This is a genomic window from Streptomyces cavernicola (assembly GCF_029968035.1).
Lineage (GTDB): Bacteria > Actinomycetota > Actinomycetes > Streptomycetales > Streptomycetaceae > Streptomyces > Streptomyces cavernicola.
The window spans coordinates 343,240-400,910 of record NZ_JASCIQ010000001.1; the positions used below are offsets into that span (position 1 = coordinate 343,240).

Here is a 57,671-nt window from a genome sequence, read left to right on the forward strand (position 1 = left end):
CGCGTGAGCGCCTGGATTCAGCTGCAGCCGCTGGTCGAACCGCAGCCCTCGCAGATGTAGCAGGAGCCTGCCCGCTGCATCTTCGTACCGCAGGAGAAGCAGAGCGGGGCGTCGGCCTGGATGCCCAGCTGCATCTCGACGAGCTCCGCGGAGGTGTGCGCCTCCTTCGGGGCCGCGGTCTCGGCCTGCGGCGCGGACACCGACTTCAGCAGCTCCTGGGCCCGCGGGGCGGACTGGGCCAGGGACTCGACGTCGACCTCGTCGTCGTCGATGGGCTGCTCGTACGAACCCGTCTCCAGGTGGCGCTGGCGCTCCTCGGCGGAGTGGATGCCGAGCGCGGAGCGCGTCTCGAAGGGCAGGAAGTCGAGCGCCAGGCGGCGGAAGATGTAGTCGACGATCGACTGCGCCATCCGCACGTCCGGGTCGTCCGTCATACCGGCCGGCTCGAAGCGCATGTTGGTGAACTTCGAGACGTACGTCTCCAGCGGAACGCCGTACTGCAGACCCACGGAGACCGCGATGGAGAAGGCGTCCATCATGCCCGCGAGGGTGGAGCCCTGCTTGGACATCTTCAGGAAGACCTCGCCGAGACCGTCGTCCGGGTAGGAGTTGGCGGTCATGTAACCCTCGGCGCCGCCGACGGTGAAGGAGGTGGTGATGCCGGGACGGCCCTTCGGGAGGCGCTTGCGGACCGGACGGTACTCGACGACCTTCTCGACCGCCTCGCGGATGGTCTCCTCGGTCTTCGCGGTGACCTCGGCCTTCTCCTCCTCCTTCTTCTTGGCGGAGAGAGGCTGGCCGACCTTGCAGTTGTCGCGGTAGATGGCGAGCGCCTTGACGCCCATCTTCCACGCCTCGAAGTAGACCTCTTCGACGTCCTCGACGGTGGCGGTCTCCGGGAGGTTGACCGTCTTGGAGAGGGCGCCGGAGATCCACGGCTGGATCGCGGCCATCATGCGGACGTGGCCCATCGCCGAGATGGAGCGCTCGCCCATGGCGCAGTCGAAGACCTCGTAGTGCTCGGTCTTCAGGCCCGGGGCGTCGATCACGTTGCCGTGCTCGGCGATGTGGGCGACGATCGCCTCGACCTGCTCCGGCTGGTAGCCGAGGCGGCGCAGCGCCTGCGGCACGGTGCCGTTGACGATCTGCATCGAACCGCCGCCGACCAGCTTCTTGAACTTGACCAGGGCGAGGTCGGGCTCGAGACCGGTGGTGTCGCAGGACATCGCGAGACCGATGGTGCCGGTCGGGGCGATGACCGAGGCCTGCGAGTTGCGGAAGCCGTTCTTCTCGCCGAGGCGGACGACGTCCTGCCAGGCCTCCGTGGCGGCGGCCCAGACCGGGGTGTCCAGGTCGTCCATGCGGACGGCCTTGGCGTTGGCGTCGGCGTGCTGCTTCATGACGCGCTTGTGCGGCGTCGCGTTCTTCGCGTAGCCGTCGTACGGGCCGACCACGGCGGCGAGTTCGGCGGAGCGCTTGTACGACGTGCCCGTCATCAGGGAGGTGATGGCGCCGGCGAGCGCACGGCCGCCGTCGGAGTCGTAGGCGTGGCCGGTCGCCATCAGGAGGGCGCCGAGGTTGGCGTAGCCGATGCCGAGCTGGCGGAAGGCGCGGGTGTTCTCACCGATCTTCTGCGTCGGGAAGTCCGCGAAGCAGATGGAGATGTCCATCGCGGTGATGACCAGCTCGACGACCTTCGCGAAGCGCTCGGGCTCGAAGGACTGGTTGCCCTCGCCGTCGTCCTTGAGGAACTTCATGAGGTTCAGCGAGGCGAGGTTGCACGAGGTGTTGTCCAGGTGCATGTACTCGGAGCACGGGTTCGAGCCGTTGATGCGGCCGGACTCCGGGCAGGTGTGCCACGCGTTGATGGTGTCGTCGTACTGGATGCCGGGGTCGGCGCAGGCCCAGGCGGCCTCGGCCATCTTGCGGAAGAGGGACTTGGCCTCGACCTCTTCGATGACGTCGCCGCTCATCCGGGAGCGAAGGCCGAAGTTGCCGCCGGACTCCACGGCCTTCATGAACTCGTCGTTCACGCGGACCGAGTTGTTGGCGTTCTGGTACTGGACGGACGTGATGTCGTCGCCGCCCAGGTCCATGTCGAAGCCCGCGTCGCGCAGGGCGCGGATCTTCTCCTCCTCCTTCACCTTGGTCTCGATGAAGGACTCGATGTCGGGGTGGTCGACGTCGAGGATGACCATCTTGGCCGCACGGCGGGTGGCGCCACCGGACTTGATGGTTCCGGCGGAGGCGTCGGCGCCGCGCATGAAGGAGACGGGACCGGAGGCGTTGCCGCCGGAGGAGAGCAGCTCCTTGGAGGAGCGGATGCGGGAGAGGTTCAGGCCGGCGCCGGAGCCGCCCTTGAAGATCATTCCCTCTTCCTTGTACCACTCCAGGATCGACTCCATGGAGTCGTCGACGGAGAGGATGAAGCAGGCGGAGACCTGCTGCGGCTGCGGCGTGCCGACGTTGAACCACACCGGGGAGTTGAAGCTGAAGATCTGGTGCAGGAGGGCGTAGGCCAGCTCGTGCTCGAAGATCTCGGCGTCTGCGGGCGAGGCGAAGTAGCTGTTCTCCTCGCCGGCCTTGCGGTACGTCTTCACGATCCGGTCGATCAGCTGCTTCAGACCGGTCTCGCGCTGCGGGGTGCCGACGGCCCCGCGGAAGTACTTGCTGGTGACGATGTTGACCGCGTTCACCGACCAGAAGTCGGGGAACTCGACGCCACGCTGCTCGAAGTTGACCGAGCCGTCGCGCCAGTTGGTCATGACGACGTCACGGCGCTCCCACTCCACCTCGTCGTACGGATGCACGCCGGGGGTGGTGTGGATGCGCTCGATGCGCAGACCCTTGCTCTTGGAACCCTTGGAACGGGAACCTCGTGCCGGGCCGCTCGCCGTCTCTGTCATGCCGCCTCCCTTTATCGGGCTAAAACGCCCTAAAGTGCCTCGTTCTTCCCCGTGGCACGGTGTGTGTCTGGTGTCGCGGGCACCCCGAGGGCACCCATGACGGGTCTGGATCGCCGCTGATCGGCCGGACCGTTCCTGCTGGGTCCGCTCCGGCCCGCCGTCAGTCGGCGGCGGTGGCGGGCACGGGGACTTCGACAGTCCCTCCGGGCCCGCTATCGGCCTGCCGGCCGTCGTCCTCGCCTCTCGCGGAGCCACGCTGCTCCCTGAGTTCCGCGATGGCGCTCTCGAAGTCCTCGAGCGAGTCGAACGCCCGGTACACGGACGCGAATCGCAGGTAGGCGACGAGGTCGAGCTCGCGCAGCGGTCCGAGTATGGCCAGGCCCACATCGTGGGTGGTCAGCTCGGCGCTGCCGGTGGCACGCACCGCTTCCTCGACCCGCTGGCCGAGCTGGGCGAGAGCGTCCTCGGTCACCGGTCGCCCCTGGCATGCCTTGCGGACGCCATTGATGACCTTGGTACGGCTGAAAGGTTCGGTCACCCCGCTGCGCTTGATCACCATCAGCGAGCAGGTCTCCACGGTCGTGAAACGACGGGAGCAGTCCGGGCACTGACGGCGCCTGCGGATCGACGTGCCGTCGTCCGTGGTGCGGCTGTCGACGACGCGGCTGTCGGGGTGCCTGCAGAAGGGGCAGTGCATAACTCCCAACCCTCCTTCACAGCACGACTGAATGGCCTCGAAGAGGGCCTTGCAGCCCCTCGAAGCAGCCCCAAGCATAGGCGATGGCCGAGGCCCTGAAGGACCAGGGACCACAACTTCTGGGCGGCGCAGCCAATCCAACCACTAGATCTTGGGTTTGGCTTCACAAACGGCGTCATCGCGTGTCGCGGATCCGACGCCAAGCAGGGGCCGTCGACGAGAGTACGCGAAGGGGGGCGAGGCCCGATCGGGGAGGGCTCGGATGGCACACTGGGAGACACCACTGCGGGGCGCTCGACACCAGCGGTGAAGCGTACCGTAATGAACCGAATTGCCTTTCGGATCGAGCGTCAGCCATACACCTGAGCTCATGATCACGTCAGGCGGTACGCGATTTTTCACTCGAACGTGTGTTTGGCGCAACCTTTCGAAAGCTACTACCGTTGTCCAGCTAGGGAGAACATCTCGAGAGGGGCCGCCGTGACCACCACCGCAGACAGCGCCACCATCACCGCCCAGGACCGCGCCCAGGGCCGACTCGAGCCGGTGCATGCCATGAATGACGGAGCCACGAACCCGGAGGGGGCCAAGCCCACACGCTCGCTTCCCGGGCGACCTCCAGGCATCAGGGCGGACAGCACCGGGCTCACAGACCGCCAGCGCCGCGTGATCGAGGTCATCAGGGACTCCGTGCAGCGGCGTGGATACCCGCCGTCCATGCGGGAGATCGGCCAGGCGGTGGGCCTCTCCAGCACGTCCTCCGTGGCGCACCAGCTGATGGCCCTGGAGCGCAAGGGCTTCCTGCGCCGGGACCCGCACCGGCCGCGTGCGTACGAGGTGCGTGGTTCCGACCAGCCCAGCAGCCAGCCGACGGACACCACCGGCAAGCCGGCCGCGTCGTACGTCCCGCTGGTCGGCCGGATCGCCGCCGGTGGCCCGATCCTCGCCGAGGAGTCGGTGGAGGACGTCTTCCCGCTCCCGCGCCAGCTGGTCGGTGACGGTGAGCTGTTCGTCCTCAAGGTCGTCGGCGACTCCATGATCGAGGCGGCGATCTGCGACGGGGACTGGGTCACCGTCCGCCGCCAGCCCGTCGCGGAGAACGGCGACATCGTGGCGGCCATGCTCGACGGCGAGGCCACGGTGAAGCGGTTCAAGCGCGAGGACGGGCATGTGTGGCTGCTGCCGCACAACTCCGCGTACCAGCCGATCCCGGGTGACGAGGCGACGATCCTCGGCAAGGTCGTGGCGGTGCTGCGGCGGGTGTGAAGTCGGGGGCACAGCCCCCGAGCCCCCTAGTCCGGGCCCCGGAACCTACTGCGCCGGTTCCGGGGTCCTGTGTTTGCGTGTGTGCGCCGCTGGGCTGCTCTCTTTTCGGCGGCTGCCCGCTTTGTCGTGGCTGAGCGCGCAGTTCCCCGCGCCCCTTTCGGGGCGCCCACGCCCGAGCCCTTACGAAGCGTCCTCCGTCTGCTTCGCTGCCGCGTCGATCGCTGCCAGGGAGCGGCGGACCTGGTTGCGGTCCGTGGTGTACCAGAACTCGGGCAGTGAGGCCTTCAGATAGCTGCCGTAGCGGGCCGTGGCCAGGCGGGGGTCCAGGACCGCGACCACGCCGCGGTCGCCCGAGGCGCGGACCAGACGGCCCGCTCCCTGCGCCATCAGCAGCGCCGCGTGCGTCGCCGCCACGGCCATGAAGCCGTTGCCGCCGTTGTCCTCTACGGCCTTCTGGCGGGCGCTCATCAGCGGGTCGTCCGGGCGTGGGAACGGGATCTTGTCCATCACCACGAGCTGGCAGCTGGCGCCCGGCACGTCCACGCCCTGCCACAGCGAGAGCGTGCCGAACAGGCAGGTCTTCGGGTCCGCCGCGAAGTTCTTGATCAGCTCGCCGAGGGTCTCCTCGCCCTGCAGCAGGATCGGGAACTCCGGGATACGGGACCGCAGTTCCTCGGCGGCGGACTGCGCGGCCCGCATCGAGGAGAACAGGCCGAGCGTGCGCCCGCCGCTCGCCTGGATCAGCTCCGTCAGCTCGTCCAGCATGTCGCCGCGCGTGCCGTCACGGGACGGGCGGGCCAGATGCTTCGCGACGTAGAGGATGCCCTGCTTGCCGTAGTCGAAGGGAGAGCCGACGTCGATGCCCTTCCAGACGGGCAGGTCCTCCGACTCGCCCTCCGTGCCGGCGAGGCCCTCCGGGGCGAGGCCTAGGGAGGCTCCGACGCCGTTGAAGTCGCCGCCCAGCTTCAGCGTGGCCGAGGCGAGGACGACGGAGCGGTCCGTGAAGAGCTTCTCGCGGAGCAGGCCGGAGACCGACATGGGGGCTACGCGCAAGGAAGCTCCGAAGCGGTCGTGCCGCTCGTACCAGACGACGTCCCACTCCGAGCCGTTGGTGACGCGCTCCGCGACATCGTGGACGTTCTCCACCGAGGCCAGGGCCTGCTTGCGGACGGCGTCCTCGTCCTGGACGGACTTGTCGCGGGTGGCGCCGATCGCGGAGATCGTGTTCCGGGCGGCGTCGCGCAGCGCGAGCAGCGCGTAACCGAGGTCCTCGGGGATCTCCTCCAGGCGGCCGGGCAGGGCCAGCTCCATGATCCGCTCGAAGCCCTCGGCGGCGGTCTGCAGCTGGTCGGCGATCTTCTCGTTGACCAGCTTCGCGGAGCGGCGGACCGCGCGGTTCACCTGGCCCGGGGTGAGCTCGCCCGTGGCCACGCCGGTGACGCGGGAGACCAGTTCGTGCGCCTCGTCCACGATCAGGACCTCGTGCTGCGGGAGGACCGGCGCACCCTCGATGGCGTCGATGGCGAGCAGCGCGTGGTTGGTGACGATCACCTCGGCGAGCTTCGCGCGCTCACGGGCCGACTCGGCGAAGCACTCCGCGCCGTACGCGCACTTCGAGGCGCCCAGGCACTCGCGGGACGAGACCGACGCCTGCGACCAGGCGCGGTCGGAGACGCCCGGCGTCAGGTCGTCCCGGTCGCCGGTCTCCGTCTCGTCCGCCCAGTCCCGCAGGCGGAGCAGGTCCTGGCCGAGCTTGCTGGTGGGCGCGGCCGCCTCGAACTGGTCGAAGAGGCCCTCCTCCTCGTCCTGCGGCACGCCCTCGTGCAGCCGGTGCAGGCACAGGTAGTTCGAGCGGCCCTTGAGCATGGCGAACTGGGGGCGGCGGCGGAGCAGCGGATGCAGTGCGTCCACCGTGCGCGGAAGGTCGCGCTCCACCAGCTGGCGCTGCAGGGCGAGCGTGGCCGTGGCGACCACGACGCGCTCCCCGTGGGCGAGCGCGGGCACCAGATAGCCGAGGGACTTTCCGGTGCCCGTGCCGGCCTGGACGAGCAGGTGGGAGCCGCCGTCGATGGCCTCGGCGACGGACTCGGCCATGGTCACCTGGCCGGGGCGCTCCGTGCCGCCGACGGCTTCGACGGCGGCGTGCAGGAGATCGGGGAGGGAGGGCTTCGTCATAGGCCGACCAGCCTACGACGCCCCACTGACAAACCCGTCCTCACGCCTGCGGCCCCAGCGGCCGCGACCCCGGGTGCAGCGGGTTCGGCACGGTCCCGTGGACGGCGGCGTGCGGGCGCTCGGGCCGGTCCCGGTAGCCGTCGAGGTGGAGCCGGTTCCGGTTCAGGCAGAGGCGCTCGATCCGGGGCGTGAGCAGGTCGAAGAGCTCGAAGCGGTCCTTCAGCTCGGGGAAGCGGGCCTGGTGGCGGTCGATCTCCTCGCGCAGGAGCGTCCAGAACTCGCCCTCGGGCACGCCGAGTTGATCTTCGTAGAGCGGGGCGAGGTAGCGGAAGACGCCCACGAACAGGCCGGAGTGGATGAACTGGGTGAGGAAGCCGGGCTCCTCGGTGAGCAGGACCTCGCGCACGTCGTCGGGCATCGAGGCGTGCTCGGGCACGGGCTGTGCGCTGACGTTCACGTCGTCGACGAAGTCCTTGACGGCGAGCCTGACCGGGACGTCCGACTCGTCGAAGACCACGATCGCGTTCTCCCCGTGCGGCGAGAAGACCGTGCCGTAGCGGTAGAGGAAGTGCAGGAGCGGGGGCAGCAGGGCGGCGAAGAGGCGGCGCAGCCAGACCTCGGGAGCGAGTCCGGAGCGCTCGACGAGTTCGGCGGCGAAGGCCCGCCCGTCGGCGTCGGTGTGCAGCAGGGAGGCGAGCGTTCGGGCGCGTTCGCCGGGGTCGAGGCTGCGTTCCAGGGGTTCGCGCCAGATCGCGCCGAGGAGTTCCTTGTACTGGTACGGGACGTCCGGCAGCTCGTCGTAGACCGGGTGGCGCACGGTGACCGAGGCGACCTCGCCGAGGAGGATCACGCGGCACTCGTCGCGCAGGAACGGGTCGGCGTCGCGCAGCGCGTGCACCCAGGCGGTGACGGCCGGTGCGGCGAGGGTGCGTTCGGTCGGAAGGCCGCGCCAGACAAGGGTGTTGAGGATGGAGAGCGGCAGCTTGACGGTGTGCCGCTCGGGCCGTGAGGTGTTCAGGAACGTGCGGACGGACTGCTGCGGCAGGCGCGCGTCCGGGTCCTCGGGGAGCGGCACGATGTGGCCGGCGGCGACGGACGGGGCGAACAGCGGGAGCACGATCTCGTCCCACTGCCAGGGGTGCACGGGCAGGTAGAGGTAGCGGCGCGGATCGAGGCCACGCGCGCGGAGTGCGTCCGCGAAGGCGTCGAGGGTGGTGGCGTCCAGCTCGTGCGTGTAGAGCCGCTCGGGGTCGGCGAGTTGCTCGACGCCCCGGTACGCGGCCAGCTCGTCGCTCACCGCGAGCCACGGCAACCGCACCGGAACACGCGCTTCCGGCGCCCAGCGGGCGGTGTCGGCGGCGGAGAGGCCGAGCCGCCCCTTGTTGAGGACGAGCCAGGGGTGCCCAGTCTGGTGGCCTTCCAGCTCCGCATACGGGAGGTCGGCGAGTTCGGCGGTGGACAGGGCCGTGTGGTCGAGGCGGGCGTCGGCGGCGAGGGTGCTGTTCAGCTCGCGTACGACATGGCCGAGTGTGTCCCCGTCGAGGCCGAGCAGTCTCCGCGCCCTGGCGAGGAAGGCGAACGGGTCGCCGAACGGCCGCTCCGTCCCGTCCGCCTCGCGCAGACTCGGCGAGTCCGGCTCGACCCGCCAACTCCCGTACGCCGCACGGCGGGCGCGGAAGCGGAGGCGGGCGCCGTCGTCGAGCGTGACGGCGTACGCCTCGCCGCCCTCCGGCTCCGGGGTGAGGATCTCCTCGTAGGCGAACTCGCCGAGCATCTTGGCGAGCAGCCGTCGGGCGGCGCGCGCCCAGCTCTGCGGGTTGAGCTCGGGTGGTACGGCTGCGGCGGCGAGCGGGGCGTTCGGCACGGTGACTCTCCCACGTCGAGACGGCGTACGGGTACGGGCTATGTGGCTCATGTTCCTGAGGAGGGACGGGAGTTGAGCGTATGCAGGCCGGACGGCGGGCCGCACGGGTTCTCTACTGCCGGGCGAGTTCCGGCCGTTGGGACGCCAGTACGCAGGTCAGCGCCTCCGAGAGCCGGTCGAGGACGGCGTCGGCCTGGTCGTCGGTGAGCGTCAGCGGCGGCAGCAGGCGTACGACGCCGGAGCGGCGGCCGCCGAGGTCGACGATGAGGCCGCGGTCCAGGCAGGCGCGCTGCACGGCGGCCGCGAGCCGGGGCGCGGGCGGCGGCGGCCCGGCGCTCGCGGCGGCGCCCGCGCCGTCCGGGTCGACCAGCTCGACGCCGATCATCAGTCCCCTCCCCCGTACCTCGCCGATCTGCGGCTGGTCCGCGGCGAGGGCGCGGAGGCGGGCGAGCATGCGCGTGCCGAGTGCGGCGGCGCGCTCGGCGAGCCGGTGGCGGCGGACGTGGGCGAGGGTCGCGGCGCCCGCGGCCATCGCGAGCTGGTTGCCGCGGAACGCGCCGGCGCGCGCGCCGGGCTCCCCGGTGCCGAGGTCCTCGCGGTGGACCACGACGGCGAGCGGGAGGCTGCCGCCGACGGCCTTCGACAGAACCATCACATCGGGCACGACCCCACTGTGCTCGACGGCCCAGAACGCGCCGGTGCGGCCGACTCCGGTCTGCACCTCGTCGGCGATCAGCGGGATCGCGCGGGCCTCGGTGATCTCCCGCAGCCGGCGCAGCCATGCGTCCGGGGCGGGGATCACGCCGCCCTCCCCCTGGACCGGCTCGACGACGAGGCCGGCCGGGAGCGCCCCGGGCCCGGCGTCGTCGAGCACCGACTCGGTCCAGCGGGCGGCGAGTTCGGCGCCCTCGGGCCCGCCGACGCCGAAGGGGCAGCGGTAGTCCTGCGGGTAGGGCAGCCGGGTCGCGCGCGCGTCCCCCGCGCCCGAGGCGGCGCGTGCGCCCTCGGGCGCGCCGTGGTCCGCGCCCGTGAACGTGAGCAGTCCGCTGCGCCCCGTCGCCCTGCGCACCAGCTTCTGGGCGGCCGCGACGGCGTCCGCGCCGGTCGGACCGCAGAACCGGACGCGGGCGCGGGCGGCGAAGGCCGGCGGCAGCGTCGCGAAGAGCTCGGCGACGAAGGCGTCCTCGACCGGGGTGGCGAGGTCCATGACGTGCAGCGGGGCGCCCGAGTCCAGGACCTTCCCGATCGCCTCCAGGACGACCGGGTGGTTGTGGCCGAGGGCGAGTGAGCCGCCGCCGGAGAGGCAGTCCAAGTACCGCCGCCCGTCGGCCCCTTCGATGGTCAGGCCGCGGGCGCGGACCGGCACGACCGGGAGCGAACTGGCGTAGGTCCGCGCCACCGGCTCGCGCAGCGGGCGCCGCAGGACGACCTCGGGCCCGGCGGTTCCCCCGGCTGCGGGCGGGGCGGCGGCGGGCGGCGCCGGTTGCGGCGGCGCAGGCTCGGTGACGGCCACGGCTGTGTGTCCTCCCGCTGTGCGTCGGTGGGCGGGCGGCGGTCCGCCCTGGGCGGGGGCGGACGCAGGTCAAGTCTCCCCCGTACGTACCAACGACGCGGGGCGCGGGGGATCACGGCGGGGCGGGAGACCTTGCCAAACGAAAACCTTCGCGCGGCCGTGGGCGCGCATGGCGGCCGCGCGCGCCCGCGGGGGCACCGATGCGCGCGCACGCAAACACCGCCAACCCGGAAGTTCCCCGACAACCTCCCCGTGACCTGGCGCGCAGATCGCCGTGCGGGAGCCGGGCCGTGACAGAACCGTTGCGGCCCCGTCGGTCGTCGCCGACCGCACCGGCATAGTGTGGGGTGCTCGATCGTCGCGCGGCCGCTCCGCAGCGACGCCACAACTGCACATGTGAACTGCAACTTCCGGTCCACGAGGGCCCGTTGGCTTCGCCTTCGGGCACGCGTCCGGACGTCTTCGTACGTCTCTGTATGTCTCCATACAAGTCGTCTGGATTCCGGCGAAGTTCGCGAGTTCGCCAAGTCCGACAGAAATCCAAATAGGGGGAGATTCTCGCAATGCGACCCATACGTCCACTCCTTGCTGCTCGCCGAGGGAGGAGTGCACGCCGCACCACCTCCTCCGTGCTCGCGGTCTCGGCCGCGCTCGCGCTGACGGCCACCGCCTGCGGCCCCGGCGACGACCAGGCCGACGCCAAGCCCACCGCCTCCGCGACGGCCGACGGCGGGAACGCCGGCGGCAGCGGCGGCGGGGACAAGCTGGAGATTCCCGACGACATCAAGGACCGGCTCAAGGAGCACGGCTTCGACGTCGACAAGTGGAAGAACGGCGAGTGGAAGAACTGGGACAAGGACAAGTGGCTGCGCGAGGCTGAGGACTTCGTCAACCCGATCATCGAGGACTTCTGGAACCCGGACCGGATGCGGGACGCCGACAAGCGCCCCGACAAGCCGGTCGACAACGACATCTCGGGTGACCAGGGCAAGACGGACCCGACCCCGGCCCCGGTCGAGGCCGCGGAGCTCCCGAAGCCGTACGACGACAAGTCGCCCGCCACCGGCAAGCTGCTTTTCGAGACGCCCGAGGGCTCCGCGCAGTGCTCCGCCACCGTGGTCGAGGACCCGGCGAACCCCGGCAAGTCCAACATGGTGTGGACGGCTGGCCACTGCGTGCACGCGGGCAAGTCGGGCGGCTGGTACCGCAACATCGCCTTCGTGCCGTCGTACAACAACGAGGGCAAGTCGGCCGCGCAGCTTGAGGCCGAGAAGCCGACGCGTGAAGAGCTCGCGCCGTACGGCGTCTGGTGGAGCCGGGGCGCCAAGACGTCCGACCAGTGGATCGCGACGGGCGCGAACACCGGCGGCGCCGGCGCCCCGTACGACTTCGCCGTGATGAGCATGGTGCCCGAGAACGGCGGCGGCAAGTCCCTCGAGGAGACCGTGGGCGCCGCGCTTCCGGTCGAGTTCAACGCCCCGGCCGTGCCGAAGATCGACGCGATCAAGGCGACCGGCTACCCGGCGGCTCCCCCGTACGACGGCCAGCGTCAGTTCTCCTGCACCGACAAGCCGGGCCGGCTCTCGCTCAAGGCCACCCAGCCCACGATGTACCGCATCGGCTGCAGCATGACCGGCGGTTCCTCCGGCGGCGGCTGGGTCGCCAAGGGCCAGGACGGCAAGCTGGCCCTGGTCTCCAACACCTCGATCGGCCCGGTCACCGCGGGCTGGCTCGCGGGCCCGCGCCTCGGCAAGGAGGCCGAGGCCATCTACACCCAGGTCAGCGAGAAGTTCGCCAACTGACCTGCCACGGACGCCACTTGACGGCGTCCGCAGCCGCTCGACGGCCCGCGTCCGCTCGACGGCATCCGCAGACGGCACGCCGCTCCCGGGGCACTCCCCGGGAGCGGCTCCGTGCGGGCGCACCCGCGCCCGGCACCTCCCCATCCCCATCACCACCGCTTCCACACCCAACGGGGGTTTTCCGAACCATGCGATCCATACGTCCGGCCCTCGCCGCGGCCTCGCTCGCCGTGGCCCTGGCGCTGACCGCCACCGCCTGCCAGTCGGCGGGCGACCCCAAGGCCGACGCCAAGCCCACCGCCTCCGCCTCGAAGGGCGGCGACTCGGGCGCGGACGAGGCGCAGCTCCCCGACGACCTCGACGGCATCGCCGACCGGCTCAAGGAGCACGGCATCGACGTCGACAAGTGGAAGAACGGCGAGTGGAAGAACTGGGACAAGGACAAGTGGCTGCGTGAGGCGAAGGACTTCGCCAACCCGGTCATCAAGGGCCTGTGGAGCGAGGAGCGGAAGAAGTCCGCGAAGGACCCGCAGCAGACCATCTCCAGCAAGGCCGCCGCAGGCAACGAGGGCGTCACCGACCCCGAGCCGCGCCCGGTCCGCGCCGAGCAGGAGCGCAAGCCGTACTGGAAGTACGCGGCCCCGGTCGGCAAGATCTTCTTCGACACCCCCGAGGGCACCGCCGTCTGCTCCGGCACCGTCGTGAAGGACCCGCGCAACCCCGGCAAGTCCAACCTCGTGTGGACCGCGGGTCACTGCGTGCACGCCGGCCAGAAGGGCGGCTGGTACCGGAACATCGTCTTCACCCCGGCCTACAACCACAAGGGCCTCTCGGCGCGCGCCCTTGAGAGCGCCGGCCCGCAGGACAAGGCCCCGTACGGCGAGTTCTGGGCCGACTGGATCTCCACGTCCAACGAGTGGATCGACGGCACCACCGCCGCGAGCCCCGACGCCGGCTCGTACGAGTACGACTACGCGGTGCTGCACGTGAAGCCGGAGCGCGGCAACAAGTCCCTGGAGGAGACCATCGGCACGGCGCTGCCCGTGGACTTCTCCTCGCCGTCGCCCAAGTCCGTGGACGCGATGGGCGCTTGGGGCTACCCGCAGGCCCCGCCGTACGACGGTGCGCTGATGCACAAGTGCGTCGACCGGCCCGGCCGGCTCTCGCTGACCCCGTCCTCGCCGACGATGTACCGCATCGGCTGCACCATGACCGCCGGCTCCTCCGGCGGCGGCTGGTTCCGCTCGACCGGCGGCGGCAAGCTCGCCCTGGTCTCCAACACCTCGATCGGCCCGGCCGGTTCGAACGGCTGGCTCGCGGGCCCGCAGCTGGGCGACGGCGCGAAGCGCGTCTTCGACACGATGAGCGAGAAATACGGCAGCAAGTAACCGACTGCCGCGCACGCACGACGAAGGCCCGCCCCCTCGAAGCCGAGGGGGCGGGCCTTCGTACTGCTGACGGTCGCGACGGCCGTCAGTGCTCCGCGGGGACGAACCGGGCCAGCTCCGCGGCCAGTTCCTCATGCACCCGCGCCTTGAGCAGCGTGCCCTCCGGGAGGTGCTCCTCGGAGATCACCTCGCCCTCGGCGTGCGCACGGGCGACGAGGCCGCCCTGCGTGTACGGGAGCAGCGCCTCGATCTCGATCTCCGGGCGCGGCAGTTCGGCGTCGATGAGCCCGAGGAGCTCGTCGATGCCGTCGCCCGTGCGGGCCGAGACCACGATCGCGTGCCGCTCGGCGCGCAGGAGGCGCTGCAGCACCAACGGGTCGGCCGCGTCCGCCTTGTTGACCACGACGATCTCGGGGACGTCCGTCGCACCGACGTCCCTGATCACCTCGCGCACGGCGGCCAGCTGCTCCTCCGGCACGGGGTGCGAGCCGTCGACCACGTGCAGGATCAGGTCGGAGTCGCCGACCTCCTCCATCGTGGAGCGGAACGCCTCGACCAGGTGGTGCGGCAGGTGGCGGACGAACCCGACCGTGTCGGCCAGGGTGTAGAGCCGCCCGCTCGGGGTCTCCGCGCGGCGGACGGTGGGGTCGAGGGTGGCGAACAGCGCGTTCTCCACCAGGACGCCCGCGCCCGTCAGGCGGTTGAGCAGCGAGGACTTGCCGGCGTTGGTGTAGCCCGCGATGGCGACCGAGGGGATCTTGTTACGCCGGCGCTCCTGGCGCTTGACGTCGCGGCCGGTCTTCATCGCCGCGATCTCCCGGCGCATCTTCGCCATCTTCTCGCGGATCCGACGCCGGTCGGTCTCGATCTTGGTCTCACCGGGACCACGCGTGGCCATGCCGCCACCGCCGCCGCCACCCATCTGCCGGGACAGCGACTGACCCCAGCCGCGGAGCCTCGGCAGCATGTACTGCATCTGTGCCAGAGCGACCTGCGCCTTGCCCTCTCGGGACTTGGCGTGCTGGGCGAAGATGTCGAGGATCAGCGCCGTGCGGTCCACGACCTTGACCTTGACGACGTCCTCGAGGTGGATGAGCTGGCCGGGGCTGAGCTCACCGTCGCAGACGACGGTGTCGGCTCCGGTCTCCAGGACGATGTCCCGCAGCTCCATGGCCTTGCCCGAGCCGATGTACGTCGCGGGGTCCGGCTTGTCGCGGCGCTGGAAGACGCCGTCGAGCACGAGGGCGCCCGCCGTCTCCGCGAGGGCGGCGAGCTCCGCGAGGGAGTTCTCCGCGTCCTGCAGCGTGCCGGTGGTCCACACCCCGACGAGCACGACCCGCTCCAGGCGGAGCTGGCGGTACTCGACCTCGGTGACGTCTTCGAGCTCGGTGGAGAGGCCCGCCACACGACGCAGAGCCGCACGCTCGGAGCGGTCCAGCTGCTCGCCGTCCCGCGCTCCGTCGATCTCGTGGCTCCAGGCGACGTCCTCTTCCATCAGGGCATCGGCCCGAAGTCCTTCGGGGAGGTTCTGCGCGGTGCTCTGGCGGTCCTGCGCGTCCTGGGAAGGGGAAGAAGAGGAGGTCATTGGATCCTTACGTCGTTGGGAAGGGGGGACTGCCCGACGCGGGCGGTCCTCGTAGGGGTCAACGTGCACCTGGCCCGGGAGATTCCCGGCCGACCGCGCCGCCGACCCGAAGATGGTCTCACGGCACGCCCCGTCTCGGCATCCGGCTTTTCCGGTGCGTACGAAGGGTCCGGTTCGGTCTGTGGAGCCGCCCGGCTCATCCGGTCTCGCCGTGGGAGTGCGCGGGTGCGGCCGCGCGTGCGGCGGGCTTGCCCTTGGCGGTCGGGGCGAGGGGCTTCCAGTCGGGGTGGCCGGGCATGGGCGGCGTCTTCTTGCCGTACAGCCAGGCCTCGAAGAAGGCGCTCAGGTCGCGGCCGGAGACGGACGAGGCGAGGCGGGTGAAGTCCTCGGTGGTCGCGGTGGAGTCCTCGTGCCGCTCGACCCAGGCGCGCTCCAGGCGCTCGAAGGCGGCGTGGCCGATCTCCTGGCGCAGCGCGTACAGGACGAGGGCGCTGCCGTCGTAGACGACCGGGCGGAACAGGCTGATCTTCTTGCCGGGTTCGGGGGCCTTCGGCGCGGCGGGCGGGCCGCCCTCGGCGCGCCAGCGGTCGGAGAGGCGGTGGGCCTCCTTCATCCGCTTCTGCATCGGCTGCTCGGCGTGCTCCTCGGCGTAGAGCGCCTCGTACCAGGTCGCGTGCCCCTCGTTGAGCCACAGGTCGGACCAGGTACGGGGGCTGACGCTGTTGCCGAACCACTGGTGGGCCAGCTCGTGGACCATGATCGCTTCGACGTACCAGTCCGGATACCCGGACTCGGTGAAGAGCCGGCGCTCGAACAGCGACAGGGTCTGGGTCTCCAGCTCGAAGCCGGTGGTGGCGTCCGCGATCAGCACGCCGTACGTCTCGAAGGGGTAGCGGCCGACCTTCTCCTCCATCCAGGAGATCTGGTCCGGCGTCTTCTTCAGCCACGGTTCGAGCTTCTCGCGGTCCTTGCTCTGCACCACGTCCCGTACGGGCAGCCCGTGCGGCCCCTCGCGCCGCAGGACCGCCGAGCGGCCGATGCTGACCTGCGCGAGCTCGGTGGCCATGGGGTGCTGGGTGCGGTACGTCCACGTGGTGTCCTGCGCGCCCGCGCGGCGCCCGGCGGGCAACCCGTTGGCGACCGCCGTCAGTTCCTTGGGCGCGGTGATCCGGAAGGTGAAGAAGGCCTTGTCGGACGGGTGGTCGTTGGAGGGGAACACCCGGTGGGCGGCGTCGGCCTGGTTGGCCATGGCGAGGCCGTCGCTGGTGCGCACCCAGCCGCCGTCGGACTTGCCCGCCGGGTCGCTGGTGTGGCGCACGGTGATGCGCAGCGCGCCGCCCCGCACGATCGGCCGCACGGGCGTGACCACGAGGTCCTCGCCGGAGCTCGCGAACTCCGCGCGGACCCCGTTGACCTCGACGGAGTCGACCTTGCCCTTGGTGAAGTCGAGGTTGATCCGCTCCAGGTGGTCCGTGGCCCGCGCCTGCACGACGGTGACGGCGTCCAACGGCTTGCTGTTGTCGCCCCCGTAGGCGAGCGAGATGTCGTACGCGGTGACGTCGTACCCCGGGTTGCCGAGGTGCGGGAAGAGGTGGTCGCCGATGCCGCGCGGGGCGACCGGCGAGGGCGCGCTCGCTGCGAGCAGCGAGACGGACACGGCTGAGGTGGCGGTGGCGAGGAGTGCGGCCCTGATGCGGCGCGAGAGCAACATGAACCACCGCTATCAGCACGGGCCTTGGTTGCCGTGCCGACGCGCGACCGGCCCACCCGAACGAGGTGTTCCGCTACTTCCCGGCGCGGTCGCCGCCTTGCGGCCTTCGCCGCGCCGCTGTCACTGCGCGGCCGCTGCGGATTCCTTGCCGCGCCCCACGTCGTACACCCCGGGCACCTTGCGCATGGCGCGCATCAGGGCGGGGAGCAGGGCGGCGTCGGGGAGTTGGAGCGTGTACGAGTGCCGGACTCGGCCCTCGACGGGGGGCTCGACGGTGGCCGAGATGATCGCCGCGCCCTCCAGGGAGATGGCCTCGGTGAGGTCGGCGAGGAGGTGCGGTCGGCCGAAGGACTCGGCGATCAGGGTGACGCGGTACTCGGCGCCGTCGTCGAGCTGCGTCCAGTGCACCGCGACGGGCGCGCGCCCCGCGGCCGACATCCGCGCGACCGCCGGACACTCCACGCGGTGCACGGTGACGGCGCCGCCGCGCACGGTGAAGCCGGTGACGGCGTCGGGCGGGACCGGGGTGCAGCAACCGGCCATGCGGACGGGGGCGTTCGGGTGCTCGTCGACGACGGCGTTGGCCGCGGCGGGGCGCATCGACTCGACGGTCAGCTGCGGCCGGGGCGCGGCGGCCGCGACGACCGGGCCCTCCGGGTGCGAGCTGAGCCAGCGCCCGATGGCGATGCGCGCCGCGGGCGTACGCGCGTGGTCCAGCCACTCCGCGTCCGGCCCGGATCCGGTCTCCGGCGGAGCGAGCAGCACATGCACGGTGTCGCCGTCCCGCAGGACCGTACTCAGTGTCACCAGGCGGCCGTTGACCCGGGCGCCGATGCAGGCGTGGGCCTCCTCGCCGTACTGCGCATAGGCGGCGTCGACGCAGCTGGCGCCGGCGGGGAGGCTGAGCGTGCCGCCGTCGGTGCGGTAGACGGTGATCTCGCGGTCCTGGGCGAGTTCTTCGCGCAGCGAGCTCCAGAAGGTGTCCGCGTCGGGGGCGGAGCGCTGCCAGTCGAGGAGGCGGGAGAGCCAGCCGGGGCGGGTGGGGTCGACGCGCTCGCCGTCGGCGCCGTCCTCGTCCGAGCCCGCGTCGTAGGGATTGCCGAGGGCCACCACTCCGGCTTCGGCGACCTTGTGCATCTGGTGCGTGCGGATGAGGACTTCGGCGACCTCGCCGTCCCTGCGGGTGACCGCGGTGTGCAGCGATTGGTAGAGGTTGAACTTGGGGGTGGCGATGAAGTCCTTGAACTCGGAGATCACCGGGGTGAAGCAGGTGTGCAGCTCGCCGAGGACTCCGTAGCAGTCCGCGTCCTCGTTGACGAGGACGAGGAGGCGGCCGAAGTCGGCGCCGCGGAGCTCGCCGCGTTTGATCCGGGAGCGGTGCACGGACACGAAGTGCCGTGGCCTGATGTGGACTTCGGCGGCGATGTCGGCTTCGCGCAGGACGGTGCGGAACTCCTCGGCGAACTCTCCGAGGGGGTCTCCGGCCGCGGCGTTCTCGGCGATGAGGGTACGGGTCCGCGCGTACTCCTCGGGGTGGAGGATCGCGAAGACCAGGTCCTCCAGCTCGGACTTCAGGGCCTGGACGCCGAGGCGTTCGGCGAGCGGGATGAGGACGTCGCGGGTGACCTTGGCGATGCGGGCCTGTTTCTCGGGGCGCATCACGCCCAGAGTGCGCATGTTGTGCAGGCGGTCGGCGAGCTTGATGGACATCACGCGGACGTCGTTGCCGGTGGCGACGAGCATCTTGCGGAAGGTCTCGGGCTCGGCCGCCGCGCCGTAGTCGACCTTCTCCAGTTTGGTGACGCCGTCGACGATGAAGCAGACCTCGGCGCCGAACTCCTCGCGTACCTGATCGAGCGTCACCTCGGTGTCCTCGACGGTGTCGTGGAGCAGCGAGGCGGTCAACGTCGTTGTCTCCGCGCCGAGTTCGGCGAGGATCAGCGTCACGGCGAGGGGGTGCGTGATGTAGGGCTCGCCGCTCTTGCGCATCTGGCCGCGGTGCGAGGACTCGGCGAGGAGATAGGCGCGGCGCAGCGGCTCCAGGTCGGCCTCGGGGTGGTGGGCGCGGTGGGCATCGGCCACATGGCCGATCGCGTCCGGGAGGCGGCCGCGGGAGGTCGAGCCGAGGAGTGCGGCCAGGCCGAGGCGGCGCAGATCGATGCGGGGGCGCCCGCGCCTGCGGGGGCTCGCGGCGGGCGTGGCGGCCGCGGGGGCGGCCTGCCCGTCCACGGCATCGGCGCTGTTCGGGGCGGGGCGCGCCGCAGTGCTCGATCCGTCCGCACTCATGGCAACCTCCGGCAGCTGGACCGGCGGTCGGGGGCGGGGCGGCGGGTCCCCCCGTTGCCGGTGCTTGATGCTATCGAGCCCATCACGCGCCGCTCACCCGCTCTCGCTCAGCGTGAAGCGGATCACCCATTCGAGCGAACGTTCACGCAATTCGGGTTTCGATCCACTCGGGGGTGATCTCGCCCTCGGCGACGATCACCGCTGGTCCTGTCATCTCGATCCCTCCGTCGGTCCGCTCGGTGATCACCAGCGTGCCTCCGGGCAGATCCACCGTGTACGTCGCGGGCTCGCCGGTCGCGGACGGGTTCAGGCCGTCCCGGCGGGCGGCGGCCACGGCGACCGCGCAGGCGCCGGTGCCGCAGGAGCGGGTCTCGCCGGAACCGCGCTCGTGCACGCGCATGGCGACGTGGCGGGGGCCCCTGTCGACCACGAACTCCACGTTCACCCCGTCCGGGTAGACCGTGGCCGGGGTCGTGTCCGGTGCGGCGAAGAGGTTCCCGGCGTGCGCCAGGTCGTCCACGAAGGCGACGGCGTGCGGGTTGCCCATGTTCACGTTCAGGGCGGGCCAGCTGCGCTCGCCGACGGTGACGGCGGCCTGCTCGGCGGGGAGCTCGGCGCGGCCCATGGAGACGGTGACGGCGCCCTCGCCATGCGCGTCGGCCTTGGCGATGTGCACCCGCTTCACGCCGCCTCGGGTGGCGACGGCGAGGTCACCGGCCTCGACGTGGCCGGCGCGCTGGAGGTAGCGGGCGAAGACGCGGACGCCGTTGCCGCACATCTCGGCGATGGAGCCGTCGGCGTTGCGGTAGTCCATGAACCACTCGGCCTCGTCCGCCAGGTGCCGGGCCTCGGGGTGGGCGGCGGAGCGCACGACGTGCAGCAGGCCGTCTCCGCCGATGCCCGCGCGCCGGTCGCACAGCGCGGCGACCGCCGTGGCGGGCAGGTCGATGGCGTTGTCCGGGTCGGGCACGATCACGAAGTCGTTCTCGGTGCCGTGGCCCTTGAGGAAGGCGATCCGCGTGCTCATTCCTCGATGTTACGGCCTGCCGCGGAAAGCCCTCGCCCGGCCTGTGGATAGCAGTGATTCCGCTTACGGCACGGCATCCGGGATGCACGGAACGTACGGAAAATGCCGGTTTCAGGCCCTTCGCGACGGAGGTGGGCGGCCGGCTCAGCGCAGTCGGGCCACGCGCCACACGGCGAGGACCGCGAGGGCGGCGACGACCACGGCGTAGAGGGCGATCACGCGCCAGTCGGGGCGGCGGCCGGAGCCTCGCCCCGGCAGGCCGGGCCAGGTGTGGCCGACGCGGCGGGCGGCCATCATGCCCCAGCCCGCGGCGCAGCAGCACAGCAGCAGTCCGAGCATCGCGACGACCGGGCCGCCCTCGCCGAACTCGAAGGCGAGCGGGAAGGCGAACATCAGCGAGCCGGTCGCGGCGAGGATCACGATGGGGGCGAGCTGCCAGATCCGCAGCCGACGGCGCGGCCGCAGCTCGACCTCGACCTCGGATCCCGTGACGCCGTCGGGACCGGACTCGCCCAGGTCACCGAGCTCGTCGGGGCCGTCCGCGACGACGCCGTCGGGGGTCGTACGGGGCCCGTCGTCGGCAGTGGGCAGGGGGCCGTCGGCAGGCGTGCGCGGACGGTCAGGAGCGTCGGGACTGAGCGGTCCCGGTTCCTCGTGTGCGGTGTCGCGAGGGCCGGCCTCCATCGCCACGCGCCCTCCCAACTCGGCTCCACTGGCTCGATCGAAGCTTGATGATGGCACGCCCCCAGGAGCCTGGATGACCGCCGGAGCGTCCCGATGCCATCACGTGATCAGGCTGTAACCGCTCGTTCGACCAACGCCAGGGCGTGCTCCGGGAGTTCCCCGCGGTCGGCTGCCGCGCCGCTGAGCCAGTGCACGCGCGGATCCCGCCGGAACCAGGAGTCCTGGCGGCGCGCGAAGCGCTTGGTGGCGCGGACCGTCTCGGCGCGCGCCTCGTCCTCGGTGCACTCTCCGGCGAGCGCCGCGAGGACCTGCTGGTAACCGAGCGCGCGGGAGGCGGTGCGGCCTTCGCGCAGGCCCTGGGCCTCCAGCGTGCGCACCTCGTCGACGAGGCCGTCGGCCCACATCCGGTCGACGCGGGCGGCGATCCGCTCGTCGAGCTCGGGCCGCGCCACGTCGACGCCGATCTGCACGGTGTCGTAGACGGAGTCGTGCCCGGGGAGGTTCGCCGTGAAGGGGCGGCCGGTGATCTCGATGACCTCAAGAGCGCGCACGATACGGCGGCCGTTGCTGGGCAGGATCGCCTTGGCGGCCTCCGGGTCGGCGACGGCGAGCCGCGCGTGCAGGTCGCCGGGGCCGCGCAGGGTCAGCTCCTCCTCCAGGGCGGCGCGGACCTCGGGGTCGGTGCCGGGGAACTCCAATTGGTCGACCGCGCCCCGGACGTAGAGCCCCGAGCCGCCTACGAGGATCGGCCAGCGGCCCGCGGCGAGCAGCCGGTCGATCTCCGCGCGGGCGAGCTTCTGGTACTCGGCGACGCTGGCCGCGACCGTCACGTCCCAGATGTCGAGGAGGTGGTGCGGGACTCCGGCGCGCTCCTCGGGGGTCAGCTTCGCGGTGCCGATGTCCATCCCCCGATACAGCTGCATCGAGTCGGCGTTGACGACCTCGCCGCCGAGCCGTTGGGCGAGGAAGACGCCGAGATCGGACTTGCCGGCCGCGGTGGGGCCGACGACGGCGATGACCCGGGGGGTGGTTGCTGCGCTGCTCACCGCCCCAGTCTCCCAAACCCGGACCCCCGCCCACGAACGCGATACGGGCGCATCGGTACCGCCGCCGAGAGCGGACCCCACGAGCGGCGCAACCTGCCGCTCCGACCCACGCACGTTTTCGCCCGTACGAGTACGTTTGGAGTGGATATGGCAAGGCCGTTCACGGCCGTGACGAAGAGGTGGGACATGGGCCTCCTGGACAAGATGAAAGCCAAGCTCGGCCCGGCCAAGGACAAGGCCGTGGGCCTCGCCAAGGAGCACGAGGAGAAGATCGACCACGGCCTGGACAAGGTCGCGCGGACGGTCGACCAGAAGACCAAGGGCAAGTACAGCGAGAAGATCCAGTCCGGCACGGGCCGGGCCAAGGAGGGCCTGCACAAGTTCGCCGGCAAGGACGACGGGACGGGCGGGACGCAGGGGACGGACGACACCGGCACGCCTCCGGCACCGGGCGCGGGCGGGCCTCCGGCGGGTTAGCCGCAGGTCACCGACGCCGGAGGGGCTGATGCGTCAGCGCCTCCGGCGTCGCCGCGTTCAGGACCAGGCGGCCACCAAGTACCCCACCCCGTAAGGCGCTTCGTCGTAGAGCAGCGCTCCGGAGAGGTTCGCGCCCTCGGCTGCGCCCGCGAGGATCTGCCAGGGGGCGCGGCCGGCGACCTTCAGCTCGTACGCGAGCTCCGAGTCGAGGGACGTGAGCGCGGCGAGGTCCGCGGCGCCGAGCGCGCGGGCGGCCTCGGCGTCGAAGGCGGCGGCGCGCTCGTCGAGGTAGCCGGGGGCCTTGAGGGTGCGGCAGGCGCTGCCGTCGCCCATCGCGAGGAGGGCCACGCGCTCGCTCTGCGCGGCGAGTTCGCGTCCCGTCTCCAGGCACCGCTTGGTCGACAGCGGTTCGCCGACGCCGAGTCCGGTGACGGGCGCGGACGACCAGGCGGCGCGCTCCAGGAGCCAGGCCGCGACGGCGAGGGAGGCCGGAAGCTCCCGGTCCGCGGGGGCGGCCGCGGCGGCCGGGCCGAGGTGCACGTCGAGGTCGACGCCGAAGCCGCGGAAGCTGCCGCGGGCGCCTTGCGGGTGCGTGCCGCGGCGGCTCTGCTCGGCCGGGCCGACGACGATCAGGCGGTCCGGGCGGGCGGCGGCGAGCACGGCGACGGCGTCGGCGCAGGCCGTGCGGGCCTCGGCCAGTTCACCGGCGGCGCCCGCGGCGACCTCCGGCACGAGGAGCGGTGGACAGGGGCAGACGGCTGCGGCTACGAGCATGATCGGCAGCGTAGCGGGCGCGGTTCGCCGCCGCCCGTGCCGGGCACCGCCCGCCGCAGCCGTCCCGTACGGCAGCTCCCCGACGGGACTCTGGGGGTCGGACGGGACTCTGAGGGTCAGTCGCAGCCGCAGCCGGACGGCGCCGGGCTCGCCTGCGGGGCAGGGGCGCCGATGGTCGGGATGCCCAGCATGACGCCGGCGGGCTTCGCGGCCTCGGCGGCGTTGCGCTTCTCCCAGGCGTCGCCCGCGCGGGTGCGGCGCACATCGAGGACGGCGCCTTCGGCGAGCAGGTGGTGCGGGGCGGCGTAGGTGATCTCGACCGTGACGACGTCGCCGGGGCGGACCTCGGCGTCCGGCTTGGTGAAGTGCACCAGCCGGTTGTCGGGGGCGCGGCCGGAGAGGCGGTGCGTGGAGCCGTCCTTGCGGCCCTCGCCCTCGGCGACCATCAGTTCAAGAGTGCGGCCGACCTGCTTCTTGTTCTCCTCCCAGGAGATCTCCTCCTGGAGGGCGACGAGCCGCTCGTACCGCTTCTGCACGACCTCCTTGGGGATCTGGTCGTCCATCTCGGCGGCGGGCGTGCCGGGGCGCTTCGAGTACTGGAACGTGAAGGCGTTGGCGAAGCGGGCCTCGCGGACGACGTGCATCGTCTGTTCGAAGTCCTCCTCGGTCTCGCCGGGGAAGCCCACGATGATGTCGGTGGAGATCGCGGCGTCCGGCATGGCGGCGCGGACCTTCTCGATGATGCCGAGGAAGCGCTCCTGGCGGTACGAGCGGCGCATCGCCTTGAGGACCGGGTCGGAGCCCGACTGCAGCGGCATGTGCAGCTGCGGCATCACGTTCGGCGTCTCGGCCATCGCGGCGATCACGTCGTCGGTGAAGTCGCGCGGGTGCGGCGAGGTGAAGCGGACCCGCTCCAGGCCGTCGATCTGGCCGCACGCGCGGAGCAGCTTGCTGAAGGCCTCGCGGTCGCCGATGTCCGATCCGTACGCGTTGACGTTCTGGCCGAGCAGGGTGATCTCCGAGACGCCCTCGGCGACCAGGGCCTCGATCTCGGCGAGGATGTCGCCGGTCCTGCGGTCCTTCTCCTTGCCGCGCAGCGCGGGCACGATGCAGAAGGTGCAGGTGTTGTTGCAGCCCACGGAGATCGACACCCACGCGGCGTACGCGCTCTCGCGGCGGGTGGGCAGCGTGGACGGGAAGGCTTCCAGGGACTCGGCGATCTCGACCTGCGCCTCTTCCTGGACGCGGGCGCGCTCCAGGAGGACGGGGAGCTTGCCGATGTTGTGCGTGCCGAAGACGACGTCGACCCAGGGGGCCTTCTTGACGATCGTGTCGCGGTCCTTCTGCGCGAGGCAGCCGCCGACGGCGATCTGCATGCCGGGCCGCTTGGTCTTCATCGGGGCAAGCCGGCCGAGGTTGCCGTACAGCCGGTTGTCGGCGTTCTCGCGGACCGCGCAGGTGTTGAAGACGACGACGTCCGCGTCACCGTCCGCGCCCTCGGGCGCGCGCACGTAGCCGGCGCCCTCCAGGAGGCCGGAGAGCCGCTCCGAGTCGTGGACGTTCATCTGGCACCCGTAGGTTCGCACTTCGTACGTCTTCAGATCGCCCACTGCTCCACCTGCTGCCTCGTTACCGCTCACCCGACCAGGGTAAGGGGTGCGCTCGGGCGTCCGGGACCGCGAGCGGCCGGGCCGGGAGTCGACCGGAGGGGGTTGCGTTCATGCGGGCCATGGGGGCCGAGGAGGCCGCGTACGTCCGTCGTGTCAAGGAGGCACTGGAGCCCGGGTACATCGGGGAGGAGAACGCGGCCGGTGTGCAGCGGGCGCTGCCGGACGTGTCCGAGCGCATCGTGGGGCTGCTCGCGGCCGCGGCGGAGGCCGAGGAGTGGTTCGAGTTCACGAGGCTCGCGAACCTCGGGCGCTGGGTCGCCCCGGCCGGTCCGCTGGCGGATCAGCTCATTCCGGTGCTTGAGCTGCGGCCGTGGGGCGCGAACAAGGAGGACCTGGCCGAGATCCTCGGCGAGATCGAGAGCGTGGCCGCCGTGCCGACGCTGATCCGGGTCTTCGAGGAGGAGCTGGTGGACGACGCCCCCGCGTACTGGCTGTGCAAGACGTGCGTCGACGCGCTCGGCACGGTGCATTTCGTGTACGGGGCCGAGGGGGACGGCGGTGCGTCCGGGTTCCTGCGCGAGGTGGCGACCGGGGACTACCCGGACCAGCTGAGGTGGGAGGCCGCCGTCGAGCTGCAGATCGAGGACGAGCTCGGGTTCGACGAGGACGAGATGACCGCCTGAGCCCCTGCTCCGCTCGGGCCGGATCTGCTGTCAGCAGAGGGCTCTGGTCGGGGGTGGGGGTGAGCTGGCAGGATCGCGGCCATGTCACAGGCACTCCCCCGGATCAGCAGGCGCCGCGCCCTTCAGGGCTCCGCGGCCGCCCTCGTGGTCTTCGGGCTGCTCCTGTGGTGGCTGCTGCCGCTCGGCGAGACCTCCCCCGGCGGAAGGGTGGTGTTCAGCACGGGCCTGCAGTCGGGTGTCTACCAGCGGTACGGACAGCTGCTGCAGACCGCGGCCGCCGACGATCTGCCCGATCTGGACATCGAGCTGAAGCAGAGCGAGGGCTCGCAGACCAACGTCGCACGGGTGGCCACCGGCGAGGCCGACTACACGATCGCGGCCGCCGACGCGGTGGAGAAGTACCGCCTGGAGAGGCGCCCCGGCTGGGAGCGCCTGCGCGGCTGCGCGCGGCTGTACGACGACTACGTCCAGCTGGTCGTGGAGCGGGACTCCCCCGTGCAGCGGGCCGCCGATCTGCGCGGCAAGCGGATCGCCATCGGCCAGGAGGGCTCCGGCGTACGCCTGATCGCGGAGCGGGTGCTCAGAGCGGCGGGTCTCGACCCGGAGAAGGACGTCGAGGCCGAGCCCAGCGGCATAAACAAGGCGCCGCAGCAGCTGGAGAACGGCGAGATCGACGCGTTCTTCTGGTCCGGCGGGCTGCCCACGACCATCGTGCGCGAGCTGTCCGAGCGCGCCGACATCCGCCTCGTGCGGCTCGACGACCTCGTGCAGGAGCTGCACTTGCGGGGCGGCGCCTCGAGCTACTACCGGGCCGCGGTGATGCCGGCCGACGCGTACCCGGGCATGGGGGAGAGCGCCGCGGTGCCGACGATCGCGGTGGCCAACCTGCTCGTCACCACCGACCGTGCGGACGAGGCCCTCACGGAACGCCTCACCCGCACGGTGATCGACAGCCGCGACCACATCGGCTCGAAGGTGCACGCCGCCCAGCTGGTGGACCTGCGGACGGCCATCTACACCGACCCCTTGAACCTGCACGACGGGGCGAGACGCTACTACCGCTCGGTCAAGCCGTAGACCTGGGCGTGGGCGCAGCCGTGGCGGTGGCCGTTCCGGTGCCGGGAGGCGGTGCGGTGCTCTCGCGGGGCTCCAGGTGCGGGAGTTCGGCCTGGATGCTGCGGACGGGGCCGCCGTCGAGCCGGTCGAGCAGCTCCTGCGCGGCGAGCCTGCCGAAGCCCGAGGTGTCGCGGACGAGCGCCGTCAGGCGCGGGTGTGTGACCCGGCAGAGGGCCGAGTCGTCCCAGGCCACGATGGAGAGTTCGGCCGGTACGGCGATGCCGCGCTCGGCGGCGACGGAGGCGCCCGCGACGGCCATCACGTCGTTGTCGTAGATGATCGCGGTCGGCGGCCCCGGCTCGTCCAGGATGCGCCGGGTCGCCTCGGCACCCTCCGCGTCGGAGTAGTCGGTGGTCACCGAGCGGATGTCGGCCAGGCCCAGGTGCGCGGCCTCCGTGCGCAGGGAGCTGATCCGGCGCTCGGTGTGGGCAAGGCCGGGCAGCCCGGCGACGTGCACGACGCGGCGGTGGCCGAGCCCGTGCAGATGCGCGAGGACGGAGGCCATGGCGGCCGAGTCGTCGGCCCAGACCGTGGACAGGGCGGCGGCCTCCTCGCCGGAGGCGGGCGCGCCGATCACGACGGCCGGCAGGCCGAGCGAGGCGAGCAGCGCGGGCCGCGGGTCGTGCGCGCGCGGGTCGACGACGAGGACGCCGTCGACGCGCTTCTCGGCCCACCAGCGGCGGTGCAGCTCGCACTCGGCGTCGATGTCCTCGACCACCTGGAAGAGGAGCGCCACCTTCCGGGAGGCGAGCACTTCCTGTACGCCGGAGACCAGTTGGAGGAAGAACGACTCCACGCCGAGGGTGTGCGCGGGCCGTGCGAGGACCAGGCCGACGCAGCCCGCACGCTCGCCGGACAGGGCGCGGGCGGCGCTGTTGGGCTGCCAGCCGAGCTCTTCGGCGACGCGGTGGATGCGGTCCCTGGTGCCCTGGGAGACACCCGGCCTGCCGTTCAGGGCGAAGGAGACGGCGCTCTCCGAGACTCCGGCCCGGCGCGCGATGTCCTTGATGGTGGGGCGGCGCGCGGGAGTGGTCTTCGCAGACCTCGCGGTCTCACCGGGCGGCGGCGTCATGTCGTGGACTCCTCGTGCGATCGGTCGGTGCGGGGGGGGGGGGCCGTCCCGGTGCGGGTCCGGCTCGTACGGGCCGTGCGGTTCCTGTGGTGGTGCGGGCGGTTCGTGCGGGTCATCCGCTCGGGGTGCGGTCGCGGACGTGTACGGCGACGGCGGGTCCGTAGGCGATCCGGCCCTGGCAGACGGCCTTCAGGAGCACCCAGTACACCCCGGCCGGGGTGCCGGCGGGCGGGTGCAGCTGGAAGACGGTCTCGGTCTCGCCCTCCGCGGGCACGGTGACGGCGGCGGCGCGCGGGGTGACCGTGCGCCAACTGCGGTACGGGGACACGGCGAGTACCTCGCCGTGCACCGGGCTCAGCAAAGTGTTGCGCACGCGCGCGTGCAGCGTGGCGCGCTCCCCCGCTGTGACGGAAACCGCCTCTACGCGCGCGTGCAGCTCGATTCCGGGTGGCGGCCCGGTGCGGCCCGGCACGGTGACGGTGAGGCAGTCCTCCACGGAGGTCCCGTCGCCGAAGGTGGCGATGACGCGCACCAGGTGGTCCCCCGGAGCCGCGCCCTCGCCGCCCCCGTCGCCGTCGCCGTCACCGTCCGGCACGTCCACCGTCAGCGGCACGGCGACGTGCCCGCCCGCCGGCAGCTCGGCCTTGTGCCGGGTCCAGGAGGGGCGCAGGACGGGCGGTGCGACGACCTCGACGGTCACCGAACGGGCCGTGCCCGAGGGCGTGTTGGAGGTGACCGTCACCGTGACGTCCCCCGGACCGGTGCCCGCTGCCACTGCGCCGGGGCTGACCGTGATCGAGCAGGGGGCGTCGCCCAGCGGGGCAGTGCCGGTGTTGTGCAGCCAGTAGCGGCTGAACTGCGGGGCGACCGCCTCGTGCCGGGGCTCCACGGCGGGCAGCACGCCAACGCCGAGGCGGAGCGTGCTGTACGTGTTGCCGTCGAGGCGGCCGGTGAAGGGGCCGGTGGGGGCGTCGAGGAGGTCGGCCGCCTGCGCCTCGCCGGTCGTGGGCAGGGCGGTGTGCCAGGTGACCTCGGCGGTACGGCCCTCGGTCTCGCGCAGGCGTACGGCGAGCGCGTGGGGGCCGGCCCGCTTCACGGTCTCGACGTGCACCTGTCCGGCGGGCTCGACGGTGAGCAACGCGCGCGTGGCGGGGGCCGGTCCGGGTGCGGGGGCGGCCGTGACGGCGGTCAACGGCTGGTTGAACTCCCGTCCCTTGGCGGCCAGTTGAGCGCTTCGCCAGTCGCCCTCGTCGGCCACCAGGGCGTGCTCGAAGACATGCGTCCAGTGCTGGAGCTGGAAGGAGCTGCCGTCGGGCGCGGTGCGCCTGGGCGGGTCCATCCACTCGCCGCTGGGCCGCCCGGTGCAGGACCGCATGAGGTTGCTGTGCAGCCGCCCGCGGGTGTCGACGGCGAAGCCGGGGGTGCCGCGGACGAGGAGGGCCACGGTGCGGTCCTCGAAGGCCGCCTCGGGCGCCGCGGCATCCTCGCCCGCCGCGGCCTCCTCGGGCGCTGCGCAGCCGGGTACGGCCGCTTCGATCCGCCCGTCCCGCGCCACCGCCCCAGCGAGCTCCGCGAGCCCCGCCGCCAGGCTCTCGTCGTCCGCCCCCACGAGCACGGCGACGGGCAGGTCGCGCACCCCGGTCAGGTCGCAGCCGGGCTGCCAGGCCGCGCGCAGCGACCGCTCGGCGGGCACCCAGACGACGGGTCCTGCGCCTTCCCGTACGGCCTGCGCGTACGACGGTCCGGCGGCCTCAAGGACCGCTGCCGTGAAGGAGTTGGCCTCCGGGCCGCCCACCGCGATCCGGAAGTCCGGGAGGCTGCTGTCGACCGCCAGGTCGCCCCAGCGCGGCCCTTCCGGGCGGGTCGGGGTGCTGGTGACACCGCGCCGGACCAGCGCCGTGACGAGGTGCCGCAGCGGATCGTCGCCCGCCGCACCCGAATCGGCCCTCAAGGCCGAGGCAGGACGTTCGCCCGGAGCGCCGGCCGGCCCTCCGTTCCGGCCGGCGCCCTCGACCGGCCCGGCGGCCGGTCGCCCGTACCCCGGGAGCCCCGCGTCCGGCAGGACGATCTCGCCCGCGCCGAGCGCCCGTACCCCCGCGCGCGTGCCGTCGGTTCCGGTGAGGGCGACGGTGAGCGCGCTGGAGAGGGCGAACCAGTTGAGGCAGGGGGTGTCGAGGGTCCACGGGGCGTGGGTGTGGTCCGCGCCGGTGTCCGTGTCGGTGAAGGCGAAGCCGCGCCCCACGGCGGCCGCGGCGGTCTCGGCGACGGGCAGGGCGCCCGGCACGTCGGCGGGCACGCGGAGCCGTAGGAGCTGGTCGCTGCCGGTGAACTCATCGACCTTGGTGGTGAGTTCGACCCGGTCGAGGCCGTTCCACAGGGTCGCGGTGCGGGTCCAGCGGACGGGTCCGGTGCGTCCCGTGGCGATGATGCGGGAGCCGAGCGGGCTGCGCTCGACCGTGCAGCTGTCGGCGGGCGCGGCGGACGATCCTGCGCCGGGGCCCTTGGGCAGCAGGTGCCAGGGGCCCTCCTCGAAGAAGGGGTGGGCGGCGTACTCGTCCTGCACGACCAGCTCTTCGACCTCGCCTTCGGTGAGGAGTTCGCGGCCGCTACGCAGGTCGGTGACGCTGCTGAGGCCGCCGCCGCGCGCGGGGTCCGCCACGATGCGGAAGGTCTCGTTCGAGACGGTGTACGTGTCGGCCACGGGCGTCCAACCGCCGGACCGGGGTGCGGTGTCGGCGGTCAGCCACCAGGTGCGGTGGCCGAGCGGCGGCACCTCGCGGGCGAGGAAAACCACCTCTACGCGCGCGTGCTCCCCGACATCGCCGGACACGGCCTCCACCAGGACCGGTTCCGTACGGCCGTCCGCGTCCCGCACCACGAGCAGCGCCGGATCGGCCACCCGCAGCGCGCCGAGGTCGACGCTCGCCCGCACCACGTCCGTACGCGCCCACGACAGCGGGTTGAACACGGTGACGGCCAAAGAACCCGCATCGCCGAGGGAACCCACCTCGCCCGAGGAACCCGCCTCACCGACGGAGCCCGGCCCCCGCGTGTCCGCCTCAGCCGTCAGAGCGGCGAGCGCCGACTCCCGTACGTCCTCGGCGAGTTCGTGGGACTCGCGCCAGGTCGGCAGCAGGTCCAGGTACACCTGGTCGGAGAAGGTGCCGGTGACGGCGTCGTGGTGGGCGGCGTGCAGCAGGTGCCGCCAGGCCTTGTCGAGGGCGTCCTGCGGGTACTCCAGGAGGCCGAGGCCGTGCGCGAGGGCCGCGTACGTCTCGGCCTGCTGCAGCAGGTTCTCGGCGGCCCGGTGGGCCTGCTTCACATCGGCGTACGTGACGTCCTTGCCGGTGTAGACGGGGCCCATCTCGCGGGTGACGGGCAGCGGGCGCTCGCCGCGCTGGGCCAGTTCGGCGCGCACGGCGGCGAAGTGCGCGCGCGGGCCCGCGTGTTCGAGGCGGGGCCAGGTGTAGCGGCGGTTCCAGGCGTGCTGGACGTCCAGGCCCCAGGGGTGCGGCCAGGAGAAGTCGGTGCCCATCGGGATGAGGACGTTGCGGGTGGCGGCGCCCTGGCGGAGGAGTTCGTACAGGGTGAGGAGCTGTTCCGCGGCGGCCTCGGCGTCGGGCGCCTTGTGGGAGAACCAGCCGGCGGAGTAGTGCGCGGGCAGATAGTGCAGGAGCAGTCCGCGCCCGTCGGGCCCCAACCAGTCGTACTCGGCGGGCAGTTGCATCGCTGTCGGGGGCCGCAGGGCCTCGCCCCAGGTGTCCATCATCGGGCCCCACTGGTGGTGCGGGCCGCGGGCGAGGACGGCGGAGTCGAGCCCGGCGTCGGCCATCAGGGCGGGGAAGGCCGGGTCGTGGCCGAACACGTCGAGCTGCCAGGCGGTGCGCGGATCGCCCCCGACGACGCCGCGGTGGAAGCCGAGGCCGTGCACGGCGCTGCGGACGGTCGTCTCGGCGGAGGTGAGGTTGGTGGACGGCTCGTTGTACGTGCCGCCGACGATCTCGATACGGCCCTCGGCGATCAACTGCCGTATCTCGTCTCGGCGTTCGGGGTGCGTGTCCCAGAACGGCTTCAGGTAGTCGATCTCGGAGAGCACGAAGCGGTAATCGGGGTCGTCGTGGGCCTGCTGCAGGTGGAGCGGGACCAGGGTGAAGGCGGGCACGCCGGTGTACTCCCAGCCGCGCTCGGCCTCGCCGGGCCGCAGCGGGGCGTCCCACTGGGAGGTGTACGCGGCCTGGGTGTTCCACCACATCGGGTCGTAGTGGAAGTGCGGCACGAGGCGCACGGTCCAGCCGGGCTCGGCGACCGTCAACTCACCCTCGTACGCGCAGAGTTCACGGCCGTCCGGGGTGGCGACGCGGGCCGTGACGGGGAGTCGCGCACCCGGGCTTCCGGCGACGGCCACAGAGACCTCGACCACATCCTCCGGGACCCGCGCCCCGGCGCCGGGGGAGAGTTCGGCGGCGGCATCCACGCCCGCGTACGCCTCGACGGAGTCGGCGCGCAGCAGGCGCGGGCGCGGGGTGTGCACGCCGGGGCCGTCGACGGTGACCGCGAGCGGGCCGACGGGGCGGGTGCGGCGGACCCGGACGCGGACGACCTGCAGGGGGTCGGTCTCGGGTCCGGTGAACAGCGCCGGGCTCGTGACTTCGGTGACGCAGACGCCGTTGTCCATTTTGTCCGCTTCCGTTTGCGTGGTGCCGGAAATAGCGCGTGCGCAAGCGTATGAGCAAGCGTGTGAGCCATTTAAGCTAAACCGCATTAGCTCCTCAAGCATTATCACGGTGCCGAGGGCCGCTCAAGCCCCGACTTTCGCAGGTCCAGGGCCTCTTTCGGTGCGAACTATTGACACCGCTAAACCGCATTAGTACAACTTTCGATGCGCGCAGCCGAGATGTTTCTGGTCCGAGCAGAGGAGCCGCCAGTCATGCGCATATCCCGTCGAGCAGCCCGTCGAGCAGCCACCGCGACCGCGATGGCCGCGGCCTCGGCACTCGTCCTGACGGCCTGCGGGTCGTCGGGCGGATCCGGCGGCTCGGACAGTGCCTCCGGCAAGGTCGAGGGCACGGTCAAGTTCCAGACCTGGAACCTCAAGACCAACTTCAAGAAGTACTTCGAGGGCCTCATCGACGACTTCGAGAAGAAGTACCCGGGCACCAAGGTCGAGTGGATCGACCAGCCCGCCGAGAACTACGCCGACAAGATCAGCGCCGACGCGGCCGCGGGCACCCTGCCCGACGTCGTGAACGTCTCCCCCGACCTCGCCGTCCCGCTCGCCAAGGCCGGCCTGGCCCTCGACCTGGACCAGGCGGCGGCGAAGTACAAGGGCGAATACCTGGACGGCGCCTGGAAGAGCCACCAGATCCCGGGCATGGAGGGCACGTACGCCTTCCCCTGGTACCTGAACACCGGCCCGATGTTCTACAACAAGCGGCTCTTCAAGGAGGCGGGCCTCGACACCGAGAAGCCGCCGAAGACGTATGACGAGCTCTTCGACGCCGCCAAGGAGATCGCGGAGAAGAGCGACGGGAAGATCGCGACGCTCGGCAACGCGCCCGCGATCGAGGACTTCGGCCGCTACGGCGTCCCGCTCATGGACGACAAGGGCACCAAGTTCACGTTCAACGACCCGAAGGGCGTCGAACTCCTCAAGAACTACAAGGAGTTGTACGACGCGGGGGCGCTCGACTCGCAGGCCCTGACCAACGAGGCCGAGGCGACGGGCCGCAAGTTCAAGCAGCAGTCCATCGCGATGAACCCGGGCAGCGCCCTCGACCTGCACAAGTTCAAGAAGGAGGCGCCGAGCCTCTACAAGAACATCGGGATCACGCCGGCGGTGACCAACACCGGCAAGGACAACATGTACGTCCAGGGCGTGATGGTGAACTCGCAGAGCAAGGTCAAGCCGGCCGCGGTCGCCTTCGCGCACTTCGTGACCAACGCCGAGAACCAGATGGACTTCGCGCACGAGGTCACGATCTTCCCGTCCACGAAGGGCAGCCTCGACGACCCGTTCTTCACGAAGGAGGACGGCACGGACGAGACGCGCGTCCGGGTCGCCGCCGCCAAGTCCCTGAAGACCGCGGTGAATTACACCCCGGTGATGCTGAACGACCAGATGAAGACGGTCCTGCGCAACGAGGTCGCCAAGGCCATGCAGGGCAAGAAGTCCCCGAAGCAGGCCCTCGACGACGCGGTCGCCGAGTGCGACCGCCTCCTGAAGGCCGCGGGCTGAGACGGCAGGACGTACCGAACATGACTGCGATGACCACGGGGAGCGGCAACGGGCAGGCCGTGCAGGCCGGTCCGGCCGCCGCTCCCCCGGCGGCCGCCGAAGCTCCCGAGTCGAGGCGGCCCGGCCGGATCCGCACCCATCTGCCGTCCAGCCCCTGGCTGTTCCTCGCCCCCGGGCTGCTGATCGTCGGCGGCTTCAGCCTCTACCCGTTCGTTTCGACGGTGCTCAACTCGTTCACCGACGCGCGGACCCTGGTCGACGGCCAGTGGGTGGGCGGCGCCAACTACCAGGAGCTGATCCACGACGAGATGTTCTGGATCGGGCTGCGCAATAGTGCGCTGTACGTCCTGGGCGTCGTGCCGCTCCTGGTGGTCCTGCCACTGCTCCTGGCGATGCTGGTGCAGCGGCATCTGCCGGGCATCACGTTCTTCCGCTCGGCGTTCTACACGCCCGTCGTCGCCTCCGTGGTCGTCGTCGGCCTCATCTGGGTGTGGCTGCTCGACGACCGCGGCCTGGTCAACTCCGTGCTCGGCGCGATCGGCGTGGGCACGGTGCCCTTCCTCAGCGACCAGTGGCTGCTGCTGCTCAGCGCCATGCTGGTCACGGTCTGGAAGGGCCTCGGCTACTACATGATCATTTACTTGGCGGCGCTCACCAACGTGCCCCGCGAGCTGCACGAGGCCTGTGCGGTGGACGGCGCGGGCGCCGTGCGCCGGTTCTTCACCGTCACCGTCCCGGCCGTGCGTTCCACGATGGTCCTGGTGGGCGCGCTCTCCTCGGTCGCGGCCTTCAAGGTCTTCTCCGAGGTCTATCTGATGGCCGGCGACGGCGGCGGGCCCGGCGGCGCGGACACCACGCTCGTGATGCTGGTGCGGCAGGTCGGCACCGGTCTCAGCGGCCGGGTCGGCTACGCCTCGGCGATCTCCGTGGTGGTCTTCGTGGTCACGCTCGGCCTGATGCTCCTGGTGCTGCGCGCCAACCGTAAGGAGGACCGATGAGTACGCTCACGGCTTCGCGGCGCGGCCCGAGCCGTCCCGGCCGGTCCGGCGGTTCCGGCGGGCCGAGCCGCCGCGAGGAACGGCGCCGCGAGCGGCTAGCCGAGAAGCAGCAGAGCGGGCGCCGGATGCCCGTGTGGCAGTGGGTGCTGCGGTACGCGCTGCTCCTCGCGGTGCTCGCCCTGACCGTCGGCCCGTTCCTGTGGCAGCTGTCGACCTCCCTGAAGGGCCCGACCGAGGACATCTACAGCTACCCGCCGAAGCTGCTGCCCGAGGACCCGACGTTCGACAACTACGGCAAGGTCGCCGAGCTGATCCCCGTCTGGGACTTCGCCCTGAACTCCCTGAAGGTGGCCGCCGCCAACGTCCTCACCAACTGCGTGGGTGCGGCGCTCGCCGGATACGCCCTGGCCAGGATGCGCTTCCGGGGCCGCAAGGCAGCCCTCGTCGTGTTCGTGATGGCGATGCTGGTGCCCGTCGAGTCGATCATCATCGCCCAGTTCCTGACGATGCGGGAGCTGCAGCTCAACAACACCCTCGTCGGCGTGCTGCTCCCCGCCTGCATCGGCGCGATGAACGTCCTGCTCATGCGGAACGCCTTCGCCAACCTGCCGTACGAGGTCGAGGAGGCCGCGTACGTGGACGGGGCCAACGCCTGGCAGCGGTTCTACCGGATCGCGCTGCCCTCGGTGAAGGGCACCCTCGCGGTCGTCGCGATCTTCGCGTTCATGGGCGCGTGGGACGACTTCCTGTGGCCGCTGATCGTGCTGAGCGACCAGTCCAACTTCACCCTCACCGTCGGACTGAACTATCTGCACGGGCAGTTCGCGGACAACCAGCGGCTCGTCGCCGCGGGCACGATCATCGCCGTGTTGCCGTTGATCGTGATGTTCGCCTGCTTGCAGAGGTTCTTTTTCCGGGGGGTAGGTGAGGGGGCCGTCAAGGGGTAGGGCGCCCCCTTCCTTCCCCTTGACGTCGTCCACCGCGCCCTCGATCGCCCTTCGGGCTCGTCCTCAAACGCCGGACGGGCTGAGATTTCACCGCCGGACCGAAAGTCCCCTGCTGACAGGATCCTGAGACTTCCATGCCGCACCCCGCCACCCCCCGCAAGCTTCGCTTCGGCGTCAACTACACGCCCACTCAAGGGTGGTTCCACCACTGGCTCGACTTCGATCTCGATGCCGTACGGGCCGACCTCGACTCGATCGCACAGCTCGGCCTCGACCATGTGCGGGTCTTCCCGCTGTGGCCGCTGTTCCAGCCGAACCGCACCCTGATCCGCCCGCGCGCCGTCGAGCAGCTGGTCGCCCTGGCCGACGCGGCCGGCGAGCGCGGGCTCGACGTGAACGTCGACGGGCTCCAGGGCCATCTGTCCAGCTTCGACTTCCTGCCCGCGTGGACCCAGACCTGGCATCGGCGGAACCTGTTCACCGACCCGGACGTGGTATCGGGGCAGGAGGAGTACCTGCGCACCTTGGCCGCCGCGCTCGCCGACCGCCCGAACTTCCTCGGCATGACCGTCGGCAACGAGATCAACCAGTTCTCGCACGACCCGCACCCCGACCCGGACCGCATCTCCCATGAGCAGGCGGCGAGTTGGCTGGAGCGGATGCTGGCGGTGTGCGAGGCGGGCGCGCCCGGAAGGTTCCATCTGCACGCCGAGTACGACGCCGCCTGGTACCAGGACGGGCACCCCTTCACGCCCGCGCAGGCAGCCCGGCTCGGCGGCGCCACGGCCGTGCACTCCTGGGTGTTCAACGGCACCGCGCAACGGCACGGCCGCACCGGTACGGCGACCGAGCACCATGCCGCGTACCTGATCGAGCTGGCCAGGGCCTGGCACACCGACCCGCTGCGGCCGGTGTGGCTGCAGGAGGTCGGCGCGCCCGCCCCGCACATCCCGGCCGGGCACGCCGCGCACTTCACCGAGGCGACCGTGGCGAACGCCCTGGACTGTGAGCACGTGTGGGGCGTGACCTGGTGGTGCTCGCACGACGTCTCCCGCGACCTGGCCGACTTCCCTGAACTGGAGTACTCGCTCGGCCTGTTGACGAACGACCGTGCCGTGAAGCCCGCGGGCAAGGCCATCGCCGGCATCGTCGAGGAGTGGCGCGGCCGCGAGCACCGGCCCGCTGCCCGTACGACCGCGCTGGTCCTGGACACCGACCCGGTGACCGCGCCCGACCGCTCGGTGTGCGCGCCCGGCGGGGCGTTCTTCGAGGCCTGGGCCGCCCTCACCGCGCAGGGCGCACGCCCCGCCGTGGTCCTCGCCGAGCACGCGCAGGACCGGGCCCATCTGGAGGCGCGCGGCATCACCACGACGCTCACGCCCGCCGAGGTCTCCTGAACTCCCTTACCGCACCCTGTCGTTGACTCCCGCTCGAACCACCCCCTCGAAGGAGCTCACCCGCCATGCCGCCGACGCACCCCACCCGTCGTACCGTCGTCCTCTCCTCGGCCGCCGCTGCCGCCGCGCTGCTCACCCCCGCGGCCGCGGCGCGCGCTGCGGCCGGGCGGCGCGGAAAGGCCGCCGAGGACCTGCAGCCGTACGCGTCCTACTGGTTCCCCGACTCGCTGCCGTCGGGCACCCCGGGCGAGGGCATCGTCTGGCGCTCCCTCCTGGAGTGGACCCCGGAGGGCGACGCCGACCTGGCGTTCAACCGCTCCACGGTGCCGCTCGCGGAGCGCTTCACCCCGGTGCCGGTGAACACTTCCGCGCGGGCCGACCGGGCCCGGATCTCCTCGCTCGTGTCGTTCCACCCGACGGCGGGCAACCCCGCGCAGGGCGCCGCGACCGCCGACCACTACGCCCTGACCCACTGGGCGTACATCGACGAGCTGGTGTTCTGGGGCGGCTCGTCCGCCGAGGGCATCGTGCTCGCCCCGAACGCCCCGGTTGTGGACGCCGCCCACCGCAACGGCGTGCCCGTGCTCGGCAACGTCTTCCTGCCCCCGGCCGCGTACGGCGGTCAGCTGCAGTGGACGCGCGACCTGGTGCAGCGGGACGCGCAGGGGCGGTTCCCGGTCGCCGAGAAGATGGTGCAGGTCGCCGCCGCGTACGGCTTCGACGGCTGGTTCGTGAACGCCGAGACGGGCGGCGGCGACGCCGAGCTCGGCGCTCAAATGCTGGCTTTCCTAAGGGAGTTGAAGCATCTGGGCGAGCCGCACGGGCTGCGGATCACCTGGTACGACGCGATGACGAAGAACGGCTCCGTCGACTGGCAGGACGAGCTGAACGCCGCCAACCAGGACTTCTTCCTCGCCTCGGACACCATGTTCGTCAACTTCAACTGGAACGCCGAGAAGCTCGCCGCCTCCGCGAAGCTCGCCCAGGACCTGGACCGCAGCCGCTACGAGCTGTGGGCGGGCGTCGACGTCGAGTCGAACGGCTGGAACACCTCCGTGGACTGGGACGCGGTCCTGCCGTCGAAGCCGGAAGGCGCCGACCCGGTCGTGTCGTACGGCTTCTACCGGCCGGAGTGGACCCGCAACCACCTGCCCGAGGACCGCACGCCGGAGCAGTTCCACGCCGCCGACGACCGCTTCTGGACCGGTGAGTCCCTCGACCCGGCCCGGCCGGGCGGCAGTTGGCGCGCCCCGGCCTCGGCCGTCGCGGACCGCTCGACGGTGTCGTCCCTGCCGTTCGCCTGCTCGTTCAACACCGGCCACGGCCTTGGCTGGTACGAGGACGGCAAGGTCCGCTCGGACGCGCCCTGGAACCAGCTCGCCCTGCAGGACCGGCTCCCCGGACGCCGCTGGGTGGTCCGCACCGAGGGCGCACGCCCGAAGGTCACGCTGGACTTCGCGGACGCCTGGCGCGGCGGCTCCAGCCTGCTCGTCGACGGCACTCTGGACGCGCCCACCACACTCGAACTGCACACCGCACGGCTCCCGTTGAGCTCCTCGACGGTCGTACGGCTCGCCCAGCGCGCCGTGTCCGGCGACGGCCCGGTGACCGTCGAGGTCGGCGTGGCCCTGCGCGAGCCCGAGCGGCCCGGCGACCCGCTGACGTACACGTTCCTGCCCGCCGGGAAGATCGCCCCCGGCGGCTGGTCCGAGGCCGAGGTGCGGCTCGGCTCGCTCGGCGGCAACGGCACCGTGCACGGGCTCGCCGTGCGCCTCACCGCCTCGGGGCCCGTACGGTGGCGGCTCGGCGCGCTCGCGGTGCGCGACGCGGACGAGCAGGTCGCGGCGGTCTCGTACCTCCGGGTCGACCGGGCCTCCGGCGACGGCCAGTTCCGCCTCTCCTGGAAGCCCGCGCCCGGCGACGTACGCCACTACGAGCTGTACCGCGTCCTCGCCGACGGCTCCCGCCGCTTCCTCACCGGCACCTGCGCGCAGGCCGCGTACGTGAAAGGCCTCACGGCCGAGCAGGGCGAGAAGGCCGCGACCTTCGAACTGCGCGCGGTGGGCGAGCTGTTCACGTCCTCCGAGCCGATTGCCGCGACCCACCCCTGGTAACCCTCCCCCTGACACCGCACAGCCACCGATGAACAGTTACGGAGCCCCCCATGCATGACGACCGCGCCCTGGTCGAGGCCCGCCTGAAGCGGGTGCTCGACGAGCGCATCCGCCCCGCCGTGTACCCCGAGTCGGCGCCCCTCGCGGTCGAGGCCTGGGTCGCCCCCGGCGAGCCGGTGCCGGTGGCCGAGGGCCTGGCCGCCGCGCACGAGCCGATCGAGGTCGGCACGCGGTGGGGGGCTCCGTGGGCGACGACCTGGTTCAAGGTGACCGGCGAGGTGCCCGCCGCGTGGGCCGGGAAGACCGTGGAGGCCGTGCTCGACCTGGGCTTCGACGAGCGGATGCCCGGCTTCCAGTGCGAGGCGCTCGTCTACACCCCGGACGGCGAGCCGATCAAGGCGGTCAACCCCCGCAACCAGTGGGTGCGCGTGGGCGACCCGGTCGCGGGCGGCGAGCGCGTCGAGTGGCGGTTGGAGGCGGCGTCCAACCCGGTGCTGCTCGGCGACGAGCCGTTCCGGCCGACCGACCTCGGCGACAAGGAGACCGCGGGCGACGAACCGCAGTACGTCCTGACCCGGATGGACCTCGCCGTGTTCGACGCGCACGTGTGGGAGCTCGTTCAGGACCTGGAGGTCGTCGGCGAGCTGATGCACGAGCTGCCCGTCGAGGGCGGCCGGCGCTGGGAGCTGCTCCGCGCGGTCAGCCGCTGCCTGGACGCGGTCGACCTGCAGGACGTCAACGGCACGGCGGCAGCGGCCCGTTCGCACCTGGCCGACGTCCTCGCCGCCCCGGCCGACGCCTCCGCGCACCGCATCAGCGCGGTCGGGCACGCGCACATCGACTCGGCGTGGCTGTGGCCGCTGCGCGAGACGGTCCGCAAGGTGGCGCGGACGACGTCCAACATGACGAACCTCCTGGAGACCGAGGACGAGTTCGTCTTCGCCATGTCCCAGGCCCAGCAGTTCGCCTGGATCAAGGAGCACCGCCCGGAGGTCTACGCGAAGGTCAAGAAGGCCGTCGCCGAGGGCCGCTTCGTGCCGGCCGGCGGCATGTGGGTGGAGTCGGACACCAACATGCCGGGCTCGGAGGCGATGGCGCGGCAGTTCGTGCACGGCAAGCGCTTCTTCATCGAGGAGTTCGGCGTCGAGAACGACGAGGCCTGGCTCCCCGACACCTTCGGCTTCGCCGCGGGCCTGCCGCAGATCATCAAGGCCGCCGGGTCCAAGTGGCTGCTCACCCAGAAGATCTCCTGGTCGCAGATCAACAAGTTCCCGCACCACACCTTCCGCTGGGAAGGCATCGACGGCACCCGGATCTTCACGCACTTCCCGCCCGTCGACACGTACAACTGCTCCATGCTGGGCCGCGAGATTGCCCACGCGGCACGGAACTTCAAGGACAAGGGCGTCGCCAAGCACTCGCTCGCACCGACCGGCTGGGGCGACGGCGGCGGCGGCACGACCCGCGAGATGATCGCCAAGTCCCGCCGCATGCGGTCCCTTGAGGGCTCGGCGACGGTCACGTGGGAGAAGCCCGCGGACTTCTTCGCCAAGGCGGAGGCCGAGCACCCGGAGCCGCCGGTCTGGGTCGGCGAGCTCTACCTGGAGCTGCACCGCGCCACGCTCACCAGCCAGGCCAGGACCAAGCAGGGCAACCGCCGCAGCGAGCACCTGCTGCGCGAGGCCGAACTGTGGGCGGCGACGGCGGCAGTCCGCACCGAATTCGCCTATCCCTACGAGGAGTTGGACCGCATCTGGAAGACGGTCCTCCTCCACCAGTTCCACGACATCCTGCCCGGCTCGTCCATCGCCTGGGTGCACCGCGAGGCGGAGAAGACGTACGCGGCGGTCGCCGAGGAGCTGACGGGAATCATCTCCGCGGCCCAGCAGGCGCTCGCCGGGGACGGGGAGGCCGAGCTGGTCTTCAACGCGGCGGCGCACGCACGGGGCGGGGTCGAGGCGGGGGCCGCGGGCGTCTCGGCGTCGACCGGCGCGGTCACGGTCACAGCCCGCGAGGGCGGCGGCCACGTCCTGAACAACGGGCTGCTGCGGGTGGAGGTCGACGGGCGCGGCCTGGTGGTGTCCGCCTACGACATCGACGCTGACCGCGAGACGGTCGCCCCGGGCGAGGCGGCCAACCTGCTGCAGATCCACCCCGACTTCCCGAACATGTGGGACGCATGGGACGTCGACGAGTTCTACCGGAACGTCGTCACGGACCTGACCCAGGTCGACTCCCTCACGGCGGACGGCAGTTCGGTCACGGTGACGCGGTCCTTCGGCGACAGCCGCGTACGCCAGACCCTGAGCCTGGCCCCCGGCGCGAAGCGGCTCGACATCGCGACCGAGGTCGACTGGCACGAGACGGAGAAGTTCCTCAAGGCCGCCTTCCCGCTCGACGTGCATGCGGAGCGGTACGCGGCGGAGACGCAGTTCGGGCACCTCTACCGGCCCACGCACACCAACACCAGTTGGGAGGCCGCCAAGTTCGAGGCGTGCAACCACCGCTTCGTGCACCTGGAGGAGCCCGGCTGGGGCGTGGCCGTCGTCACCGACTCGACATACGGCCACGACGTGACCCGCGAGGTCCGCCCGGCGGCGAGCGTTGCGTCCGGTGCGGCTGGTACCTCCGGCGCGTCCGCTGCGGGCACGACGACCACGGTCCGTATCTCCCTCCTCCGCGCCCCGCGCTTCCCCGACCCGCACACCGACCAGGGCGTCCACCGCTTCGGCTACGCGCTCGCCCCGGGCGCGACGATCACGGACGCGGTGCGCGAGGGGTACGCGATCAACGTCCCGGAACGCCGCGTCCTCGGCTCCGCACCGGTCGCGCCGCTGGCCTCGGCCGACCTCGACTCGGTCGTCCTCAGCGCGGTGAAACTGGCGGACGACGGGTCGGGGGATGTGGTCGTCCGTTGCTACGAGGCTGCGGGCGGCCGCGCCCGGACCCGCTTGCGCCTCGGCTTCCCGGCGACGTCGGCCACGGCGACGGACCTCTTGGAACGACCCCTGTCCGGGGCGCCGGCGTACGAGGTCCGGGACGGTGAAGTGGGGGTTTCCTTGCGGCCGTTCGAGCTCCTGACACTCCGCTTCACCCGCTGATTCCTCCCCGCCCCGCCCCTTCCCGGCTGTGCCCGATCTGCGGCTGCCGCCGCGTGGCTGCCGTCGGCTGTCGTTCGACTGCTCCGCCGTCGTGGCTGATCGCGCAGTTCCCCGCGCCCCTGTAGGGCGCCGCCCAAATTCAGCCCCTCCGGCGTTTGAGGAGCGGGGGTCCGGGGGCGGAGCCCCCGCAGCCGACGGCAGTCTTTCGGGAAGGGGCGGGGAGGGGATCCGAATCGGGGTGCGGGGCGGAGTCCCGTTGGGTCAACCCGCCGTGCGCGGCAACGTCACCGTGACCCGCAACCCCCGCGGCGCGTTCGGGCCGTACGCGATGGACCCCCCACCCGCCGCGAGCAACGCCCGCGTGATGGACAACCCGAGCCCCGACCCCTTCACATTCTGATGCCGCCCGCTGCGCCAGAAGCGATCGCCGATCCGCTCCAGCTCGTCCTCCGCGAGCCCCGGCCCCCCGTCGGCGACGACGATCGTCGCGGAAGAGCCGTTGGACGCGACGGTCACCGTCACCGCCTCCCCCGACGGCGTGAACTTCAACGCGTTGTCCACCACCGCGTCGAGCGCACTGGACAGCGCCACCGGATCGGCCCACGCGGTCGCCGCCGCGAGCCCCTCGCAGCGCAGCTCCACCCCGCGGTCCTCGGCCAACGGCCGCCACGCGTCGACGCGTTCCACGGCCAGCTCCCCGATGTCCGTGAGCTGCAGATCCGCGGGCGCGTGCTCGGCGAGGGCCAGGTCGAGCAGGTCGTCCAGGACCTGCGCGAGCCGCTTGCCCTCGGTGCGTACGGACGCGATCTCCTCGTTGTCCTCGGGGAGTTCGAGCGCGAGCAGCTCGATCCGGAGGAGCAGCGCGGCCAGCGGGTTGCGCAACTGGTGCGAGGCGTCCGCGACGAACGCCCGCTGCTGTTCGAGGACGTCCTCCACATGGTCGGCCATCTCGTTGAACGACCGTGCGAGCCGCCGCAGTTCGGGCGGTCCGCCCGCGGCCGCGACCCGGGACTTGAGCCGCCCCGTCGCGATGTCGTGCGTGGTCGCGTCGAGCACGCCCACCGGCTTCAGGACCCACCCGGTGAGCCGCAGCGCCGCCCCGATCGCGAGCAGCATCGCCGCGAACTCGCCCGCCCCGACGAGCCACCAGCCGTGCTGCGTCTCGGACCGCATCTTGTCCGTGGGCGAGTCGGTGACGACGACGGCGACGACGTCCCCGTCCCGGATCACGGAGGACGCCACGTACAGCCGGCGCTCCTGCCACGGCCAGACCTGCTTGGGGTCGTGGCTGCCGCGCCCGGCGAGCGCCTCGCGGAACGCCTCCTCGCCCTCGCCGTCCTCCGGCACCTGGAAGTTGCCCGCGCTGGCCATGACGGCGCCGTCGCGGTAGAAGACGCCGGCCTTGATGCCGTACACCTCGTGGTAGCGGACCAGCTGCTTCTCCAGGGTGGCGCGCCGCTCGTCCTTGCGCACCTGCCGTGATCCGGAAGGGCGTTGGGTGACGTACTGCGCGAGTCCGGCGAAGCGGGCGGTGTCGTCGATGCGGTCGATGACGACCTTCTGCTGCTGCGCCGCGGCGATGCTGACCGCGAGCGGGAAGCCGAGCGCGAGCAGCACACCCGCCATGAGGACGATGAGCAGCGGGAGGAGACGGGTCCGCACCGGGCGGCCTAGGCCTGGGCGGGGGCGACGAGGCGGTAGCCGACTCCGCGCACCGTCTCGATCAGCGCCGGGCTGCGCAACTTGGAGCGGAGCGAGGCGACATGGACCTCAAGGGTCCGGCCCGTGCCCTCCCAACTCGTGCGCCACACCTCGCTGATGATCTGCTCCCGGCGGAACACCACACCGGGCCGCTGCGCGAGCAGCGCGAGCAGGTCGAACTCCTTGCGGGTCAGCTGCACGCTCTGCCCGGCCACGCTCACCTGCCGGGTGGGCAGTTCGATGCGTACGGGACCGAGGTGCAGCGAGTCGTCGCCGGGCCCGGCGGCCTCCTCGGGCACGGTGCGCCGGCTGACGGCGTGGATCCGGGCCAGCAACTCGCCGGCGTCGTACGGCTTGACCACGTAGTCGTCGGCACCGAGGTTGAGGCCGTGTATGCGGCTGCGGACGTCGGCGCGGGCGGTCACCATGATCACGGGCGTTGCGGTGCGCTTGCGGATCTTGCCGCAGACCTCGTAGCCGTCCTGGTCGGGCAGGCCCAGGTCCAAAAGCACCACGCCGAAGCCGGACTTGGCGGCCTTGTCGGGATCGTCGGAGTCCGGCGGGAGCAGCGCCCGCAGCGCCTCCTCGCCGCTGCGCGCGTGCACGACCTCGAAGCCGTGCCGGGCGAGCACCGCCGAGAGCGCGGCGGCCACATGATCGTCGTCCTCGACGAGCAACAGCCTCATTCCGGCTCCCTTCAGTTCACGGTTCGTACGACTGATTCGTGGATCGTGCGGTTCCCTGCGCGCGCACGCGCGGACGCACCAAGGCAGTCACGCCGATGAACGAGCACCCCGTCAAGGCCGTTCGGGTCACGGCCGGGTTCCGTTATGCAGCCGGTACGGAGCTCGGGCGTCCCGTTCACACGGAGTGTCCGGTTGCAGCCGGATCGTTATGCTCAATTTCCCCTCAGATGTAATGACGCTGGTCGTACGGGATTACTACTGTCCTCCCAACCGAGGAGGATGGAGCAAGAACCCCCATGGCCGAAGTATCAGTGACCAAGGACGCCGCACCCGCGGCGGACGAGCTGGTCGCGCTGAAGAACGTCAACAAGCACTTCGGCGCGCTGCACGTGCTCCAGGACATCGACCTGACCATCGCCCGTGGCGAGGTCGTCGTCGTGATCGGGCCGTCCGGCTCCGGCAAGTCCACGCTGTGCCGCGCGATCAACCGCCTGGAGACCGTCGAGTCCGGAACGATCACCATCGACGGCAAGCCGCTGCCCCAGGAGGGCAAGGAGCTGGCCAGGCTGCGCGCCGACGTCGGGATGGTCTTCCAGTCCTTCAACCTCTTCGCGCACAAGACGGTGCTCGAGAACGTGATGCTGGGCCAGGTCAAGGTCCGCAAGGCGGAGAAGGCCGCGGCCGAGAAGAAGGCGCGTGAGCTGCTCGACCGTGTCGGCGTCGGCACCCAGGCCGACAAGTACCCGGCGCAGCTGTCCGGCGGCCAGCAGCAGCGCGTGGCCATCGCCCGTGCCCTGGCGATGGACCCGAAGGTCATGCTCTTCGACGAGCCGACCTCCGCGCTCGACCCCGAGATGATCAACGAGGTCCTCGAGGTCATGCAGCAGCTCGCCCGGGACGGCATGACGATGGTCGTGGTCACGCACGAGATGGGCTTCGCCCGCTCCGCCGCGAACCGCGTGGTCTTCATGGCCGACGGCCGGATCGTCGAACAGGCCACGCCCGACGAGTTCTTCAGCAACCCGCGCAGCGACCGGGCCAAGGACTTCCTGTCGAAGATCCTGCACCACTGACGGACCCCGCGGCGCCCAGGTTTCCAGGACCCGGCCGCCCGCAGACGTCCCTGCGCCGGACCCGCCTCGAAAGCTCCGCCTTGCTGAAAGGTCCGCTTTGAAGGCTCCCGCCCGCACACGTCTCCTCAGCACCTGACGACACGAAGGATGTGCACCATGAAGCTCCGTAAGTCCGCAGCCACCGCGGCCGTCGTGGCCGCCCTCGCCCTGACCGCCACCGCGTGCGGCGGCAAGCAGGGCGCCGCAGGCGACGGCGGCAAGGGCCCCGACACCTCGGGCACCAAGGCCCTCAAGTACGAGGTGAAGAAGGACGCCAAGGTCGACTCCCCGGTCTTCGAGGCGGCCAAGAAGCGCGGCAAGCTGATCATCGGCGCCAAGGCCGACCAGCCGTACCTGGGCTTCGAGGACCAGTCGACCAAGGAGCGCTCCGGCTTCGACATCGAGATCGCCAAGATGATCGCGGCGGACCTCGGCTTCTCCCCGAAGCAGATCGAGTGGAAGACGGTCGACTCCGGCGCCCGCGAGACCGCCGTCTCCAAGGGCGACGTCGACCTGATGATCGGCACGTACACGATCAACGACGAGCGCAAGAAGCAGGTCGACTTCGTCGGCCCGTACTTCCACGCCGGCGCCTCCCTCCTGGTCCGCAAGGACGAGAAGGACATCAAGGGCCCCGAGACCGTGCGCGGCAAGAAGGTCTGCTCGATCGTCGGCTCCACGCCGCTGCAGAACATCAAGAAGCCGAAGTACGGCGCCAAGGTCACCGAGCTGTCCAAGTACTCGGAGTGCGTGGCCCAGCTGCTCAACAACCAGATCGACGCCGTCACCACCGACGACGCGATCCTGATGGGCTACGCCGCGCAGAACGAGGGCAAGCTCAAGGTCGTCGGCAAGCCGTTCTCGGACGAGCCGTACGGCGTCGGCCTGAAGAAGGGCGACAAGGCCCTGCAGAAGGCCGTCGCGGACGCCATCACGGCGCACACGGACAACGGCGACTACAAGAAGGCCTTCGACGCCACCCTCGGCAAGTCCGGCTCCGAGTACAAGGACCCGCCGGCCTTCACCGACCCGAAGTAATGCTGTCCGCCCCGCTCCGTACGCACCTTCGGGCGCGGCGGGGCGGGGCGATCCATGTGCGCCTCGCTGCCGGACCCTCTTCTCTAGACCCTTCCCTCTAGGCCAGGGCCCCGTCGCGAAGACCTGCGACCGTCGCGAACCCCTCGCGGAGAATTCATGAACGTACTGCTCGACAACCTGTCGCTGTTTCGCGAGGGGTTCATCGGGACCCTGGAGTTGACCGGGGCCAGCGCCCTGGTGGCGATGGTGCTCGGCGTGATCATCGCCGGGTTCCGGGTCTCGCCCGTCCCGCCGCTGCGGATATTCGGGACCCTCTGGGTCACCCTGCTCCGCAACACCCCGCTGACGCTGCTGTTCCTCGTGGCGTTCTTCGTGGTGCCGAAGGTCCTCTTCCCGGACCTCGACTCCTTCCTGCTGGCCGTCGCCGCCTGCGGTTTCTACACCTCCGCGTTCGTCGCGGAAGCGGTGCGCTCCGGCATCAACACGGTGCCGCTCGGCCAGGCCGAGGCCGCCCGCTCGATCGGCATGACGTTCACGCAGACCATGCGCCTGATCGTGCTCCCGCAGGCCACCCGCACCGTGGTGCCGCCGCTCTCCAGCATCTTCATCGCGCTCACGAAGAACACCGCGATCGCCGGCGCCTTCAACAACGTCGACCTGTTCAACGTCTCCAAGACGCTGAGCAACGACGGCTACGACATCGCGGTGATCTTCATCTGGATCACCCTCGCGTATCTGATCGTCACGTACGCCATCAACGGTCTCTTCCGGCTGTTGGAGCACCGCCTGGAGGTCGCCCGATGAGCGCGAGCGTTCTCTTCGACGCCCCCGGCCCCAAGGCCCGGGTCCGCAACATCATCTACACCGTCGTCGGCTCCGCCGCCCTGCTCGGCGGCATCGCCTGGGTGATCCTGCGCCTCAACGAGAAGGGCGAGTTCGACCCCGCCCTGTGGGACATCTTCAACTACGCGGGCATCCGCCAGAACATCCTCGAAGCGCTGCTCGCCACCCTCAAGGTGTTCGCGCTCGCCGGTGTCTTCTCGCTGGTCTTCGCGGTCGTCCTGTGCGTGGCGCGGCTCTCCGACCACCGCCCGGTGCGCTGGTTCGCGGTCGTCTTCATCGACCTGTTCCGCTCGATCCCGCTGCTGATCACGATCTTCGCCCTGTGGGTCGGCATCCTCGGCACGATGTCGCCGTTCTGGGCGCTCGTCGTCGGCCTGACGATCTACAACGGCTGCGTCCAGGCCGAGGTGCTGCGCGCCGGCGTCAACGCCGTCCCGAAGGGCCAGAAGGAAGCGGCGTACGCGATCGGCCTGCGCAAGTCCCAGGTCCTGACCCTGGTGCTGTTCCCGCAGGCGATCCGCTCGATGCTGCCGACGATCATCAGCCAGCTCGTGGTGACCCTCAAGGACACCTCGCTCGGCTTCATGATCCTCTACCCGGAGCTGCTGCACTCGGCCCGCCTGATCGCCAACAACACGCCCGTCAACGGCGTTTACCCGTTCGTCCAGACGGTCGCCGTCTTCGGCGCCATCTACATCGGCCTCTGCCTGGTCCTGTCGTGGCTCGCCACCTGGATCGAGAAGCGGGGGCGGAAGGCGAAGACGGGGATCAAGGTGGCCCACGCCGAGGAGCCGGCCGCCTCGGACGTGGCCCCGGCGCCGGGAGCCCCCGTCGTCTCCGCCGCCGACCCCCGGGGCGAGACCATCGTCACCGACAAGGCGCCGGGCAAGGACAACTGACGGACCGTCGGACCGTACCGTCGAAAAACTGAACAACCCGGAGGCAGCGACGTCACGTCGCTGCCTCCGTCACTTGACGCAAGCACCGGCAATAGGTTGCATACGTTCTGTGATCGCGCACCCTGCCCCAACTGCCAGAAACAGCACGCCCTTCAGGGCCCTCCCCGAGGCCCTCTCCCTGGCAGGAGGCGCGGCGCCGTGGACCCGGTGATCGTCGTCGGAGCGGGACCCGTCGGGCTCACCCTCTCCCTCGCACTCGCCCACGCCGGAGTCCCGTCGGTCGTCCTGGACGAGGGCCCCGGCAAGGAAGAACAGCGCCCGGCGCGCACCGCCGTACTCCGCGAGGACACTGCCGACCTGGTCGCGCGGCTCACGGGACGCGACTTCTCCGAAGCCCGCTGGGCCGGCTGGCGCTCCTACCGCCGCAAGCAGGAGATGCGCCGGCACGCCTTCACCGTCGACGAGGTGAGCCCCGCCCCCGTCCACCTCGTCCAGCACACCCTCACCTCCGCGCTGCGCGAGGCCGTCGCCGACGAGCCTCTCGTCAAGCTCGCGCCGGACAGCCGCGTCGACGCCGTCGAGCAGGACGCCCACGGCGTCTCCGCCCACACCCGCAGCCCCAAGAGCGCCTGGTGGCGCGGGAGTTACCTGGTCGGCTGCGACGGCCCGCGCTCCACCGTGCGCAAGCTCCTCGACATCCGCTTCCCCGGCCGCACCGCCGTCGAACGGCACGCGGTCGCCGCCCTGCGCGCCGAGCTGCCCTGGCCCGGCGAGGCCGTGCTGCACCGGCTTCCCCCGTGGCCGGGCGCCGCCGCGGAGATCACCGCACGCCCGCTGCCCGAGGGCGCCTGGCGCCTCGACTGGCTGCTCCCCGCCCGCAGCGAACTCATCACTCCCGATGTTCTGTTGTCAAAGATCCGTGACACTCTCGCCGGCTGGTGCGGCGGCAGCACCCCGCCGTACGACCTCCTCGACACCGGCGTCCACACCGTGCACCACCGTCTCGCCCGCAGCTGGCGCTCCCGGCGCTGCTTCCTCGCCGGGGACGCCGCCCATCTGCTCGGCGCCCTCGCCACCCAGGGCGTCGACGAGGGCCTGCGCGACGCCGACAACCTCTCCTGGAAGCTCGCCCAGTGCTGGCACCAGGGCGAGTCCGACGCGCTCCTCGACAGCTACCAGGCCGAGCGCCGCAGCTCCGTCGCCGCCCGCCTGCGCGCCGCCGACCAGGCCCTGCCGATACTGCGCGGAGGCGGCGGCCTGCGCGCCTACGTACCGGGCACCGCCCGCGGCCACGACGCCCTCCTCACCGACGGCCACGTCGGCCGCGGCCCTCTCGGATCCGGCCCCTCCTACGCCAACTCCCTTCTGTCGCCCGACACTTCGACCCCCTCCGCGGTCACGACCGTCACCCCACAGGGCTCCCCGGTGGCCGACGTGCCGGTCACGGTTCCCGACGGGACCACCTCCCGGCTGCGCGACCGGCTCGGCCGCGGCCGCTTCCTCGTCCTCCTGATCGCCCCGGGCACCGGCGTCTGGGAACGACGGCACTGGATGACCGCCGGGGTCATGCCCCGCCTCGCCGCCGCGGTGACCGCCCTGCCGGTACCCGGCGAACTCCTCGTCGCCGAGCGCTACCCCGGCGCCGGCGCCCACACCGTCCTCCTCATCCGCCCCGACGGCCACCTCGTCACGGCCCTCAACGGCGTCCGCCCCGCCGAGCTGTACGCAGCAGCGGACACGGCACGGGGCGGGCCCCCTGCCGAGCCTTCCTCCCCCGAGCCTTCCTCCTCCGAGGGGGCGCCCTCCGAGCGGGTGTCTGCCGAGCGGGTGTCTGCCGAGGTGCTGGTCGACGAGGGCACCGACCTCGCGGCCGGCCCCCAGCAGCCCGCGTCCGACGCCGCGCCTCCGACCGACGCCGAGCCCGCCACGGACGCCGACCCCAGCACCGCCTCCGACGCTGCAGCCTCCACCTCCACCTCTGACGCCTCCAGCGACAGCGACAGCGACAGCGACAGCGCGAACCTTTAGAGGTCCTGACAAAGGCGTTGGACGTGTCGGTGGGTGATGAGGCATGTGGCGAGTCCGAGGCGAGGGCGTCGTACTGGCCTTGGAGTTGCGCGAGCTGGCACCCATCGACCAACGATCAGATGAACCGGAGGAGATGGCCTAGGTCGTTTCCTTCGGATCAGGCCGGATCCGGTCGGCGGTGCCGTTCGGTCGAGTCGAGCGGGGTCTGGTGCGTGCAGCGACAACGCCGTGGGGGTCCCCCCTGCTCGAGCGGAGCCGAGAGCTTGGGGGAGTGCGTGCCACACCCCGCGCCCCCGGCAAGATCCGAAGGAGACGGCCTAGTCGGGGATACGGGCCGGGCAGGTGCTGAACGGCTCGTTCACGATGCAGTCGAAGAGCCCGGCCCAGTCGCTGCTGGTGTCCGCGGCACCCGCCTGCACGGTGTCCTCGCAGGACTTGTCGGTCAGGCCCCAGAGGGAGCCGTCCGGCCAGCCGGCCTGCTGTGTCCGGGCCTGTACGACGTCGAGGCAGGCCTGCGGTGCCTTCAGGCGCTTGAGTTCCTCCACGAGCTCCAGGTACTTGGCGTCGGTCACCGCCCCGGTCTGCTCGTCGAGCGTCTCTTTGGCCTCGGCCCGCTCCGACTCGGAGGAGTCCGCGCTCTGGTAGACCTTCAGCGCTGCGGCGTTCTTCTGCAGCGTCTCCTGGACCTTCTTCTTGTCCTCAGGCTTCGTCGGTGCGGTGCCCGGCTTCTCGACGGCCAGTACGCCGCCGAGGAGCACATCGGCAAACTTGGAGTAGAACGCCTTGACGGCCGCGTCGAGATTCGGGTCCGTGAGGCCCGCGATGACGTCGTTCAGGTCTTCGAGGACCGCGGCGTAGACGAGCCGCTCCTCGTCGGACAGCTCCGTGTCGAACACCTTTCCAAACGCCTCACTGATGCCGCGCGCGATCTGGTTGAACCTGTCCCGGTCCTCCTGCGACAAGGTGTCGTCCTGGCTGAGCCGCAGGGCCTCACCCAGTCCCTGCGCGAGGCTTGCGGCGAGGTCCTTCTCCTGCTGCGTATCCCCCTCGGCGGCGAGCTTGACCAGCTCGTCCAGCGCCTTCTGGAGCTTCGCCTTCTCCTCGGCGGAGAGATCGGATTCCGCGATCCGGATGTCCACCTGCTTCTTGATCTCTTCCGGAGTCAGATTCTGGAATTCCTCCACCTGCACCGGAGGGACGTCCTCGCCCTCGCCGGGCAGCACTCCCTGCACGCCGGTGTCCTCACCAGTACCCTGCTCACCTTCCTGGGGCGGTGTTCGCTCACCGTCCTGCGGCGGGGTCTGCCCACCTTCCTCGGGCGGCGTCACCTCCCCTTCCTTCGGCGGGGTCACCTCCCCCTCCTGGGGCGAGGTCACCTCCCCCTCCTGGGGCGACGTCGGCTCACCCTCCTGGGGCGGAGGGGGATCCACCGGGTCCCCGTCCCCCGGAGGCGTGGGCGGTGTCGGCTCGGCCTCTCCGGCATCCCCTGTCCGGACCTGCGTCGGCGCGGCAGACGCCGCTGTGGCACTCATACCTGCCGACAGGGTCATGTCCGACGTGGAGGGCATGGGGGTCGCTGTGGCGGTGGTGGCCGGGAGGATGACGCCTCCGGTGATGGCCACGGCAGACGCCACCGCCGTGGCCAGGCCGGGCCGGCGCTTGCGGCGGGAGTCGTTGCGGGTGCTGTTCGTGGGAGTCACGTTCACGGCTTCTCCTGTTCTCCTGCGAGTGCGGCGCTTGCAGGTCTGATCTGTGCAGCTTCTTGTCAGTCCGGCTTTGCCGGTCGGGCCCCACAACCAGTAGGCCCGTTTGATCCATTTTTGTCCTGCTCCGAGAGCTCGTGACTTGACGGCGTCAATGAAGCCGGGGTTCCCGGGCCTGAAGCTGCAGGTCGCGCACCGCTCCGTGAGGACCCGTACTTCACCCGCCGCTGCGCCGACGCCGGAGCCGCCCTTCGCGTCGCCCTCCAGGGCGTTGTCGAGGGCGGGCGGCATGGCTGTCGGCATGCCGTCGTGCACACCACCTCAGCCGCGTCACGCGGTCCCGGGCCGGGCGGACTTCAAGTGAGGAACGCCGCAGAGCCAGGCAATTCCGGCACTTGAATTCAGTTCCTGCAGAAGATTTCGATGTCCTCCAGCGCGTTCTCCACCGCGCCGGCCGTAGCGCCCTCACCGCGGAGCTCAGCAACGGCCTCCACGGCCTCTTGGGACACCTCTCCGTGGAGGCGCGCAAGATGCCCGAGGCTGACTGCGGACGAGCATCGCACGCCAGGATCGTCATGCCAGGACAGTTGGATGATCCACTGCTCCGTCCACTGCCGGTTCTCACCGCTAAGGGATGAAGCAATGAGCGCCCTACTCACTTCCTCTGGTCGCCCATACCGGAAAACATTCTCCGCCGCAGAGGGCGTGACCACCCCGGGGGATTCGTACTGCACGCCGCCAGTTCCCTTCCTTTTTCGGCACGGCTCGCGCGACACTTCTCAAAGAGGAAGAACTCCACCCTTTCCGTTACTCATGCCGAACCTTCAGTCGCGCCAGGGCATCGTCGTAGGCGTCAGCGTCGCGGGGGGGAGAGACACTTCATCTGCTCGAAGAATTCACGGCCGCTCTCCCTGAGTTTCCCGAGGAATAGCCTCTTGGCCGACCAATTCATCGAGATGATGACACTCCCGCCTCCGACCCGCTCCACGACCGGCTCGCCTGTGAAAGCTCCCACCGGCGACCGAGAATCCAAACCCGTCCGACTTAACGCGCCTTCCGGTGGATCTCAAACGTAAACGGATCCCCGCACATGATGGTGAACTCGTAGGACCTGAACCCCAGTCGAACCCCGACTGCTTCACCAGCCGGATCCCTGCGGATTTCCTCCTCCAGGATGGGGCCGAGTTCCCCGGCTCCGCCCAATTCGGGAATGTCTTCCCGGCGCCAGCTTTCAGGAGGGTGGCACCAACCAGGGAGAACACCCCATACTCCCGACTCAACCCTGAGAGTCCAGTCCGTCCCGCAGGTGATGACGACGGAATCCCGCTCCCCCACTCTGAGCTCAATCGCCTCCGCTTCCCCCTCCGAGGAGGGAGCGTAGACAATCGCTCGCACATCGGTAACGTCCACAGTCCCTCGCTCACCAACTCGGACCGCCTGCAGCCGCCCCCTTCCACCGTCTCTGCGAACGTCGAGCAGCGCACGCACCACCACCGCCGACGTGTCACTTCTCCGAGTTATCGGATCGACAGCCGTAGTTGAGCGTCAACCTGCCTGCATACTCGTCGGGAACAGTCCGCCCCCGAAAAGCCATCGAGAGGTACGAATCCAGCGCTTCCGGCGCCTCCAGGAACGGCCCGAACCGATCGCGCCACTCAGCACGACCAGCTGTGCTGGGAAATCCGCTGAACCCTGGCGACGACTTCCGTTAGGACCTCTTAGCCCCCCCCTTTCACTCAGCGGACGCCGATTGACCCGGACCGTCCCCCGTGCTGTACTCCGCCTTATGACCGACACCAGCCGACGCCTTTGGCGGAGGGTCCACATGGACCTCGTCCGCTACGTGGGCTGCGTCTGTCACGCCTCCTGACCTCGCCCTTCCTCCACGCGCGCCCAGCCCCGCGGACCAGCGGCGCACCCGCGCGCTCCCCGCGACTCCTCAGGACGGCATACGTGTCTTCGACGACCACTCCTGCCCCGGCGACGAAACCCGGCGCGCACCCCGCACCCGCCGACGAGGCCCCCACATCCGCGACCGCCCCCACACACGCCCAGCTCCTGGACTTCGTGCGCCGCACCGCAGCCGACGCCGAGTTGGTCGCCTCGCTTCCCCTCGCCCCCGAGGGCCGCACCTGGGTACGGCTCGAAGGCCCGGGTGGCAGTGAGGCCTGGCTGATCGGCTGGCCGCCCGGCACCGGCACCGGCTGGCACGACCACGCCGATTCGGTCGGCGCGTTCACCACGGCCCAGGGCGAGTTGACGGAGAACTCGCTCGCCGTCCGGCTCCCCAGCGAGGGTTGGAAGACCCTCGAACTCGCCGCCGGCGTCGACCGCCACCGCGCCCTGCCCGCCGGCCGCGGCCGTGCCTTCGGCACCCACCATGTGCACGAGGTCCTCAACGAGTCGACCACCGAGCACGCCGTCTCCGTACACGCCTACTACCCCCCTCTCCCCTTGATCCGTCGCTTCAGCCGCACCGGTGCCGTGCTCAGGCTGGAGCAGGTCGAACAGCCGGAGGACTGGCAGTGACCCACTCCGTTTCCGCCCTGCCCTATGAGCCGAGCCGACCCCAACCCCTGTCCATCGACGCCCACTTGGAGCATGTCCGCGAGGGCCTCGACCGCATCGGACCGCATGAGGCGCACGCCGCCGCCGAGGCCGGCGAGGCCCTGCTCGTGGACATCCGGTACGCCGAGCTCCGCGAGCGCGACGGCCTGATCCCGGGCGCTCTGGTCGTGGAACGCAACGAGCTGGAGTGGCGTCTCGACCCGCAGGGCAGCCACCGCCTACCGGAAGCGACCGGCCACGATGTGCACGTCGTGGTGGTCTGCAACGAGGGCTACGCGTCCAGCCTCGGCGCGGCCTCACTCCAGCAGTTGGGGCTGTACCGCGCCACGGACCTGACCGGAGGCTTCCAGGCCTGGCGCGCGGCAGGTCTGCCGGTCACCGCCCCGCCCGCCGAGCCGACCTGACCCCCGGCCCGCTTTCCTCCCCTACTTCCCCCACGTCCCCGTTGCCGTCAACTCGGCGCCCCGGCAAGCTCGTTCGGCACGCGTCCGGTCCGGTCACCCCCATCGGGTCCGGCTCAGAACCCCCCGTACTCCAAGTCGTCCGTCTCTTCCCCCTCTTGTTCCAGTGCCTGGCGCACGACCCTCAGGGCCATGCCCTCCGGGTAACCCTTACGGGCGAGCATGCCCGCGAGGCGGCGCAGGCGCTTGTCCCGGTCGAGTCCTCTGGTCGAGCGCAGTTTGCGGGCGACCAGTTCGCGCGCTGTGGCTTCCTCCTGCTCGGAGTCGAGCTGCTCCATGGCCTCGTCGATCGCCGTGGAGTCGACTCCCTTGGTGCGCAGCTCCCGGGCGAGTGCGCGGCGGGCGAGGCCTCGGCTGTGGTGCCGGGACTCCACCCAGGCTCCGGCGAAGGCCGAGTCGTCGATGAGACCGACTTCCTCGAACCGGGAGAGGACTTCCTCCGCCACCTCTTCGGGGATCTCGCGTTTGCTCAGTGCGTCGGCGAGCTGCTTGCGCGTGCGCGGGGTTCCGGTGAGCAGGCGCAGGCAGATGTTCCGCGCCCGCTCCTCCGGTGGCAGGTCCCGCTCTCGCTTACGCGATTCCCCCTTCCCGGCCCTCGACGGGTCGGGGGAATCGCCGTCCTGTTCCTCGACGTGGCTGCCGCCTCGGGGCGTGCGGTCGCCGAAGCCACCGCCGCGCCCCTCGCCGAATGCTCTGCCGCCACCTTCGTCGCCTTCACGGCCCCTGCCCGCACGCCGGCCACGGGTGCCGGAACGACCTCCGCGGCTACCCCGGCCTCCCCCGCCGCTCAGGCCGCCTCGGCCCGCGCGGCCGCCGGGGCGGCCGGATTCCTCGCCGGTGCCGAACTCCTCGGAGCGACCCAACTGCTCGTCGCCGCCGAAGAGTTCGCCGTCACCACCGTCGCCGAAGGCGTTCCCCTCGAAGGGCTGCCCGCCCGCGCCCTGACCGTCGAAGGCTTCCTCCGGCCAGTCCGTTCGCCGTACCACGGGTTAGCTCTTGGCCGTGGCGGCCTTGGTCGACTTGGCCTTGGCAGCCGGTGCGGGCACCGACTTGGCCGCGTCCTTCGGGTCCTTGGCGTCCTTGGCCGCCGCATCCACGGTCGCCGCGTCCGCGCCGGACTCGCCGTCCGTCGGCTTCACGCCGACGCCCAGCTTCTCCTTGATCTTCTTCTCGATCTCGTTGGCGAGGTCGGGGTTGTCCTTCAGGAAGTTACGGGCGTTCTCTTTGCCCTGGCCGAGCTGGTCGCCCTCGTACGTGTACCAGGCGCCGGCCTTGCGGACGAAGCCGTGCTCCACGCCCATGTCGATCAGGCCGCCTTCGCGGCTGATGCCCTGGCCGTAGAGGATGTCGAACTCGGCCTGCTTGAAGGGCGGCGCCACCTTGTTCTTCACGACCTTGCAGCGGGTGCGGTTGCCGACCGCGTCCGTGCCGTCCTTGAGGGTCTCGATGCGGCGGATGTCGATACGCACCGAGGCGTAGAACTTGAGGGCGCGGCCACCCGTCGTGGTCTCCGGCGAGCCGAACATCACGCCGATCTTCTCGCGGAGCTGGTTGATGAAGATCGCGGTGGTCTTGGACTGGTTCAGGGCGCTGGTGATCTTCCGCAGCGCCTGGCTCATCAGGCGAGCCTGCAGACCCACGTGCGAGTCGCCCATCTCGCCCTCGATCTCCGCGCGCGGGACCAGGGCCGCCACGGAGTCGATGACGATCAGGTCGAGCGCGCCCGAGCGGACCAGCATGTCCGTGATCTCGAGGGCCTGCTCACCGTTGTCCGGCTGGGACAGGATGAGGTTGTCGATGTCGACGCCGAGCTTCTTCGCGTACTCGGGGTCGAGGGCGTGCTCGGCGTCCACGAACGCCACCTGGCCGCCGGCCTTCTGCGCGTTGGCCACGGCGTGCAGCGTCAGCGTCGTCTTACCGGAGGACTCCGGTCCGTACACCTCCACCACACGGCCGCGCGGGAGTCCGCCGACGCCGAGGGCCACGTCGAGGGCGGTCGATCCGGTGGGGATGACCTCGATGGGTTCGTTCGGCCGCTCGCCCATGCGCATCACGGCGCCCTTGCCGAATTGCCGTTCAATCTGTGCGAGCGCGGCGTCGAGCGCCTTCTCGCGGTCAGTGCCTGCCATGGGTTCCACCCGATTTGCTTGAGTCGATC

Annotated in this window: 40 protein-coding genes; 20 read left to right on the top strand and 20 right to left on the bottom strand. The window is 71.1% G+C overall.

From position 1 onward, the window contains the following. Positions 1-17 precede the first annotated feature (17 nt). Both QIS96_RS01485 and nrdR read right to left on the bottom strand, forming a co-directional pair. Positions 18-2,906, bottom strand: a complete 2,889-nt coding sequence (locus QIS96_RS01485) for a vitamin B12-dependent ribonucleotide reductase (protein ID WP_282540457.1) — start codon at positions 2,904-2,906, stop codon at positions 18-20. 160 nt (positions 2,907-3,066) lie between these two features. Beyond that, positions 3,067-3,603, bottom strand: a complete 537-nt coding sequence (nrdR, locus tag QIS96_RS01490; protein WP_282540458.1) for a transcriptional regulator NrdR — start codon at positions 3,601-3,603, stop codon at positions 3,067-3,069. 480 nt (positions 3,604-4,083) lie between these two features. On the opposite strand from nrdR, the gene lexA reads away from it, so the two are divergent. Further along, positions 4,084-4,869: a transcriptional repressor LexA gene (lexA, locus tag QIS96_RS01495; RefSeq protein ID WP_282540459.1), complete on the top strand. Its 786-nt coding sequence runs from the start codon at positions 4,084-4,086 to the stop codon at positions 4,867-4,869. A 180-nt stretch (positions 4,870-5,049) separates the two neighbouring features. On the opposite strand, the gene QIS96_RS01500 is transcribed toward lexA, so the two are convergent. From QIS96_RS01500 to QIS96_RS01510, 3 genes are all read right to left on the bottom strand, one after another. Continuing rightward, on the bottom strand, positions 5,050-7,044 hold the full coding sequence (locus QIS96_RS01500) for an ATP-dependent DNA helicase (protein WP_282540460.1): 1,995 nt from the start codon (positions 7,042-7,044) through the stop codon (positions 5,050-5,052). Positions 7,045-7,084: 40 nt separating this feature from the next. Next, complete coding sequence (locus tag QIS96_RS01505) at positions 7,085-8,959, bottom strand: IucA/IucC family protein (RefSeq protein ID WP_408907092.1); 1,875 nt, start codon at positions 8,957-8,959, stop codon at positions 7,085-7,087. Positions 8,960-9,020: 61 nt separating this feature from the next. Continuing rightward, on the bottom strand, positions 9,021-10,421 hold the full coding sequence (locus QIS96_RS01510) for a diaminobutyrate--2-oxoglutarate transaminase family protein (RefSeq protein WP_408907093.1): 1,401 nt from the start codon (positions 10,419-10,421) through the stop codon (positions 9,021-9,023). Positions 10,422-10,984: 563 nt separating this feature from the next. On the opposite strand from QIS96_RS01510, the gene QIS96_RS01515 reads away from it, so the two are divergent. Together QIS96_RS01515 and QIS96_RS01520 are read left to right on the top strand one after the other, a co-directional pair. Further along, a complete protein-coding gene (locus QIS96_RS01515) occupies positions 10,985-12,223 on the top strand; it encodes a trypsin-like serine peptidase (RefSeq protein WP_282540462.1) in 1,239 nt (412 codons plus the stop codon). Between the two features lie 188 nt (positions 12,224-12,411). Then, positions 12,412-13,611 carry a trypsin-like serine peptidase gene (locus QIS96_RS01520; RefSeq protein WP_282540463.1) on the top strand — a complete coding sequence of 400 codons (1,200 nt, stop codon included), beginning with the start codon at positions 12,412-12,414 and terminating at the stop codon, positions 13,609-13,611. 85 nt (positions 13,612-13,696) lie between these two features. On the opposite strand, the gene hflX is transcribed toward QIS96_RS01520, so the two are convergent. The 6 genes from hflX to miaA form a co-directional block, all read right to left on the bottom strand. Beyond that, the gene (hflX, locus tag QIS96_RS01525) at positions 13,697-15,196 is read right to left on the bottom strand and encodes a GTPase HflX (RefSeq protein ID WP_282540464.1); all 1,500 of its coding nucleotides are present in this window, start codon (positions 15,194-15,196) and stop codon (positions 13,697-13,699) included. A gap of 196 nt (positions 15,197-15,392) precedes the next feature. After that, the gene (locus QIS96_RS01530; protein ID WP_282540465.1) at positions 15,393-16,907 is read right to left on the bottom strand and encodes a M1 family metallopeptidase; all 1,515 of its coding nucleotides are present in this window, start codon (positions 16,905-16,907) and stop codon (positions 15,393-15,395) included. 120 nt (positions 16,908-17,027) lie between these two features. Then, positions 17,028-19,193 carry a RelA/SpoT family protein gene (locus QIS96_RS01535; RefSeq protein ID WP_282540466.1) on the bottom strand — a complete coding sequence of 722 codons (2,166 nt, stop codon included), beginning with the start codon at positions 19,191-19,193 and terminating at the stop codon, positions 17,028-17,030. A 142-nt stretch (positions 19,194-19,335) separates the two neighbouring features. After that, complete coding sequence (gene dapF / locus QIS96_RS01540) at positions 19,336-20,220, bottom strand: diaminopimelate epimerase (protein ID WP_282540467.1); 885 nt, start codon at positions 20,218-20,220, stop codon at positions 19,336-19,338. Between the two features lie 144 nt (positions 20,221-20,364). Then, positions 20,365-20,904, bottom strand: a complete 540-nt coding sequence (locus tag QIS96_RS01545) for a hypothetical protein (protein ID WP_282540524.1) — start codon at positions 20,902-20,904, stop codon at positions 20,365-20,367. 107 nt (positions 20,905-21,011) lie between these two features. Beyond that, positions 21,012-21,950: a tRNA (adenosine(37)-N6)-dimethylallyltransferase MiaA gene (gene miaA, locus QIS96_RS01550; protein ID WP_282540468.1), complete on the bottom strand. Its 939-nt coding sequence runs from the start codon at positions 21,948-21,950 to the stop codon at positions 21,012-21,014. Between the two features lie 147 nt (positions 21,951-22,097). On the opposite strand from miaA, the gene QIS96_RS01555 reads away from it, so the two are divergent. Next, positions 22,098-22,427, top strand: a complete 330-nt coding sequence (locus QIS96_RS01555) for an antitoxin (RefSeq protein WP_408907094.1) — start codon at positions 22,098-22,100, stop codon at positions 22,425-22,427. A 57-nt stretch (positions 22,428-22,484) separates the two neighbouring features. On the opposite strand, the gene QIS96_RS01560 is transcribed toward QIS96_RS01555, so the two are convergent. Together QIS96_RS01560 and miaB are read right to left on the bottom strand one after the other, a co-directional pair. Continuing rightward, positions 22,485-23,201, bottom strand: a complete 717-nt coding sequence (locus QIS96_RS01560) for a class III extradiol dioxygenase subunit B-like domain-containing protein (RefSeq protein WP_282540469.1) — start codon at positions 23,199-23,201, stop codon at positions 22,485-22,487. Between the two features lie 116 nt (positions 23,202-23,317). Next, positions 23,318-24,811 (bottom strand): tRNA (N6-isopentenyl adenosine(37)-C2)-methylthiotransferase MiaB, encoded by a 1,494-nt coding sequence (miaB, locus tag QIS96_RS01565; protein ID WP_408907101.1) that lies wholly within the window; start codon positions 24,809-24,811, stop codon positions 23,318-23,320. Positions 24,812-24,921: 110 nt separating this feature from the next. On the opposite strand from miaB, the gene QIS96_RS01570 reads away from it, so the two are divergent. Beyond that, positions 24,922-25,494: a hypothetical protein gene (locus QIS96_RS01570; RefSeq protein WP_282540471.1), complete on the top strand. Its 573-nt coding sequence runs from the start codon at positions 24,922-24,924 to the stop codon at positions 25,492-25,494. Between the two features lie 81 nt (positions 25,495-25,575). Beyond that, complete coding sequence (locus QIS96_RS01575) at positions 25,576-26,571, top strand: TAXI family TRAP transporter solute-binding subunit (protein ID WP_282540472.1); 996 nt, start codon at positions 25,576-25,578, stop codon at positions 26,569-26,571. Here the strand turns inward: QIS96_RS01575 and QIS96_RS01580 are convergent. Together QIS96_RS01580 and QIS96_RS01585 are read right to left on the bottom strand one after the other, a co-directional pair. Beyond that, entirely contained in the window at positions 26,561-27,682 is a 1,122-nt protein-coding gene (locus tag QIS96_RS01580) for a LacI family DNA-binding transcriptional regulator (protein ID WP_282540473.1), read from the bottom strand. The two genes, QIS96_RS01575 and QIS96_RS01580, sit on opposite strands and share 11 nt — an antisense overlap. 112 nt (positions 27,683-27,794) lie before the next feature. Next, positions 27,795-32,357: a glycoside hydrolase family 38 N-terminal domain-containing protein gene (locus QIS96_RS01585; RefSeq protein WP_282540474.1), complete on the bottom strand. Its 4,563-nt coding sequence runs from the start codon at positions 32,355-32,357 to the stop codon at positions 27,795-27,797. A 252-nt stretch (positions 32,358-32,609) separates the two neighbouring features. On the opposite strand from QIS96_RS01585, the gene QIS96_RS01590 reads away from it, so the two are divergent. From QIS96_RS01590 to QIS96_RS01615, 6 genes are all read left to right on the top strand, one after another. Next, entirely contained in the window at positions 32,610-33,917 is a 1,308-nt protein-coding gene (locus QIS96_RS01590; protein ID WP_282540475.1) for an ABC transporter substrate-binding protein, read from the top strand. Positions 33,918-33,946: 29 nt separating this feature from the next. Next, positions 33,947-34,915, top strand: a complete 969-nt coding sequence (locus QIS96_RS01595; protein WP_408907095.1) for a carbohydrate ABC transporter permease — start codon at positions 33,947-33,949, stop codon at positions 34,913-34,915. Between the two features lie 125 nt (positions 34,916-35,040). Continuing rightward, the gene (locus QIS96_RS01600) at positions 35,041-35,862 is read left to right on the top strand and encodes a carbohydrate ABC transporter permease (protein ID WP_282540526.1); all 822 of its coding nucleotides are present in this window, start codon (positions 35,041-35,043) and stop codon (positions 35,860-35,862) included. Positions 35,863-35,996: 134 nt separating this feature from the next. Then, entirely contained in the window at positions 35,997-37,259 is a 1,263-nt protein-coding gene (locus QIS96_RS01605; RefSeq protein WP_282540477.1) for a glycoside hydrolase 5 family protein, read from the top strand. 65 nt (positions 37,260-37,324) lie between these two features. Further along, entirely contained in the window at positions 37,325-39,373 is a 2,049-nt protein-coding gene (locus QIS96_RS01610) for an endo-beta-N-acetylglucosaminidase (RefSeq protein WP_282540478.1), read from the top strand. Positions 39,374-39,423: 50 nt separating this feature from the next. Further along, the gene (locus QIS96_RS01615) at positions 39,424-42,474 is read left to right on the top strand and encodes an alpha-mannosidase (protein WP_282540479.1); all 3,051 of its coding nucleotides are present in this window, start codon (positions 39,424-39,426) and stop codon (positions 42,472-42,474) included. 261 nt (positions 42,475-42,735) lie between these two features. Here QIS96_RS01615 and QIS96_RS01620 read toward each other — a convergent pair whose 3' ends face one another. After that, positions 42,736-44,136: a sensor histidine kinase gene (locus QIS96_RS01620; protein ID WP_282540480.1), complete on the bottom strand. Its 1,401-nt coding sequence runs from the start codon at positions 44,134-44,136 to the stop codon at positions 42,736-42,738. 8 nt (positions 44,137-44,144) lie between these two features. Further along, positions 44,145-44,861, bottom strand: a complete 717-nt coding sequence (locus QIS96_RS01625; protein WP_282540481.1) for a response regulator transcription factor — start codon at positions 44,859-44,861, stop codon at positions 44,145-44,147. 296 nt (positions 44,862-45,157) lie between these two features. Between QIS96_RS01625 and QIS96_RS01630 the strand changes: the two genes are divergently transcribed. The 5 genes from QIS96_RS01630 (at position 45,158) to QIS96_RS01650 (ending at position 50,781) form a co-directional block, all read left to right on the top strand. Next, positions 45,158-45,934, top strand: a complete 777-nt coding sequence (locus QIS96_RS01630) for an amino acid ABC transporter ATP-binding protein (RefSeq protein WP_282540482.1) — start codon at positions 45,158-45,160, stop codon at positions 45,932-45,934. A 156-nt stretch (positions 45,935-46,090) separates the two neighbouring features. Further along, the gene (locus QIS96_RS01635; RefSeq protein ID WP_282540483.1) at positions 46,091-47,011 is read left to right on the top strand and encodes a glutamate ABC transporter substrate-binding protein; all 921 of its coding nucleotides are present in this window, start codon (positions 46,091-46,093) and stop codon (positions 47,009-47,011) included. Between the two features lie 156 nt (positions 47,012-47,167). Then, positions 47,168-47,815 carry an amino acid ABC transporter permease gene (locus QIS96_RS01640; protein ID WP_282540484.1) on the top strand — a complete coding sequence of 216 codons (648 nt, stop codon included), beginning with the start codon at positions 47,168-47,170 and terminating at the stop codon, positions 47,813-47,815. Beyond that, on the top strand, positions 47,812-48,753 hold the full coding sequence (locus QIS96_RS01645; protein WP_282540485.1) for an amino acid ABC transporter permease: 942 nt from the start codon (positions 47,812-47,814) through the stop codon (positions 48,751-48,753). Before QIS96_RS01640 ends, QIS96_RS01645 begins: the two co-directional genes overlap by 4 nt. Positions 48,754-48,951: 198 nt before the next feature. Beyond that, on the top strand, positions 48,952-50,781 hold the full coding sequence (locus tag QIS96_RS01650; protein ID WP_282540486.1) for an FAD-dependent monooxygenase: 1,830 nt from the start codon (positions 48,952-48,954) through the stop codon (positions 50,779-50,781). 317 nt (positions 50,782-51,098) lie between these two features. Here the strand turns inward: QIS96_RS01650 and QIS96_RS01655 are convergent, their stop codons facing one another. After that, positions 51,099-52,157, bottom strand: a complete 1,059-nt coding sequence (locus tag QIS96_RS01655) for a hypothetical protein (protein WP_282540487.1) — start codon at positions 52,155-52,157, stop codon at positions 51,099-51,101. A 172-nt stretch (positions 52,158-52,329) separates the two neighbouring features. Between QIS96_RS01655 and QIS96_RS01660 the strand changes: the two genes are divergently transcribed. The 3 genes from QIS96_RS01660 (at position 52,330) to QIS96_RS01670 (ending at position 55,456) form a co-directional block, all read left to right on the top strand. Continuing rightward, complete coding sequence (locus QIS96_RS01660) at positions 52,330-52,530, top strand: hypothetical protein (protein ID WP_282540488.1); 201 nt, start codon at positions 52,330-52,332, stop codon at positions 52,528-52,530. Between the two features lie 1,907 nt (positions 52,531-54,437). Beyond that, a complete protein-coding gene (locus QIS96_RS01665) occupies positions 54,438-55,013 on the top strand; it encodes a cupin domain-containing protein (RefSeq protein ID WP_282540489.1) in 576 nt (191 codons plus the stop codon). After that, positions 55,010-55,456, top strand: coding sequence for a rhodanese-like domain-containing protein (locus tag QIS96_RS01670; protein ID WP_282540490.1), 447 nt, complete (start codon positions 55,010-55,012; stop codon positions 55,454-55,456). The genes QIS96_RS01665 and QIS96_RS01670 overlap by 4 nt, the downstream gene beginning before the upstream one ends. A 113-nt stretch (positions 55,457-55,569) precedes the next feature. Here QIS96_RS01670 and recX read toward each other — a convergent pair whose 3' ends face one another. Further along, on the bottom strand, positions 55,570-56,499 hold the full coding sequence (recX, locus tag QIS96_RS01675; protein ID WP_282540491.1) for a recombination regulator RecX: 930 nt from the start codon (positions 56,497-56,499) through the stop codon (positions 55,570-55,572). Positions 56,500-56,502: 3 nt separating this feature from the next. Beyond that, the gene (recA, locus tag QIS96_RS01680; RefSeq protein ID WP_282540492.1) at positions 56,503-57,642 is read right to left on the bottom strand and encodes a recombinase RecA; all 1,140 of its coding nucleotides are present in this window, start codon (positions 57,640-57,642) and stop codon (positions 56,503-56,505) included. Positions 57,643-57,671: the final 29 nt, after the last annotated feature.

What these genes read in the sequence shown, in the direction of transcription:
- QIS96_RS01560 (WP_282540469.1), bottom strand. Translation starts at nt 23,201, where the DNA reads ATGCTCGTAGCCGCAGCCGTCTGCCCCTGTCCACCGCTCCTCGTGCCG.
- QIS96_RS01595 (WP_408907095.1), top strand. Translation starts at nt 33,947, where the DNA reads ATGACCACGGGGAGCGGCAACGGGCAGGCCGTGCAGGCCGGTCCGGCC.
- QIS96_RS01535 (WP_282540466.1), bottom strand. Translation starts at nt 19,193, where the DNA reads ATGAGTGCGGACGGATCGAGCACTGCGGCGCGCCCCGCCCCGAACAGC.
- QIS96_RS01605 (WP_282540477.1), top strand. Translation starts at nt 35,997, where the DNA reads ATGCCGCACCCCGCCACCCCCCGCAAGCTTCGCTTCGGCGTCAACTAC.
- QIS96_RS01630 (WP_282540482.1), top strand. Translation starts at nt 45,158, where the DNA reads ATGGCCGAAGTATCAGTGACCAAGGACGCCGCACCCGCGGCGGACGAG.
- QIS96_RS01575 (WP_282540472.1), top strand. Translation starts at nt 25,576, where the DNA reads ATGTCACAGGCACTCCCCCGGATCAGCAGGCGCCGCGCCCTTCAGGGC.
- QIS96_RS01485 (WP_282540457.1), bottom strand. Translation starts at nt 2,906, where the DNA reads ATGACAGAGACGGCGAGCGGCCCGGCACGAGGTTCCCGTTCCAAGGGT.
- QIS96_RS01625 (WP_282540481.1), bottom strand. Translation starts at nt 44,861, where the DNA reads ATGAGGCTGTTGCTCGTCGAGGACGACGATCATGTGGCCGCCGCGCTC.
- QIS96_RS01640 (WP_282540484.1), top strand. Translation starts at nt 47,168, where the DNA reads ATGAACGTACTGCTCGACAACCTGTCGCTGTTTCGCGAGGGGTTCATC.
- QIS96_RS01610 (WP_282540478.1), top strand. Translation starts at nt 37,325, where the DNA reads ATGCCGCCGACGCACCCCACCCGTCGTACCGTCGTCCTCTCCTCGGCC.
- QIS96_RS01530 (WP_282540465.1), bottom strand. Translation starts at nt 16,907, where the DNA reads ATGTTGCTCTCGCGCCGCATCAGGGCCGCACTCCTCGCCACCGCCACC.
- QIS96_RS01580 (WP_282540473.1), bottom strand. Translation starts at nt 27,682, where the DNA reads ATGACGCCGCCGCCCGGTGAGACCGCGAGGTCTGCGAAGACCACTCCC.
- QIS96_RS01615 (WP_282540479.1), top strand. Translation starts at nt 39,424, where the DNA reads ATGCATGACGACCGCGCCCTGGTCGAGGCCCGCCTGAAGCGGGTGCTC.
- QIS96_RS01600 (WP_282540526.1), top strand. Translation starts at nt 35,041, where the DNA reads ATGCCCGTGTGGCAGTGGGTGCTGCGGTACGCGCTGCTCCTCGCGGTG.
- dapF (WP_282540467.1), bottom strand. Translation starts at nt 20,220, where the DNA reads ATGAGCACGCGGATCGCCTTCCTCAAGGGCCACGGCACCGAGAACGAC.
- QIS96_RS01500 (WP_282540460.1), bottom strand. Translation starts at nt 7,044, where the DNA reads ATGACGAAGCCCTCCCTCCCCGATCTCCTGCACGCCGCCGTCGAAGCC.
- QIS96_RS01520 (WP_282540463.1), top strand. Translation starts at nt 12,412, where the DNA reads ATGCGATCCATACGTCCGGCCCTCGCCGCGGCCTCGCTCGCCGTGGCC.
- QIS96_RS01590 (WP_282540475.1), top strand. Translation starts at nt 32,610, where the DNA reads ATGCGCATATCCCGTCGAGCAGCCCGTCGAGCAGCCACCGCGACCGCG.
- QIS96_RS01660 (WP_282540488.1), top strand. Translation starts at nt 52,330, where the DNA reads ATGTCCGACGTGGAGGGCATGGGGGTCGCTGTGGCGGTGGTGGCCGGG.
- QIS96_RS01585 (WP_282540474.1), bottom strand. Translation starts at nt 32,357, where the DNA reads ATGGACAACGGCGTCTGCGTCACCGAAGTCACGAGCCCGGCGCTGTTC.
- QIS96_RS01515 (WP_282540462.1), top strand. Translation starts at nt 10,985, where the DNA reads ATGCGACCCATACGTCCACTCCTTGCTGCTCGCCGAGGGAGGAGTGCA.
- QIS96_RS01555 (WP_408907094.1), top strand. Translation starts at nt 22,098, where the DNA reads ATGGCAAGGCCGTTCACGGCCGTGACGAAGAGGTGGGACATGGGCCTC.
- hflX (WP_282540464.1), bottom strand. Translation starts at nt 15,196, where the DNA reads ATGACCTCCTCTTCTTCCCCTTCCCAGGACGCGCAGGACCGCCAGAGC.
- QIS96_RS01505 (WP_408907092.1), bottom strand. Translation starts at nt 8,959, where the DNA reads ATGAGCCACATAGCCCGTACCCGTACGCCGTCTCGACGTGGGAGAGTC.
- nrdR (WP_282540458.1), bottom strand. Translation starts at nt 3,603, where the DNA reads ATGCACTGCCCCTTCTGCAGGCACCCCGACAGCCGCGTCGTCGACAGC.
- QIS96_RS01645 (WP_282540485.1), top strand. Translation starts at nt 47,812, where the DNA reads ATGAGCGCGAGCGTTCTCTTCGACGCCCCCGGCCCCAAGGCCCGGGTC.
- recA (WP_282540492.1), bottom strand. Translation starts at nt 57,642, where the DNA reads ATGGCAGGCACTGACCGCGAGAAGGCGCTCGACGCCGCGCTCGCACAG.
- QIS96_RS01570 (WP_282540471.1), top strand. Translation starts at nt 24,922, where the DNA reads ATGCGGGCCATGGGGGCCGAGGAGGCCGCGTACGTCCGTCGTGTCAAG.
- QIS96_RS01635 (WP_282540483.1), top strand. Translation starts at nt 46,091, where the DNA reads ATGAAGCTCCGTAAGTCCGCAGCCACCGCGGCCGTCGTGGCCGCCCTC.
- QIS96_RS01545 (WP_282540524.1), bottom strand. Translation starts at nt 20,904, where the DNA reads ATGGAGGCCGGCCCTCGCGACACCGCACACGAGGAACCGGGACCGCTC.